The organism is Micromonospora sp. WMMD710, assembly GCF_029626045.1.
Taxonomy (GTDB): domain Bacteria; phylum Actinomycetota; class Actinomycetes; order Mycobacteriales; family Micromonosporaceae; genus Micromonospora.
On record NZ_JARUBD010000001.1, the window covers coordinates 5,372,792 to 5,430,462 of the forward strand.

Below are 57,671 nucleotides of genomic sequence, written 5' to 3' on the forward strand. Positions count from 1 at the left end.
GGTGGTAGTCGGCACCGGAGCCGGGGTAGTGGGCGCCGGCGGCGAGGGCGTGTTGGACGGCGTCGCCGTGTTACAGAGCGGGGGCTCGTTAACCAGCCGGACGTAGCCGTGAACCTCTGAAGCCGCGCGCGACCGCCTACGCTTGCGCGCCGCACACCGGCTGCCCGGATTCAGCCACGGCTGCTCCGCCAAGGTCGCTGTCGCCTTGCCGGGCGCGCTTCTGTTGTCGTGCTCGCGGTCGGTGATGCCGCTTATGATTTCGTGTTCGCTGTTCGAAGGGTGGAGGCACAGCACGTGGTGTCGGTTCCGTGGGAGAAGCTGTCCGAGCCGCAGTACGCCGACCTCGTGTCGCGACTACTGGTCCGGCTACATCCCCGTGCCGAGGTGATCGACGGCTCGGGCGGAGACGGCGGACGCGACGTCCAGGTACGGCACGCGGGACGGCTGAGCATCTACGAGCTGAAAAGCTTCACCGGACGGCTCGGCAGCCGCTCACCGAACCGCCGCAGCCAGGTCGAGAAGTCGTTGGCGCGGGCGGCGACGCTGAACCCGCTTGCCTGGTACCTCGTGGTGCCCATCAACCACAATCCGGCCGAGCTGCAGTGGTTCGCGGAACTCAAGAAGACGTACCGCTTCATCCGCCAGTGGCACGGATGCTCGTGGCTCAACACGCAGCTTGCCGCCCATCCTGACCTCGTCCGTGCAGTGCTCAGGGACGTCGACGGTGAGCTGCTTGAGGCGATTCGAGAGCACAGGGCTGAACGCGACATGCTCGCCGGCGGCGTCCCTGATCTTGTGGCCAGGGTCGAGGCGCTCGGGCGTCGCGCCGAGGAGATCTCTGCCGACTACCAGGTCCAGGCGATTCCCGCCGATGGGTGGACCGAGGTGACGATCTCGGCAAGGCCCGGCGCAAAGGCGCCGCCCATCACGGTCAGGGGCGAGTTCAATTTCCCCGCCACACCCGAGGGCGAGCAGACGCGCCAGCAGGTGGACGAGGCGTTGGCATACGGCGGCGATTTGGATCTCTCCGGGCAGTTCGTGGGGCCGCTGACGGTCAACGCGCCGGCTGAGCTAGGAATCTCGGGGACCCGACAGGTCACTCGGCTGTTCATGACGGCCGTGCCTGAACGCCTCACGCCGCCGCTGCTGGCGACGCTGACCGTGCTGAGTCCAGCCGGGATGCCTCAGCAGGGCCTCGAGATCGTCTTCACTCAGCGGCTGCACGGACAGCGTGGGTTCACCTTGCGGGGATCCGACGCCCTGAACGTCCTCACCGTGCAGCTGCGCGTCGACGAGCTGCGGCGCACCGGCACCATTACCGTGTCGGTGGCGCAGGCGCCGCTGTCGACACCGTCGGCTGCACTGCCCCTGCTGCGACTGCTGGCCGCCTTCGTCCCACCCAACCTCATCCGACTTCACGTGAACGGTGACAGCACTACTCTCGCCGAAACCCCCATCGACGAGCCGTTGAGCGACGCCGCGCCGCAGCAGGTGGTGCAACTGGTAGAGCAGCTGGCCACGATCCAGGAACACACCCGCTGCGTCTTCGCGGTGCCGTCGACCGTCACCGCTGAAGACGCCGCCGTGATCCGTCGCGCCGCACGCCTGATCGCCGGGGAGCAGGTGCCGATCGCAGACCGCGAAGCGAGCTTCACCTTCCAGCCCCATGACCCGACCCGCCTCACGCAGCAGTTCACCGGCGAGTTCCGGCTTATGCACGTCCTGCCCCGCACGATGATCCGCATCGCCGGACGGGAACTCGACCTCGGGCCCAGCATCACCTACATCCCGCGCTGTCACCTCGCGCAGGGCGTCGAGCTAGCTCAGCCCCGTGCCGACGGTGGTGTCACCGTGACGGTGGAGCTCCCGACCGGTGAGTCCGTCTACCGCTACCTGGGCAGCCACCCAGTACTGGAGACTGAACAGAACGGCTCCGCCAGAGACGCTCGCGGACGGGTACTCGTTGCCTCCATCGACGCCCTCGCCTCCGAACATCCCACGAGCGGCCGGTGAGCAGCAGTAGAGGGCGCGGGCACCTACCACCGGCCGAGCACCCAGGGCTAGACGAGTAAGTCCTAACGACCCCCGGGCTGTGGGCATAGGTGAAGGGTGTTGAAGATCCGTTTGTGACGACAGACCTCAACACCCTTCTGACCGCACTGTACGTGAAGATCGACGATTGGCTCGGACGGCCGCCCAGGACCGGTAGGCCACCGAAGCTGTCCGACGCCGAGTTGCTCACCCTGGCTGTCGCGCAGGTGCTGCTCGGGGTGCGTTCCGAGGCCCGTTGGCTGCGGTTCGTCCCCGGGCATCTGCCCGGGGCGTTCCCGTACCTGCCCGGGCAGTCCGGCTACAACAAGCGCCTACGGGCGGCGTTGCCGCTACTCAAGCGCGCCATCCGGGCGGTCGCTGCGGACACCGACCTGTGGTCCGACACGACCTGGGTGGTGGACTCCACGCCCGTGGAGTGCGGTCGGTCGAGGCCAACGGTGAAACGGTCGGACCTGGCCGGGTGGGCTGGTTACGGCTACTGCGCTTCGCACTCGCGGTTCTTCTGGGGCCTGCGTCTGCATCTGGTCTGCACTCCGTCTGGTCTGCCGGTCACCTGGGCGCTCGCGACGCCAAAGATCGACGAGCGGCAGGTGCTGACCGCGATCCTCGATCACGCCCCCGATCTCGTCGCTGACCGTCCGGGCCTGCTGATCGTGGCGGACAAGGGGTACGTCTCCGCCGAGTTGGACCGGTGGCTGGCCGAGCGTGGAGTGCGGTTGCTGAGACCGTCGTACCGCAACCGCGTCTCACGCCGGGACGAGCACCTGCTCAAGCCTGTCCGACAGCTCATCGAGTCGGTCAACGACACGTTGAAGGGCCAGCTCGACCTTGAGCTACACGGCGGTCGCAGTATCGAGGGAGTGGCTGCCCGAGTCGCGCAGCGACTCCTCGCCATGACCGCCGCGATCTGGTACAACCGCACCACCGGCCAACCCCTGACCAGGTCCCTGATCGCCTACGACCACTGACCCGACTTCGGACTCACTCGTCTAGTACCACCGGCCGGCAAGGCAGCCGCGACGATGACTCCAGCATCCGCGACGGTGCCGCTTGCTGTCGTGCGCCGTTTCTTCGCACCTAGCGGCGTAACGAGGACACGGGGTCCCTACTGCTGGTTTCGCCCCATCAGCTCAGCTAAGCCCCTCCACGTCGGCGATGATGTCATCGAGCGCAGTCAGCGCTCGTCGTTGCTCTTCGCGGATCTCCGTCAAGAGATGCCCCAGAAGCCGCTCCAGATCAAGATCCCTCTCCAGCTCGAACCCTAATGGTGCCGGCATGTACTCCTGAAGGATCTCGCCGCCCTGATCCGTGACCGTAATTCCCGGGCGCGAGGCAACCGTGATAGTGGACCGTGGCAGCGATACCTCGAAGACCTCACGGTCCACGAGGGCCCGAACCAGCGCATTGGAATGCGCGCGGTCCTTCCAGTTCAAGCGGCCCGCACGCGTCTGCCGCGCCAGTGCCGCGACTAACGCCTTCAGCCGCTCGATGGCTTCCGCGCTCGGCGCCGGCATCTACTTCACCCTTCCCGTTCGGTAGCTCTCCCTCGACGCGAGGCTTGTCAGCTCATCCGTCACCCGTCCAGCGATGAGCAGGAGATCGCCAACAGCAGTCGGTATCTCGGTGCAATCGGGTCTAATCACCTCACTGCGCGCCTTCACCGCAAGGCTCATGGACTCCTGGATCAGGCTCAGCAGCGCCGGGGTGGAAAGCTCAGCGGCCTCGAGCAGCCCACGGACGTGACTGGCTTTGGTCCGCCAGTCCGCGCAGCCCGCTCGGGCAAGCTCGGCGGAGTTCTGCGCGATGGCGTCGGTCAGAGCAAGCTCCACGTCTTGAAAGCCCGGAATCGCCGCGAGCAAGGCACTGCGACCGATCGCAGTTTCGGTGTGCGAAGCAGCATCTCGAGCGGCCTCGGCGGCGGTGCGGGCGTTCCTGGCCTGCCTACTCGCCTCCCTGGCTTGCCACCACGCCATACCAAGCCCGACCGTACCGAACAGGAAGCCAGGAACCGCCAGCGCATCAGCGACATGCCCCGCCTGCTCCCAGGTGATGCCCAACGACCCTCCCTGAACTTGCGGCCCGATGAACATCGCCTTCTCCGGTTGGACAACCGGGTCGGTGCCGGGCAATACTTTCACCTAGTTAAGAGATGTTCCTTAGGCACGGATGTTTATTTCAAAGCTGCGGACATAGTCGGCGTACAGCCGTGTCGTCTTCAGCGCAGGGTCCAGCTTGGCGATGATCTGCTGATACTCCACGAGCGAGTCGGTAACGATGAACGCGTGTACCAGGTCGTCGCGCAGCGCTGCGGCGGCGACAAATGGTCCCCAGGCGTTGGTGTCGAAGAGCACGCCGTAGACCCCCGCCGGCGGCATGGCCCAGCCCTCGTCGGGGATGCGGTCGATGCGCTCGCCGGTGGCGCCTGCGCGTAGCCACAGCAGCGGAGCGATTGCCTCGAACCGGCGCCCGAGCGTGACGAGCGCGGGGTCTTCGTAGGTCAGGGTGAAGAACTCGGCGTTCTCCTCGAACCCGTCGGCCATCGGGAACTCATCGATGAAACGGTAGTCTCCCTTGACCGGCTCGCCGGTCGACGTAGTGCCGGTGATCGCGGCGTGGATGCGCGGCTTAGTGATGTAGTCGCAGATGCCCAGTGCTTCCCAGGCTTCGTCACCGGGCTTCAGTCCTTGCGCCAGCAGGGCTGCTCGCTCGGCGGCGCCAACTTCATTATTGGTCACGCAGATGCTGCGCCGCTTCCCGCCGTCCTGGCGGTTGAGGCGCATGACTGCGTGGGCGGTGGTACCTGAGCCAGCGAAAAAGTCGAGGATCAATGCGTTGGTCTTTTTGATGACGAAGAAGCGTAGTGCGTCCTCGACGGCGTACAACGCCTTGGCGAAGGGGAACGTGCGGTCGGGCAAGAACCGCGCGAGTAACCGACTCCCGCTGTTACCTGCGTCATGGCTGGTTAGCCGCCAGATGTCGTTCGGGACGTAGCGGGCTCGGTACCCGGAGCCGTCGGTGATGACGGACCCATCGGCACGGTGACCGGTGACGGGGAAGAGTCCGTCATCGACCTTCTTACGTTCTCCTTGCTTGAGGTAGCTCAGGGAGGTGGCGGCGTCCTTCCAGGTCCCGATACGCGCGTAGCCCAGGGCGATGAGCTCGCGCAACGCTTCGGCTGAGATCTGCCAGCGGCCTTCTCTCCCGTCCTGCCTGATGGGCCAGACGGCCGCGCAGCCCGGGGGCGCAGCGACGTTGCGCCAGCCTTCGCCGTAGAAGGGCTGGCCTACCGAGTCGAATACCGGCCCGTCGGCCGTGTTGCGGATGAAGACTGGATAGAACAGGTTCGGGTGCGTGGTGCGGAAGGGCTGTGTGCCGGAACGGATGAGGCGGTTCCAGTAGAGGTCTTGCTTGTTGACTGTCTTGACTGGGTTCCACTCCTCGTCTAGGGGCAGGGCGGCGGGGTGAGAGGCGCCGACCTGCACGAAGAAGAGGTACTCGGCGGACCTTGCGAAGGTGCCTGTCCGGGTGGAGCCGCCAGCGTTGATGGACGACGTGACCATCGTGATGCGGGCGTTCGCGAACACCTGCTCGAGCAGGAGACCGAGGCGCAGGTACTCCTTCTCGTCGATGGTGACGATCAGGACGGAATCCTTCGGGTTCAGCAGCCGCTTCGCCAGGATGAGGCGGCGTTCGATGAAGCTGAGCCACTTGGAATGGCGGTAGGGGTCGGCGTCGTCGACGTAGTCGTTGTTGTACTTCCAGTCACGGGCGCCGGTGTTGTAGGGGGGGTCGATGTAGATGGCGTCGACCTGGCCCTCGTATGCGAATAGGAGCGCCTCGAGTGCGTGGTAGTTCTCGGAGTTGATGACAGTGTGAAAGGGCTTGCCGCCGTCATCGCCGTCGGCTCCGCCGCCACGCACGACGCGCCCCGTGGATACCAGGCCGGGATATATCGGATCGCCGAACTCGCGAGCGGTCACAAGCTGCGCGGTCGGCACCTCCCGGCACTCGCCATTCTTATCTCGCAGCTGCGCGGACTTCGCCCCCACCTTGGTGACCGTCCAAACCCCGGAACCGTCCAGCTCTGTGGGATCCTCCGAACCGTCCCCGAGGAGGATTTGAACCTTCTCGCCTTCCCGAATCGTGAACCCCGGCAGGACGACCGACTCGGGCAGATGGCGGTCGAACACCAGACCGAGGCGTCGGCCCTTGGTGACCTTCTCGTACTCGGCGCGCAGCGCGACGCGCAGTTGGGGATCCTTGATCGAGTTGATGAGGTTGTCGATGTGAGCCACGAACTTAGTACCTCGTCCCATGGGAGCGAAAGAGCTCCCGCGAGTCGGCGCCGTCGAAGCCCTTGATCGCTGCCCGAATCTCGGGATCCTTGTGGTTGAGCATGAGGTAGCCATCGTCGACCATGGCGATCGACTGGATTCGGTGATACGCGTCGGCGTGCTTGGCGGCGTACGTGGCCAATCCCTTGAGCTTGTCGACGGCGTCGGCCAGGTGGGTGCCGTGGGGGTCGACGATCGAGGCGACGAGCCGTCCGGTGACTCGGTCGACGAAGATGAAGTCCGGTGCAAGGCCTTTGATTCCGACTGAGGTTGTGTACGGAATCTGCAGGGAGTGCCGCCCGGTTGAGGGATTCCGGTACCAGGCCACCGCGCCCGCCTCGAGCTCGGTGCGCAGCACGTGCTCCTCCCAACTCTTCAGCTCGGCGTGGTACAGCCCGTTGGCGTCAGAGAGGATGTGCCGCTCCCACGCGGCTCCCGCCGCGCTTTCGGTCTTGTTGCTCGGCAGGGTAATGGTGGTCAGCAGTGGGCGGTCCGACTCTCGCTTGATCCTGTCGAACCGTTCCTGCTCGGGCGCGGGTAGGCGGGTGATTGCCGCACCGTAGTCCTTGAACCACTGCTCTACGAGGTGGGACGCGCGGCTCCGCAGCGCCTCAGGCAGCGATGGCTCAGCGGCAATGGCGATGGTCGTTAGCTGCGCCTTGCGCACCTGTTCGTCGCGCTCTGCCAGCCGCTTCACGTATGCGTTCGCCAGCCCTTGAGGCAGTAGCGCTTCGGCGCGCTTCATGAGGATTTGCACGCCGCGCGCATCGAGCGTCAGCTCCGAGGTGGTGTCTGTGCTCATGGAAGCCGGGTCTGCGAAGCCTACGGTCCGCTCAAACAGGCGCGTCACGCTCGCGAGTTGGACACGCTCCTCCAGCTCGCCTGACTCTTCTAGAACGGCGTGGTGCTCGTCGATTACTGACAGCAACGCGGTTCGCGCCTTGAGTGGCGCCTTCGCGTCGATGCGGAAGCCGTCGTGTTCGCCGGCCAGCAGGATCGCCATCTGCGTCAGCCGGTCCACTGGCGAACGCAGCGTGCGTCGGGGAATGGTGTACGACGGGAGAGAGCTGACCACGTCGAACGCCGATGTCGCTGCGGCGGCGGACAGGTCGTGCACGGGTTCGGGGTCGGCGAACAGGCCGCCTGCGACCGCCACGTCCTCGCTAGACTCCGCCGTCGATCTGGAGCGTGGCGCGTGAGCCACCCTGGCCTTGGTTATCTCGTCAACTTCCTGCAGCCTGAGCCAGTCGGCGGGCGGCTCGCCCTCTGCTGGTGCCCGTGCCGGGGTCGCGTCGGGCGGGAGGGCTGTCGGCGCGGGCGGGGGCGCGAGCGTGGGGTTCCGGGTGAGTTCCACCGCGTCGACGATGACGGCGGAGCCTGCTGCGAGTGCCTCGTCGCCCCCAACCTTGAACCGCTCGGCGATTTCCTCCACGGCAGCGTGATCGAACTTGGGCAAGATGCAGTGGACCGCGTTAAGGTCCTGGTCGGTGTCGATCCGCCGGGCGAGCGGGGTACGGACCATCCGGCCCATAACCTGGGTGATTAGGTCTAGGTCGCGCGCGACCCGGAAGGACAACAAGACCTCGGCGCGCGGGCAATCCCATCCGGTGGTGATGGCGGTCTTGCACAGCACCACTCGGACATCGCTTCGGTCCTGGATGTCCTCGGGTGGGCACCAGGGCACCTTAATGCCACCGGCATCGACGGGCGCGTGATCGGCGAACGTGTGGACGACAGCGTCGGCGGTGATGTCGGGCCACTCCTCCAGAACCGTGCCGATCAGAGCGCCCAGCTCGGTCTGCGTCGGCTTGTCCGCCACCTGAATCACAAGTGCGGGGCGAACCGGCGGCTCGCCGGTGGAGGCGGTGTACGCGGCCCACTTGCCGTCGTAAAGCCGCACCCGCTGAACCGCGAACCTCACCAAGGCCGACTCTGCGGCGTCAATGCCCTGGGTATGCCCCAGTACGATCTGCTCCTTCAGCAGCCCTGAAGCGCGCACGTCCTCAATCCGTACGGTGTGTTGCTTGGTCGTGCGCCCCATCTCGGCCATCGCGCTAAGAAACCGTCGCGGAGTCGCCGAGACGCCCCACACCACTGGGGCCGCCGGCCGCTCAGTCCTTCCGCCTCCGATGATCTGACTCACGATCGTCTCGCGGGTTCGACCGAAGCTCGCGGCCGCCGTTGTGCCGCGGTGCGCCTCATCGATTACGACGACGAACCCGTGTGGTCGCTGAGTGATCGTGTTGGCGATCGTGTCCCAAAGCGAGTAAGCGCGCCCGTCGCCGCGAGACCGGGAGAGGGTCGCATTCGCGCTAAGTTTCTGGATGTTGAGGAAGTAGACCTTGCCAGGCGTAAAGAATTCCTCATCGAAGTCGTTCTCGATGATCGTCAGCTGGCTGAGCTGCAGGTCGGAGGAGGAATCGAGCATCTTCTGCAGCGTCTGCCGGTTCAGCGATGGGTCATCCGTGACCCACAGGAACGTCGCATCCTCAACTGCCGACATCGCCCCGTCCCCGGCCAGGGCCGACTCGATGACGCCCGTGGCGATAACGGTCTTGCCCGCCCCAGTCGGGGCGGCGAGCACGACCGCGGCGCGCTCATCTGGATCCTCGTCGTAGTCTCGCGTTGCCCGCACGAGGTGCTTGGAGATCGCCGAGACCGCAGCTTCTTGATAGTCGAACAGCTCGTACTTCACACCAGCTCCTCACCGACCGCCGCTGGGGAGCCTATCTGCGTAGGGCCGCGGCCCACGAGGGGGGTAGACGGCAAGCAGGCCGTCCTGTCAACGACAAACACAAGCGGCCGGTGCCTGACATCGATATCGAGCGCCGAGGTCGAGGCGAGGCTCACGGGCGTCGAGATCAGTACACCTGGGGCCGCGGTGGCCGCCGGTACCGGACCGGCGCGCGCCACTCCCAATGCCCGGAAGCTCGCTCGTCGCCGTCAACCTGCGGCCGGTCGCTCGGGCATCGCCACGCATCCACGCCGTCAATCTCGGCCGCCGGCGGCCAGAATCGGAAGAGCACGTACTCCGCGACGGGCTCTGGGCGGTCCGGCGGCCACCATTGCCGAACTCTTGACGGAGCTCGCCCAACTGAGTAACGGCCGGTTCGAGTCGAGTACTCTGCAGCACGAGTCGTCGCCCCGGCCGAGGTGGTCCGCGAACTGGTCCAAGTCGTCCTCGAACGGGTCCGCGTAGACGTCCAGCACCACTCGCCGCAGGTCGAGCCGACGAGCAACGCGAAGTATGTGGCTTGTTGCGCTGCTTGACTAGACGAGTTGTTCCGAATTCCGGTTAGTGGTCGTAGGCGATCAGTGACCGGGTGACGGGCGCGCTGGTCTTGTTGTTGTGCCAGATCGCCGCTGTCATGGCGAGCAGGCGTTGGGCGACACGGACGGCCACACCGGCGAAGGTCCGTCCGCCGTGTTGTTCCAGGTCAAGCTGGCCCTTGAGGGTGTCGTTCACCGACTCGATCAGTTGTCGGACCTTCTTGAGCATCGGCTCGCCGTAGCGGGTCTTCTCCTTCTTGCGGGACGGGCGCAGTAGTTCGATGCCCTGTTCGGCCAACTGCCGCTCGAACGGCGTGGAGGCGAATCCCTTGTCGCTGATCAGCAGGATCCCGTCGTGCTCGGCCACCACGGCGGCCTCGACGTCGAGCATCGCGGCGAGGACCTCTCGCTCGCCGATCTTCGGGTTCGCCAGGGCCCACAGGATCGGCATCCCGGTCGGGGTGCAGACCAGGTAGAGCCGGAGGCCCCAGAAGAAGCGGGAATGGGAGGCGCAGTAGCCGTATCCGGCCCAGCCGGCCAGGTCCGAACGCTGCGCCGTCGGGCGCGACATGCCGCAGGGTATCGGGGTGGAATCGACGATCCAGTGGTTGTCGAACCAGAAGTCACTGTCGCGCGCCAGGTCCCGGATCACCTTCTTGACCAGCGGAAGCGCCGCACGGAGCCGCTTGTTGTAGCCCGGCCGCTGCGGCAGGTAGGCAAACATGCCGGCGAGATGAATACGGGCGTAGCGGATCCAATGCGCTTCCGAGCGGGCGCCGAGCAGGACCTGCGCCACCGCGAGGCATACCAGTTCGGAGTCGGTCAACAGCGGCGGCCGGCCCCGCCACCGGGGCGTGCGGATGCTGTCGTCGATCTTCACGTACAGTGCGGTCAAGAGGGTATCCAGGTCTTGCGTCACAACATGATCTTGGATGCCCTCTCTTCATGCCCAGACATCGACCCCTGACTTCGGAACTACTCGTCTAGACGCAGATGGCAGCGGTCACTGCGCCTTGGCGCCGTTGGGCGTCGGGCGGTATGTGGTCGACAACAGGTCGGGCACGTCGGCCAAGACGTCGTTCAGCAGCCTGATGACCTCGTCAGCCTCGTGCGCATCGAGGGGCTGCCCGACCCGTCCGCTACGTCGGAGTATCTCGTCCAGGCGGGTAGCAAGATGGTCGATGTTCGCCTTCTCTTCGGCGGTGACGTACTGGCCGATAACGCTGGCCAGATGCTCGTCGGTCAGATGGGCTGCAGCATGCGCCAGAGGGCTGCGGCGCAGCCGGTCTAGCACCGCGATCCAGCGTTGGGTCAGTTGGTCGGTCCGCTGGGCTCGTCGCAGGAGTAACTCGTGCTCGCCTTCCTCCTGGATCCGCTGGAGGTGGATCGCTCGGAGTTGTTCGCGTACCTCCGGGTCGAGACGGATCCTGACCTCGGGCCGGCAGCGTAGTACGACCCCCCGTCTTTCATAAGTGCGGTAGCTTCGCGAGAGTTCCCGGTTGAGGCGGTACTCGAGTTCGCCGGCCTGTTGCGGGTGAAAATGTCGTGCCAGCTCAGCACACTGTCTCTCAACATCTCTCCGTGCTAGGTCGGAGAACTGCAACGACCAGGCACCTAGCAGTTCCTCGCTCAGCTTCTCCGCGTGCCAGGTCAGCAGCACCTGGATCTCGAACGTGAAGACGAAACCGCGTGCCGGCACGATAATGGGCTGGGACAGCCGACGGCGTTGGCTGACGCTCTCCGGGGCGGATTGCCGGATCGGCGGTGGCGGACCGGCAAGAAGGCGGCGCGCAGCGAGCCACAGTCGCCTCAGCCATGATTTCAGCCCCCGCCACCAACGGGCGAGGGAAGTCGTGGAAGCAATAGCGTTGGGGGAGGTCATGGCACTCTCACTCTTAAGCTCAAGCAGCCGAAGCAGAGGGGGATGGGGCACCGGCTCGTGATAGCCAGTAGGTGAACCTTGGTCGCACGCTCCGGTCGAGGACAAGCTTCCGGAGCAGGGCGCGGAAGGCCTCGGCGGCCGGTGGGTACGCCCGGAAGGATCGCAGCCAGTGACCCAGTTGGCGCCAACCGTTCTCCGCAAGGTCGGGGTCCAAGAGGACTAAGCGCCAGAGCGCCGCCATATCTTCCAAGGCTTGGGGCGATGCGCCAGCTAGCGTGAGCAACGGAAACTGACCGGGAAAGGGAAGTTCCGACGTTGTTAACCGACTGAACGCACGACCGGCCGCGACCTCGAGGACGGAATCCCCACTCAGCGCCCATCTTTTGAGTAGCACCAAGATTGGAGCTCGGCCGAGATCCGCGGCCAGTCGAGTGACCGACCCCGCGACCTCGTGGCCGAGATATCCGTGGGCGTTTCGGGCAACGTGGGTTAGGTCGTGCAGTAATCGGTTGTGATTCGAGGTCGGGAAGCCCATGGACCAAGCCTTGGCGGCTGTGTCGCGTTCAAATGCGGCGTCAGACCGGGCGAGTGAAGAAATCTCGCCGCTCACACGGCTGCTGATCCGGTGGATCGCTGATCTGTCGGGAGTCCCTGAGTTGACAATGTTTGCCACGGCCACCAGTGCCGCCGCAGCGGCTCGGCGAAGGGCCGGCTTCCGGTCCTTCGCCCAGTTGCCGATCACACTGTTATAGACTTGATCGAAGTCGTGACAGGCGAATCCGGCAGCGGCGACCGCCGCGCAGTGCTTGAAGTCCTCAGCGGGATGGGTGGCCAGCGCGTCTAACCAACTGATGAGCGCCGCCCGGCTGTTGTCAAATTCGTTCCAGGCAACGTCCAGAAGTGCCCGAACCATATCTGGCTCGACCTGCGCCATCCGGGTCGCCACGTCAGGTCGGAGCCGATCTGCTACCTCCTCCTCGCCGTCCCAGTCGCCTGCAAGATCGTCACCGAGTAGTCCGGGGAGGCTGTGGACCATCGCGGGCCGGCCGATGGCGGGATGGGCGAAGAGCCCATCGAGCTTCTCTAGCAAGAGCCCGGCTGCATCCGTTACGTGGGCGATCGGATGGCCGGAAAATACTGCATAGGTGACCCGTAGGGATCTGCGGTGCTGAAGTTGACGGTGTTGATAGTCGCTGTCGACGGTAGGCATCTCCAAAATGGCGCGTGCGCGAACACGTCGCCGCACTTCTCCGGACGGAAGCAGTGCGGCCAGTTCTTCATGGCTTTGCGGCAGTCTGGTCGCGAGCATTTCCGCCTGCTGCGCGCATTCTCGAGGTCGAGCCAACAGCGTCACACTGCGTCGGAGAAGATCGTTTTTCAAGAGCCTCCGAGCGTAGCGGACCCCGCAGCGCCCGTCGCAGTACTCATCGCCATCAACACAGCGGCCATGGAGGTTATAGACGAGGTGACGACGGAAAACAGACATCGGATCAAAACTGCACTTCTGAAACACCTCCGCGTGATGAAGCACGCCGTCTGGCACGTCTAGATCGCGGACCAACACCGCAGTCGCTTCGTGCTGCTCGAAGGTTCGCTCCAACGCCCGGAGTAGTCCAGCAGTGGCGTTAGCGCCGAGTCGGATGATGTAGCCGTGCCCTTTCTGCAGCAGATCTGGGTGATCTCGGACTTGCAGAGGATCGCTGGACTCGGGGAGCATGATCTCCCGAACATTTTCCTGGCCGTGGCGAGCGGCTAGTGCAGCGCAGGCAGTCGTCGAGCGCCCGGTGCCAACCGGACCTGCGAGACCCGCTACCGGGCTTCGACCCAAGCGTTGTGTTAGGTCATCGAAACATGCAGGCTTGACTAACGTGGCCACCTTGAGCTTGATTCGGCGAACGGGATCGGCACTCAGCCGAGCTCGATCGTCCTGGCCTATGTTGATGATGCTGCCGATGATCCGCGCATAGTCGCCATAGACCGCCGGTCCTTCGTTTCGGACGTCGTCGAACCGGAAGCGGTTGCCCTGCCCTGGCATCCATGCTCTGAGCGTCGGATTGGACTGCCCGAAGTCGGCAGAGTCGCCAGACTCGTTTCTCCCCGCTGGATCGTCCGGCTGGTCCTCTGCCTCTTCGTCCTCCTCACGGGCCTTCGTATCTTGCAGATCGACGCCCGCTTCGCCCCGGCCATGCTCGGGTTCCCCTGCTGTCGGCGACTGCTTCGAATCGTCCACCTCCGGCTCAGACCCGGGCGTTACGGCGCCAAGCCCAGGATTGGCTGGTGATGGCTCATCAGCGGAGGGACCGTGGGGAGTCACCGTTCTCTCTCCTCGTCCTCGCGCCACACCGCGTGTGAGCCGTAGGCGCGGCCGTGGTCGCCGTACACGGTAGGCCCGTTGTTCGTGACGGTGCCGAAGTTGAACCTGCTACCGCCGGAGGGACCTGCTGTCGGCCGCCTTGTCTTTCCACTACGACGGCGAGGGTCGCCCGGACCATCAGAGCCGAGCGCGGAGGGACTGCAGTTAACATTCTCGTCTGGCACAAACACCCACGCCTGGTCCACGAAGGACTTCACTTCAACACGTACCCGACGGAAGCGGTCTGGCCGGATACCGCTGTAGGACTGGCAAACGACGTCGCGATGGATGGTGGCTGACACGATTAGCGCTACTGCGGCGTTGGGGAACGAGGCCAATGCCTCTCGCACTGGCTCGGCGTTGACCAGCCGAGCGGCCGTAACGACCGCCGTGCCGGCGAAGCCGTTCTCTGCCGCTACTACCAGCCCCTGATGCAAGGCGACGCGCATCCGGATACGAGCCTGATCCGCGGCGTGCCGATTGTGGTCGCGCAGAACCCGGTCCATGGCTGGCACGAGTTCGGCAACGATCCTCGGCTCCGAGGTCCCAGGCGGGAAGATCGCAAACTCGCCGTCCCCGCTCGCCTGGATCGTCCAGCCGCTGCGGTCCAGACCGCAAAGATCTGCAGCGTCTCGCATGATTTTTTGGAAGTTGCTCTGGGCATGGAACTGTCCCATGTCGTCGTTCCTGCTGTAGCTCTCCATGTCCACGAACATGATCAGCCGCCGATCCGACTGCACTGCCGGTGCCATCTCGCCCTCCTCGTGCCCCGCCTTGCCTGCGAGACATGTCACTTATAGCGACGCACGACCTTGGGAATGCCATCGAAGTACGGGTTTCGGGAATGAGGTTGCAGTCGTCTTTGCGTCAAGCCGTACTTTGAAGGGGCGGGGCGGAGGCGCTGTGGCTTGACTGATGCCATGAGCATCCCTCAGCCCTCGGTGTCATCCGGTACTGCCGACGTGGAACGAGCGTTGGCCACGGCTCGCATGCATCAAGACTCGATCCAGCACGCCGACGCCAAGATCGCGAAGCTCGTTGGTATGTACGGAGCGCTCGCAAGCCTCATCGCCAGTAGTCTGCCCACGCAATCCGAACTGGCAGGCACGCCAGGTCTAGGCTTGGCCCTTGGCCTAACCTGCGTCGTGTTCATCTGCTCGCTGGTCGCCGGTGCCCGACAGCTGGCACTCGGCTTCCGCCCAGTGGTGACCGGACCTGAAGGACCGAACCGTTTCGGCTTCCCCGCCCCTCAATCGTTACCCATCGTGCTGGTCGCTAGCCAGGAGAGCAACGAGGCATGGCAGCTCGTGATGCTGCTAGGGCAGATCGCGTACGGCAAGCATCGTCGGGTGCGGTCGGCGCTTCCGTGGACCTTCGTTGCAGTCGCCTCGGCAACATCGTGGTTGGTCCTTGCTTCTTTCCTGTGACTGGTACGCCGCTGCTCGGAAAGCTTTTGCCGGCCGACCGCATCGATCAGAATGGTTGCTGTGCCGATGCAACCGCAACCAGGCCAAGCATCGCCACGTCCGACGGCGAACGGGGTGCTGACATGCGACACCACCAGGACCGACCACAAGACTTGTCGTCGTGGCCCCCGGGGTCCCTGCTCAGCTGCCTAGCCCCGCCGGTTCGCACCGCGCTCCTCGCCATCGGTACCGCCGTCAGGGTGGAGCCGGGAGACCGCATCCTTCGCGAAGGCGACGAGGGTAGCCATATGGTGTTGCTCTGCCATGCTTTGGCGAAAGTGACCGTCAACATGGCAGATGGGCGTCAAGCCCTTCTAGCAATCAGGGTTTCGGGCGACGTCGTTGGTGAGATCTCGGCGCTAGGTGGCACGCCGCGCACCGCCACGGTCACCAGCTGCGGCGACGGGGTGGTCAACGTTATTCACCGGCGGGATTGGCATCCCTTCTTGCAGGACCACCCCGAGGCGGCGCTTGCGCTAGCGGGCACCACGGCTGAACGTTTCCGCTGGGCGAACCAGCGAAGGGTCGACTTCGCCTCCTACCCGGCGAAGGTCCGATTGGCCAGGGTCTTGGCAGAACTATCGGCTGCACACGGAGAGTCAGTGCCGGCCGGCAGAACTCTTGGCGTAACGCTGACCCAAACGGAGTTGGCAACGTTGAGTGGCGCAGCGGAGCCGACGGTGGAGAAGGCGCTCCGCGAGCTTAGGCAGGCCGGGGTTCTTGAGACGGGATACCGCCAGATCACCATCCGTGATCTGGCAGCTCTGCGGCAGGTCGGGCGTATGCCGAACGTGCGACAAGGGTGGACCAAAGTCAGCTGAAGCGCGGAAGTCCAACCTGCCCGGATTTCGGAACGTCCGAGCGGATACCCAAGTGCCCCTGTTGAGATGGAGTAGTTATGGCTTCTTTCGGCACTTGACTACCGTGAAGAGCCAGTGCCACGCCGCCCTGCGCCGACTCCGCGAGGTGGCTCCGGACCTCGCCCTAGACGCCCGACCGGGCGGCGGCGCGGCGACCACCGGCGTGGAGGTGAACCCGTGAACGAGCAGGAGCTACGTCGGCTACTGACCGTCAGCGTCGAGGACGTACTGCCCAGCCAGCCCGCAAGTGCGCACTGGGACCGGGCGCGACGCACCCGGCGTACCCGGCGGGCCGTCGGTGCGGTCGCCCTGGCCGTGGCGCTGCTCGGTGGCGGCACGGTGGCGGCCCTCCGACCGCCGGCCGATCCGCCGCCGGACCACTCGGTGGCGCCGACCCCGACCGCCGAGCCCACCCACGCCGGGCCCGTGCAGCGACCTCCCGCCGAGCTGACCTTCCCACCCGATCCGTTGGCCCGGCTCGCCGACCCGGCGACCGTGCCGCTCTCCGCGCGACCGGTCCAGCGGGCGCTGGCGCTGTTCCAGCCCGTGGACGAGGAGTTCCGCGCGGACGGCGCGGTCCGGGTCCTCGGCGACGACGGCGTGGTGCGCAGTCTCGACGTCGTGACCCTGGCACCCACCCGGGACGAGAGCGGCAACGAGGCACCCGCCGTCAAGCCGGGGGTGTTGTCGCCGGACGGCCGATCCGCCGCCTTCGCCCAGACCAACGAGCTGATCATGATCGACCTCACCACCGCGGCCGTGCGCCGGATACCGCTTGAGGGCTACCTGGAGCTGGTGGTCTGGGCCAACGACCGGGTCCTGGTGGGCGGCGACAACCGGACGTACGCGGTGGACCGGGTCACCGCCACGGCCAGCACGAGCGACGTGTCGGCCTGGAACGTGGTCGCACCCGACCCGGAGGCCGGCCGCGACGCGGCGCTGGTCGAGCTGACCGGCGAGCGGGGTGGCCTGACACTGGTCAGCCGGACCGCCCGGGAGGGTGCGATCCGCTCCGAAGAGCGGATCACCGGCGACGCGCTGCCCTCGCCGTATGAGGTCAACGAGTTCTACGGCCGGGGCTGGCTGCACGGCGAACGAATCGCCAGCGCGGCGTGGATCACCAGCGGCGAGATCGACGGCGCCGAGGGAGCGGCCGTGCTGGACGCCCGTACCGGCGCGGTGACCCACCTGCTCGACCTGGGTCGGGAGCGCGCCAAGGGCTGTTGCCCGGTGCTGGGCTGGGACAACAGGGGAGCGGTGCTGCTCCGCCTGGAACCGGCCGGCCTGGCGCGCTGGAACCCGGAGACCGGCGAGATCACCGGCATCGTCCGCGACCTGCCCGGCATGGTGGCGCTGGCCGGCTGAGCACCGCCCCCCGCGCGGCCGTTCGCGGGCGCGCGGGGGACGTGCTCAGGTGATCAGGCGGCGAGGCCGCCGGGCTGGTCGCCCTTCACCACGGGCGCCCGGACCAGGTTGCCCCACTCGGTCCACGAGCCGTCGTAGTTGCGCACCTGCGGGTAGCCCAGCAGGTGCCGCAGCACAAACCAGGTGTGGCTGGAACGCTCACCGATCCGGCAGTAGGCGATGACGTCGTCGTCCGGGCTCAGCCCGAGCTGGTCGGCGTAGATCGCCTTCAGCTCGTCGGCGGACTTGAACGTCCCGTCCTCGTTCGCGGCGGACTTCCACGGCTTGCTGACCGCGCCCGGGATGTGCCCACCCCGCAGGGCGCCCTCCTGCGGGTAGTCCGGCATGTGCAGCATCTCGCCGGTGTACTCACCCGGCGACCGGACGTCGACCAGCGGCCGGCCGGCGGCGATGTGCGCCATCACCTGCTCGCGGTACGCCCGCAGCGGCGCGTCGTCGCGCAACGGCACCGGATAGTCGGCGCGCGGGCGGGCCGGCTTGTCGCGGGTCACCTCGCGGCCCTCGGCGATCCACTTCTGCCGGCCACCGTCGAGCAGCCGCACGTCGGCGTGGCCGAAAAGCGAGAACACCCAGAGGGCGTACGCGGCCCACCAGTTGAAGTTGTCGCCGTAGAAGACGACGGTGTCGCCCCGGCCGATGCCCTTCGCGGCGCACAGCTCGGCGAAGCTCTTGGCATCCAGGTAGTCCCGGGTCACCTGGTCGTTCAGCTCCAGGTGCCAGTCGACCTTCACGGCGCCCGGAATGTGACCGGATTCGTAGAGCAGCACGTCCTCGTCGGACTCGACCACCACGAGGCCCTCGTCGCCCAGGTGCTCGGCCAGCCACTCGGTGGTGACCAGCCGCTGCGGGTCCGCGTACGACTGGAGGCGGGGATCAGGATCGTTGGGCACAGACATGATCCCCAAGGTACGCCGCAACCCCGCCCGCCGACCGGCCATCGGATGCGACGCAGCCCACGTGACGTGGAGTCAGGCGCGACGGTGGGCGATCCGGCCGGCGACCACGGTCACCAGGCAGGTGCCGTCGGCGTCGTGCACCGCAAGGTCGGCGCGCCCGCCCGGATGCAGTGTCGGCACCACGGGCGCGGGCACCACCAGCAGGTCACTCCTGTCGACGGCGGCCCGCAGCGCCGGATCGGCGAGGTGCTCCGCCAGCACCAGGGTCACCCCCTGCCGGAGCAGGGCGTGCACCCGCTCACGCGGGGTGGGCGCCGCCGGCAGCGGACCGTCGTGCGGCAGGCCCGGCCCCAACGTGCCGGGCCAGCGACGGACCCGCACCCCCGCGTACGCCTCGCTCAGCTCCGCCAGCGGGCCGACGGCCTCGACGCGGTCGCCGTCGATGAGTACGGCGTGCGCCGGCACCGGCTCGCCGTCGGGCGTGTACCGCAGCGACGGCGCGGTGTGCAGGGTGCGCACCCGTCAGTCGACGATCGGCCCGAGCAGCGGACGCTTGGCGGTCACCGTGTCGCCGGACGAGCGACCGGTCAGCCGCCGCTTGATCCACGGGGCGAGGTGCTGCCCGGCCCAGCGCAGGTCGGCGGCGCGGGCGGCCAGCCACGGGCTCGGTGCCGGATGCGGGGGGACCATCAGCCACTCCTCGTCGCAGCCCACCCCGAGCGCGTTCAACACCTGCCCGGCGACCCGCCGGTGCCCGGCCGGGGAGAGGTGCAGCCGGTCGGTGCTCCAGAGCATCGGGTTGAGGAAGGTGTCGTCGGCGTACAGGTCGACCATGATCGCGCCGTGCCGCTCGGCGGTCTCGCCGACCGCCTGGTTGAGCAGTTGCACCCGAGGGGCGACGAGGCGCTGACCGGGCAGCCGGGCCATCACGTCGGCGAAGCGGAACAGCAGCACGTCCGCGCCGCCGGACCGCAACTGCCGGACGACCTCGTCGAAGCGGGAGACCAGCGTGTCCGGGTCGAAGGTGCGCCGCAGCACGTCGTTGCCACCGGCCGCGAAGCTGATCAGGTCGGGCTTCATCGCCACCGCGGAGGGCACCTGCTCGGCGACCACGCTGGGAAAGAGCCGACCCCGGATGGCCAGGTTCGCGTACCGGAAGTCGGGGCCCGCGTCGGCGGCGAGCCGGGTCGCCACCAGGTCCGCCCATCCCCGATAGGTGCCGTCGGGGTACGCGTCGTCCATGCCCTCGGTGAAGCTGTCCCCGACCGCGACAAAACTGCGCCAGCGCACCCGCGCCTCCCTCACGCCACTCGTTGCCTGCGGCGACCAGTCTGTCACCGCGAGCACGGCCCGCGGAGCCCCGAACCGACGACGTGGCGGAGGTCATGGGGCAGCTCACGGATCTGCCGCCAGCGCACGACCAAGATCGACACAGGATCGCTGAAATCGGGGTGTCCCGATGCCGCGGATACCCCGATATCAGCGACGTTGGGTGGATGCCAATCCGCCTGGTGGCGGGGTGCCGCGGCCCGCGCCCAGGCCCCACAATGGAGGGCCGGTCACCGGGCCAGGCAGCGGGAGGCCGAGTTGAGTCAGGCAAGCGAACCGAGCCCCGCCGGGCCGGCGGTGACCACACCGCGCACCACACGGGCCCGGCAGATCCGCGTCGTGGGGCTGGCCGTCGCGCTGGCCGTCCTGGCGGCGGCCCTGGTGCCGATCGTGTTCGCCATGGGTCCGCCGACCCGCGACGACCTGCTCGAGCAGGCCGGCATGAAGGGCAAGCAGCAACTCGTCATCGGGGTGAAGGACGACCAACCCGGCATCTCGCTACGACTGTCGAACAACACCTGGAAGGGCTTCGACGTCGACATCGCGTACATGATCGCCAGCTTCCTCGGGTTCGACCGCTCCCAGGTGCGGTTCCTGCCCATCGAGAGCGAGGACCGGGCCCGTCGACAGGCCAGCGACGGAGACGGGTTCGTCACCGTCGACCTCGTCATCGCCTCGTACAGCATCAACAAGAAACGTGAGGAGGAGGGCGCCGCCTTCTCCGCCGCGTACCTGCACACCGAGCAGTCGGCGGTGACCCTGCAAAGCTTCAAGGGGCCACTGAGCAGCCTTCAGGATCTTGCCGGGCGGGCGGTCTGCTCGCTCACCACCTCGACCTCGATCGAGCGCCTGACCGAGGCCGGCGCGAAGCCGAGAGGCCGCAACCGGATCAGCGAGTGCATCCAGGAGCTGTACGACGGCAAGGTGGAGGCCGTCACCACCGACGCGGCGATCCTCGCCGGCTTCGTCACCGCCGATCAGCCGGGCGACGACGGTCAGCGTTTCCCGGTCACCCTCAAGAACGCGAAGCCGCTGCGGCACTGGGACATCGGCTCGTCCCCGCAGGAGAGGTGGGGCGTCAACACCGGCCCCAACAAGGCGCTCCGCGATCTGGTCGACCTCGCGCTGTACGTCTCGGCGAACGACGAGGAGAACTCGACCTGGGAGAACGCGTACAACGCCAACCTCCGCTGGCAGCAGCAGTACAACCCCGGGCAGCCGGTCGCGGAGCAGGAGCAACCCGAGGCGAGGAAGGTGGAGGTGCGGCAGTGGCCGTGGGAGAGGATCGCGCTACCGGCCCCGGCGCACCCCGGATCGCCACCGGCCCCGGCAAGAGCGGCAAGCCACGCCGGATGGCGGGGGCGCGGCAGGCGCAGCAGTGGCTGCTGACCCTCCTTCCCGCGTTCCCCGTCCTCCTTCTGGTGCTGCGGCTGTGGCAGCTCAGCCGGCAGGACATGTCGACGATGCTGCTGCTGGTGCAGTACGTGAGCCCGCTCGGCCTGCTGAGCGCCCTGCTGATCGCCCTGGTGTGGGCGTTCCCCGTCGTCGTGCTCACCTTCGGCGTACTCGGACGTCTGCTCCGGCTCAGCGCCCCTGACCGCTTCGACCCGGAACGGTCGCTGCTCGCCTCCGGGACGGCACGTACCCCCGGCTGGGTGCTCACCGCGGCGGTCGCGTTGGGGGCGCTCACCTGGCAGCTCCGCTTCCTGCCGTCGCTGCTGATGCTGGGTCTCTGGCTGCTCGCGCTGCGCACCCGCTACCTGCACCCGGACCAGCCGACCCGGGTCCTGGTGGTCAGCGTGGCGCTGCCACTGGCGGCGGCGGTGCTGGCGTACAGCGTGCTCGGCCCGGCGATCTGGACCGCCGTGCAGGAGGGTGAGCTGTCCACGGCGGCGCTGCTGGCCGTGCCGCCTGCCGCCACTCTGCTGCTCACCGGCCCGGTCCCCGACTGGGTCGCCCCGGCGCTGACCCACGGTCTGGCGTTCACGGTCGCCGCCGTGCTCCCGGTGGTGATGGGGGCCGTCTTCCTCCGGGTGCCGCTGCTGCCGACCGCCGCGATCGAGGTCGCGCCGAAGGACACGGCCGAGGCGGCACCGAAAGAGACTGCCGAGGCGGCACCGAAGGACACCGCCGGCCTGGAGGTGGTGCTCGGCGCGCTCATCACCGTCACCGACACGTCGACGATCGTGCTGGACCAGACCGCCGGTGTGCGGTTCCTGCCGAACGGCCAGGTCGAGTCGCAGGTCCTCTGCCCGCAGGCGGCACAGGTGCCGTACAGCCAGGTGTCGGTACGCGGCTGGCCGGTGGAGGAGACCGCCCTGGACTGGATGATGCCCCGGCGCCCGGTGGCCGAGCCGGACGTGCGTTGCGAGGGCCGCCTGCCGCCCGTCCGCCCCGGCCCGTCCTGACGACCGAAATGGATCGCCGATCGCGGCACGCCGGTTCTACGCTGCCCGAATGCTGCTACGTGTGTCGACCCTCTTGCTGCGGACCCTTCGTGAGGACCCGGCCGACGCGGAGGTGCCGAGCCACCGGCTGCTGCTGCGCGCCGGCTACATCCGTCGCGCCGCGCCGGGCGGCTACACGTGGCTGCCGCTGGGCAAGCTGGTGCTGGACCGGATCACCGAGGTGGTGCGTGCCGAGCTGACCGCGATCGGCGACCAGGAGGTGCACTTCCCGGCGCTGCTGCCCGCCGAGCCGTACCGGACCAGCGGGCGGTGGACGGAGTACGGCGACGACATCTTCACCCTCGTCGACCGGCGCGGCGCCGACCACCTGCTGGCACCCACCCACGAGGAGATGGCGGCGCTGCTGGTCAAGGACCTGTTCAGCTCGTACCGCGACTTCCCGGTGACGCTGTTCCAGGTGCAGACGAAGTTCCGCGACGAGGCACGGCCCCGGGCCGGTCTGCTGCGTGGCCGGGAGTTCCTGATGAAGGACGCGTACTCGTTCGACCTGGACGAGGCGGGGCTGCGGGAGGCGTACGCCCGGCACCGGGCGGCGTACCAGCGGATCTTCGATCGGCTGGGCCTGGAGCACACGGTGGTGCACGCCATGTCCGGTGCGATGGGCGGCTCGGCGTCGGAGGAGTTCCTGGCCGCGACGCCGGTCGGCGAGGACACGTTCGTCGGCTGCACGGCCTGCGACTACGCGGCGAACACCGAGGCCGTGGTCACCCGGCCACCCGCCACCGGTGACCCGGCCGCGCAGAGGGCCGGCGAGGTGCACGACACACCGGAGACCCCGACGATCGCCAGCCTGGTGGCGCTGGCCAACGCTCGCCGGCTGGGCGGTCGGGACACCTGGACGGCCGCCGACACGCTCAAGAACGTCGTGCTGACCGTCCGCCAACCGGGTGCCGACGGTGCCGAGCCCTTGGTGGTCGGGCTGCCCGGCGACCGGGAGGTCGACCTGAAGCGGGTCACCGCCGCGCTGGAGCCGGCCCAGGTGGCCGTCTTCGACGAGTGGGCCGAACATCCGGAACTGGTACGCGGGTACATCGGCCCGCAGATCCTCGACAAGCTGGGCATCCGATACCTGGTCGACCCCCGGGTGGTGCCCGGCTCGGCCTGGTTGACCGGGGCGAACGAGCCCGGCCGGCACGCGACCGACGTGGTCTGCGGCCGGGACTTCACGCCCGACGGGACGATCGAGGCGGCCGAGGTGCGCGCCGGCGACCTCTGCCCCGACTGCGGCGACGGCGAGCTGACCATCCGGCGGGGCATCGAGATCGGGCACATCTTCCAGCTCGGTCGCCGGTACACCGACGCGTTCACGGTCGACGTGCTCGGGCCGGCCGGCAAGCCGGTCCGACCCACCATGGGCTGCTACGGCATCGGGATCTCCCGGGCGGTCGCGGCCATCGCCGAGCAGCACCACGACGACCGGGGGCTCATCTGGCCGGCGGCGGTCGCGCCGTGTGACGTACACCTGGTGGTCGCGGGCAAGGGCCCGCAGCTCGACGCGGCGCTGGAGCTCGGCGGACGCCTCGCCGCCGCCGGGCTGCGGGTGCTGGTCGACGACCGCACGCACGTCTCGGCCGGGGTCAAGTTCACCGACGCCGAGCTGATCGGCATCCCCCGCACTGTCGTGGTCGGCCGCCGTCTCGCCGAGGGGTACGTGGAGCTGCGCGAGCGGGCCGGCGACGGGCGCGCGGAGCTGCCGGTTGACGGTCTGGTGGAGCGGATCGTCGACGGGGTACGCCGCGATCGTGGGAACCTGGTGTAGCCGCCACGTCACGGGGTAGTGCAGTTGGATCGGGTGAACAGCTTCGGAGGCTCTCATGACCGGTTACCGGGTCAGCGATGTGATGACCAAGCAGGTGGTGTACCTGTCGGCGGAGACGACCCTGGACGAGGCGGCCAGAGTGATGAAGGAGGCGGACATCGGTGACGTGGTGGTCACCGATGGCGCGAGCCTCGCCGGCATGCTCACCGACCGGGACATCGTGGTGCGGGCCGTTGCGGAGAACAGCTCGCCCGCGGCCACCACGATCGGCTCGATCGTCACCCGCGAGGTCGTCATGATCGAGCAGCACTGCACGGCGGGCGAGGCGGCGGCGCTCATGCGGGACCGGGGCATCCGGCGGGTGCTGGTCTGCGACAGCGACCGCAAGCTCGTCGGGATCGTCTCGCTCGGCGACCTGGCCATGCAGCTCGACCCGACCAGCGCCCTCAGCGAGATCAGCGAGCAGTCCCCGACGGTGTGACGAATCGGGCCGGAGGGCCGGCGGTAGCCTCGACACATGGCTGACATGCCGGCCCGACTGGCCGAGATCGTCGACGAGTTCGCCGCCGCGCCGCGCGACCTGGTGCTGGAGATGCTCCTGGAGTACGCGGACGTCATCCCGCCGCTGCCCGACGGCGCCGCGCACGAGGGCATGGAGCAGGTGCCGGAGTGTCAGACGGCGTTCTTCCTGCGTGCCCGGGTGACGCCGGAGGGCACCGTGGAGACGCTCTTCGACTGCCCTCCAGAGGCGCCGACCACCCGCGCGTTCGCGGGAATCCTCGCCGAAGGGCTGGCCGGCGCGAGCGCCGAGGAGGTGCTGGCCGTGCCGGACGACCTCTACCAACGGATGGGCCTGGCACAGGCGATCAGCCCGCTGCGGGTACGCGGCGGCACCGCGATCCTGGGCCGGCTCAAGCGGCAGGTACGGGAACAACTCGACTGACCGCGAGGTTGCCACCGATCATGGAGATCGAGATCTATGCGGACGTCATCTGCCCGTGGTGCTACATCGGCAAACGCCGGCTGGATGAGGCCCTCGCCAGCTACGAGGGCGAGGTGACGGTCCGCTACCGACCGTTCCAGCTCGACCCGTCGCCGGTGCCCGAGCCCCGCCCGCTGGTGGAGGCGCTGGCCACCAAGTTCGGAGGCCCGGAGCGTGCCCGGCAGATGGTCGCCCGCGCGACCCAGGTCGCCGCGGGTGACGGGCTACGGCTGGACTACGACCGCGCGGTGATCGCCAACACGTTCGACGCGCACCGGCTGGTCTCCTACGCCACCGATCACGGTCGGGCGGCCGAGATGGTGGAGGCGCTCTACCAGGCGCACTTCAACCGCGGCATCGACGTCGGCTCCCGGGAGGCGCTGGCCACCCTGGCCGGTGAGGTCGGCCTGGACCCGGCCGACGCGCGCCGATTCCTCGACTCCGACGAGCGCGTCGCCGACATCGGCGCCCAGTTGGCCGCCGCGCAGGGCCTGGGCATCACCAGCGTGCCGACCTTCGTGCTGGCCGGGAAGTACGCGGTGTCCGGCGCACAGGAGACGCAGACGCTGCTCGCCGCACTCGCCGAGGTCGAGCAGCGCGAGGCCGCAGCGCACTAGCCAGATCGACCGTTGTGATGTTTCACGTGCAACGGTATCGACGTCGATGCCTGGTCAGGCCGGCCTGGCCAGGCCCTCCACCACCTGCGCGCCGGGCAGCGCGCCAAGTGCCGGCCCCGGCAGCGCGATCTTGCTGTGGCGTACGCCGGACCCGATGATCACGTGGGGTGTGGCGATCACCCGCGCGTCCACCAGGATCGGCCACTGCGCCGGCAGCCCGATCGGGGTGATGCCCCCGTACTCCATGCCGGTCAGCTCGACCGCGTCGTCCATCGGGGCGAAGCTGGCCTTGCGCACGTCCAGTGCCCGCCGGGCCACCCCGTTCACGTCGGCCCGGGTGGTGGCCAGGATGATGCAGGCCGCGTAGCGGACCACACCCTCGCGCTTGCCCGCCACCACGACACAGTTGGCCGACACGTCCAACCCCACCTCGTACGCGGCACAGAACGCGGCGGTGTCCGCGAGTTCGGCGTCGATCGGTGCGACCAGGACGTCCTCGACGTCCACCGGAGCTTCGGCGGGCCACTGCGCGATGGCCTCCGCCACCGGCGGGGCGAGCAGGTCGAGGCGAGCACGCGCCGGTTCGGTCTTCAGCGTTCCCATCACGGGTGCGATCCTCGCATCCGGCACGCCGAACCGCCCGGCGACTCCCTCGCCACCCCCGGACGCCACCTCCGCGGCGCGGCTCAACTGCCGGCGAGGAAGGCGTTGTCGCGCATGAAGGAGCGGTCGCGGGCGGCCGCCAACTCCTCCTCGCGTCGGGCCCTGGCCCGTTGCAACTCCAGGTCCTCCAACGCATGCCGGACACCCAGCCGGATCACGCCGTAGAGGAAGACGAAGCCGAAGACGTAGAGGATCACGGTGGTGACGACAGCGAACATGGCGTCACCGTAAGGCGAACGTGAACCGTTGTTGCTCTCATTTCCGCCCGGTTCCCCCGTACGTGTCGGCGAGGTGGTCCGCCCAGCTGCGGACGCCCCGGCCGACCCCGCGGCGCGTCGATCGTCTGACGGAACGACGCGGCACCCTGTGACCTGGTGTGCGGCGGCTCATCCCGAACGGATCAGGTCCAGGACGGTCAGCAGCGCGAAGAACGCGATCACGATCTCGTTGACGATCCAGGAGTGCTCCTCGGCCCACTGCCGCATCCGGGTCAGCGCCCGCGCCGCCTTCCCGCCGAGCAGCAGCAACGCCAGCAGGGGCAGGGCCAGCAGGAGCACGGTGAGCAGCATGAACGGCACCAGATGCCACCACGGCAGATTGTGTCGGGCCACGCTCGCGCCGACCGCCGCCATCGTCAGGTCGTCGGTGGGCGTCACCACGAAGAGCAACGCCCCCGTCCGCAGCGCCCACCGCGGACTGGCATGCCCGACGCTCCCCAGCCACCTCGGCGGGCCGGACCGGTTCCGCCGTACCCAGATCACGACCGCCAGGCAGACCAGCAGCGCGAGCACGACCAGGTCGATGACGGGACCGCGATCGACCTTCCCGGCGATCGTGCTGGCGTCGGCGGCCAGGCCGCTCGCCAGGCGGGTCAGCAGCCAGCTCACCGTCACCCCGGCGGTCACCACCAGCCCGGCGCCGGCGAGGAAGCCCAGCGACGCGGCCCGTGGCCGATCCGACGACGCGAGGAAGACCGCCACGACCAGTTGGGTCCCGGCGACCATCACGACGGCCAGCGGCAGGACGGTCAGGAAGTTCATCGCCCGCCATCCTCCCGGCCGGACCGGGTCGGCACCGCCGAAACCGGGGGATCACCCGGCCGGGGCGGCGCCCCCACCCACGACCACCCGGCCGGACAGCAGCGCACCGAGCAGCGCCAGGCCGGCGGTCACCGCGAGGGTCGCCACGTAACTGGCCGGGCCGGGCGCGCTCCCGGCGGCCAGCACCGCCCCCGTCAACGCGAGCACGGTCGCCGCGAACAGGTTGTCGCCGAGTTGCAGCGACGAGCTGTTGCGGCCCTGCTCGCCGGGCGCGGACAGCTCCAAAGTCAGCACCGACAACGACGGGTAGAGCAGCCCCATGCCGAACCCGGCGACCGCCCAGCCCACCACGGCGAATGCCACCGGCAGGTCGGGTCGGACGGCCAACGCCACCGTGGCGGTACCGACGGTGATGCAGCTCAACCCGACGCGCGGCAGGCTGGCACGGGAGGCCGGCACCGGGATCCGACCCTGCGTCCAGGAGCCCGCCGACCAGGCCAACGCGCCGACCGTGAGGACCAGCCCGGCGGCGGTCGGCGACAGGCCCCGCTCCCGGGAGAGCATCAACGGGATGACCACCTCGGCGCCGACGAAGGCCGCCGATGCCAGACCCCGCAGCCCGATCACGGTGGGCAGACCGCGGGCCGCCCGGAGGAACCCGGCCGGCAGCAGGCGTGGCGCGCAGACCAGCAGACCGGCCACCGCGATCGCGATCAGCGCCAGGGCCGCGGCGCCGCGCTGCTGTCCCCCGATGTGCAGCAGTGCGGCGCTCACCGCCGCCCCACACGCCCACCCGATCCGCGCCACCGCGCCGGCCGGCGGCCGGGCCGCCGCGGTGCGCCCGAGCGACCGCAGCCCGGGATGGATCAGCAGCACCGCCGGCACCGCCACCGCCGGCACCGCCAGGAAAACCCACCGCCAGCCCAAGTGCTCCACGATCAGGCCGGCCACCGCCGGCCCGACCAGCGACGGTACGACCCACGCCGCCGCGAAAGCGGCGAAGATCCGCCGGTGCAGATCCTGCGGGTACGCCTGCCCGACGATCACGTAGAGCGCCACCGAGAGCAGCCCGGAGCCGAACCCCTGCACCACCCGGCCGACGACCAGCACACCCATCGCGGTAGCGGTCCCCGCAATCAGCAGCCCCACCACGAACCAGGCGACCCCGTGCCACATCGGCCCTCGCGGCCCACGGGCGTCGCACCAGATGCCGGACACCACCATGGCCAGCACGCCCGTGGCGAACGGGCCACCGAACGCGAGCCCGTACAGCGCCAACCCGTCCAGGTTCCGGGCGACCGTCGGCATCGCCGTACCGACCGCCAACGCCTCGAACGCGAGCAGCGAGATCAACGCGACGCTGCCCACCGTCATCGCCCTCAGCCGGGGTGCGAACAGACCGGGCGCGGCCGGTACGGCGGTGGCGGCTGTGGTCGGCATGAACCGAGCCTGCGACCTCAACCTGGATTGAAGTCAACCGCCGGTGACCCAGCTCTCGTCAGGCGTTCTGAAGTGCTTCCCCGACCCCCTTCACCAGTCCCGAAAAATGCTGGTCGGCCAGGAGGTGCCCAGCGGTGATCACGAGGGCGATCGGCCACTCGATGACCTGGAGTGCGGCGAGCACCCCGAGCCCGGCGTAGTAGGCGACCTTGTCCGGTGGTGGCACCGCGATCTCACCCAGGATCGGCAGGTCCATCCGCCGGCTGTACATCTGGACGTTCTCGTGCGACCCGTTCAGGTGTCTGGTCAGCGTGCTCATTCCGGCCTCCCCGTGTCCGGTGATGATGGTCGCCGGATTCCACCGCCCGCCTCGTCCATGCGCTGCCGGCGCCGGAAACTTCCGCAGCCCGAGGGGCATAACGGATGGCAGGTCGGGAAGCCAGGCCGCCGGACGTGACGCGGCGGGAGGGCGAGATGGCTACCGGACGCATCCTGCCGTCCATCGGTGTGCCGCACCTGGTCGGTGAGGCGTCCCGGACCGTCGGGTCGGCGGCGACACGACTGGCCCGACAGGCCGGACTGACCCGTCGCCGGGTCTGGTCGCGCCCCGGCCGGCACCACATCGAGGTGCACGGTGTCTGCCAGGACGGCGGCGACCGGCTGGCCCGCCAGGTGGAGGGTGCCCTGGAGAGGCTGCCCGGGGTGGCCTGGGCACGGGTGAACGCCCCGTCCGGCCGGGTGGTTGTCGCCGTGCAGGCCCCGGAGCCGAGACTGCGCGACCTGATCGCCACGATCGGCCGGATCGAACGGACCTGTGACCACGAACCCGATCCGGAGATCCCGCCGCCGCACCCACCGGAGGAGGGGCCCCGCACCCCGCGCACCCTGGGTGCGCTGGCCTCCGACGCGCTGGGCCTGACCATTTCGGCGGCCACCCGGATCCTCCCGTTCGCGCCGCTGCCCGGCGAGGTGGCCGGCCTGCTCTCGGCGGTGGACCTGCAACCCAAGCTGCACGCGTTCATGGGTAAGAAGCTGCGCTCGGACCCCCGCGCAGACATCATCTTTCCCCTGGCCGAGGCGGTGGTGCAGGGCCTGACCGGCCGGTGGACCGGGATCGTGCTGGACGGTGCCCAACGGATCGTGCAGTGGGGCGAGGATCGCGCCCAACTTGCCGCATGGGAGCGCGCCGAGCCCCGACTGACCGGCGACCCGGAACGCGCCACCGCCCGCTGGCCGGTGATCGACCGACCCCGACCGAAGCCGGACGGCCCGGTCGAGCGGCACATCAACCGGATGCTGGCGGTGGGTGCCACGGCCGGAGCGGCGGCGGTGCCGTTCGCCGGCCCCAAGAGGGCCGCCGCTCTGGGCCTGTCCACGCTGCCCAAGGCCCCCGGCAGCGGACGCGAGGGGTACGCCGCCCAGCTCGGCCGGATGCTCGCCCGGCGCGGTGTGATCGCCATGGACCGCAGTGTGCTCCGCGAGCTGGACCGGATCGACACGCTGGTGTTGGACGCCGCGGTGCTCGGTTCCGACCGGGGTGTCCTGGCCGACCTCGCACCGGCGTCGGGAGTCGACGTCGACCAGGTGGCGGAGCGGGCGTTCGCGCTGTTCGACCCGGCCGATCCGGCCGCCGCACGGTCGGTGGACGGGTGGCGGATCGGACCGCCGGACCACCTGCCGGCGGGCGACATCCCCGACCGGGAGCGGCTCCGCGCCGCCGGAGGGCAACTGCTCGGCCTCGCCCACGGCGACCGGCTCGCCGCGCTGCTGCGGGTCGAACCGGAACCCGCGCCGGGCGTCGACGGCCTTCCGGCCGCCGCGCGACAGGCCGGGCTGCGGCTGGTCGTGGCCGGCGGCGACGAGCAGCGGTACGGCTTCGCCGACGCGATGCTGCCCGGCGGCGACCAGTTGGTCGAGTCGGTACGCGCGCTGCAACGCGACGGTGCGGTGGTGATGCTGGTGTCCGCGGACCGCAGGGCGCTCGGCGCGTCCGACTGCGGCCTCGGGTTGGCCGATCCGGACGAGCTGCCACCGTGGGGCGCTCACCTACTGGTCGGGGCGGACCTGCGGGTGGTGGCCCTGGTGATCGAGGCGACCGGGGTGGCCCGGCGGACCGCCCAGCAGAACATCCGGCTGTCCATGGCCGGCACCGGTCTCGGGGCGCTGGGTGCGTTCACCGCCCCACCGACGCAGCTGCCGCACCGGGCGCTCGTCGCGGTCAACGGCGCGGCCGGGCTGGCCTTCGCGAACGGCGTCTGGCAGGCCCACCGGCTGCACGACCGGTCGGACACCCCGGTGCCGGTGGCGACCGCCTGGCACCTGATGCCCGTCCGCACCGTGCTCGACCATCTGGGCACCGGCTCGGACGGGTTGGACAGCGCGGAGGCCCAGCGCCGACACGAGAGGCGCGGTGCGGGCGGCGGCGACGCCCCGGCGGGCGGTGGCCTGCTGCGCGCCTTCCTGGACGAGTTGTCCAACCCGTTGACCCCGGTGCTCGCCGCCGGGGCGGTGCTCTCCGCATCGTTCGGCTCGCTTGTCGACGCCGCTCTGGTGGGCAGCGTGGTCGGTGGATCCGCGCTGATCGGGGCGGTGCACGAACGCAACACGGAACGGTCGTTGGCGGAGCTGCTGTCCCGTTCGGCGGTGACCGCACGGGTGCGCCGGGACGGTGCCGAGCGCGTGGTCGCGGCCGAGGACCTGGTCGCCGGGGACGTCATCGTCCTGGAGTCGGGTGACTCGGTGCCCGCCGACTGCCGGGTGCTGGAGTCGGTGGGGTTGGAGGCGGACGAGTCGTCGCTGACCGGCGAGTCGCTGCCGGTCGCCAAGAACGACCGACCGGTGGTCGCGGCCGCCATCGCCGACCGGCACTCGATGCTGTACGACGGCACCACCATCGCCGCCGGGCACGGTAAGGCTGTGGTGGTGGCGACCGGCGCCGGCACGGAGGCGGGGCGCAGTCTCGCGATGGTCCGCCAGGCCCCACCGACCAGCGGCGTGGAAGCCCGGCTCGGCTCGCTGACCAACGCCGCCATCCCCCTCGCGGCAGGTTCGGCGGTGGCGGTGGCCGGCGCGGGACTGCTTCGGGGCGTACCTCTGGCCGAGACGGCCGCGACCGCCGCGAACCTCGCCGTCGCGTCGGTGCCGGAAGGGCTGCCGTTCCTGGTCAGTGCGGCGCAGCTGGCGGCCGCGCGGCGACTGGCCGAGCACGGCGCCCTGGTCCGCAACCCGCGCACCATCGAGGCGCTGGGCCGGGTGGACGTGCTCTGCTTCGACAAGACCGGCACCCTCACCGAGGGCAAGTTGCTGCTCGCCGGGGTCGGCGACGGCGTGGGCGACCGGTACGCCGCGGTGGACCGCCTGGACGACCGGCTCCGGTTGACGCTCGCCGCCGCGCTCCGTGCCACTCCTCCCGCAGCTGACCCGGAACAGTTGGCCCTGCAGACCGACCGCGCCGTTCGCCGGGGTGCCGCCACCGCCGGGGTGGTGGAGCAGACCGGCGCCCCCGGCTGGCGCGCCGCCGGCGGGCTGCCGTTCGAGCCGTCCCGTGGCTACCACGCGAGCGTCGGAGAGACCGACGGTCACCTGCTGTTGAGCGTCAAGGGCGCACCGGAGACGGTGCTGCCGCGCTGCGCCGCGCGACGCACCGACGGCCGCCAGGAGCCCCTGGACGACGCCGGCCGAGCGGAGCTGCACCGGATGCTGGCCGACCGGGCCGGGGCAGGGCATCGGATCCTGGCCGTCGCCGAGTGCCAGGTGGACGATCCGACGGTGTCCGACGAGGACGTGCGAGGTCTGACCTTCGTGGGTTTCCTGGCCCTCGCGGACGGGGTCCGGGAGAGCGCCGCGCCGGCGGTACGGCGGATCCGGCAGGCCGGCGTACACACCATCATGATCACCGGTGATCACCCGGCCACCGCCGAGGCGATCGCCGCCACCATCAGCGAGCACGACGAGCAGCGCGTGGTGACCGCCGGCGAGCTGGACCAGCTGGACGACGAGGCGCTCGCCGAGCGGCTGGCCAACACCGACGTGGTGGCCCGCTGCACCCCGACGCACAAGGTGCGGATCATCCAGGCGTTACAGAAGTGCGGGCGGACCGTGGCGATGACCGGTGACGGCGCCAACGACGCCCCGGCGATCCGGCTGGCCGACGTCGGCATCGCCCTCGGTCAGCGGGGCACCCCGGCGGCGCGGGCCGCCGCCGACCTGGTGGTCACCGACGACCGGTTGGAAACCATCATCGCCACCCTGGTCGAGGGGCGGGCGATGTGGTCGTCCGTCCGGCACGCGCTCAGCATCCTGGTCGGCGGCAACCTCGGCGAGATCGCGTTCAGTGTGCTCACTGCGGCGGCGACCGGCCGTTCCGCGCTCACCGGGCGGCAACTGCTGCTGGTCAACCTGCTCACCGACCTGGCACCGGCGCTCGCCATCGCCGTCCGTCCACCCGCGTCGGACCGCACCGACGGCCTCCTGCTGGAGGGCCCGGACGTGTCGCTGGGCGAAACCCTCAGCCGGGAGATCGCGTTGCGGGCGGCGGCGACCACGCTGGGCGCGACCGTCGGCTGGACGCTGGCCCGGTACACCGGCCGCCAGCGACGGGCCGGCACCGTCGCCCTGGTCTCCCTGGTCGGCACCCAACTCGGGCAGACCATCCTGGCCGGCGGCACCAGCCCCGCCGTACTGGCATCCACGGCCGCGTCCCTCGGCGTGCTGGTCGTGGTGGTGCAGACGCCCGGCGTGAGCCAGTTCTTCGGCTGTACGCCACTGGGGCCGGTCGGCTGGACCATCGGCGCGGGCTCGGCGCTCGGCGCCGCCTTCGCCAACGGCGCGCTCACCAAGCTGGTGGAACACCTGCCGCAGCCGCGGCCCGCCACCGGTCGGCCCGATCGGACGGCGAACGACGACGGGCCGACCGGGTCCGAGGACTGACCACGATCGCGGCGCTCGGACGGCATGCACCGAAGCGAACGTGATGCCGCACAGTCATATTGATGCCGCACAGTCATCACGCTCAACGTGAATCCCCAGCCGGTCGGGCAATCTCCGCTGGTCGGAACGGCTCGCGGGCGGATGCCTGTTCCGCCCAGCAGAGACCACCGCGAAACTCCACCCCCGGAATGCCGTCGGCGAGCCGGCCGAGGTCCACCACACCCGCCAATGAGGTGGCGAGATCCCCGCGCAACTCCTCGACCGCCGTTTCGAGGTCATTCTCCTCGCCGGACCAGTCGATGTCGGCCGAACGAAGGTCGGCAACCGCGTGTGCGATGACCGCCGCGCGGTGCGGCGCTCACCCGCCCCTATCAAGGACCGATGGGTGAGGTCCGGTTGGGGGACGGAAAGACCGTGATGAGAGGGATGAGGATCATTACGCCCGACGGTGCTCTCGGCCGTATCGCCAGCACGGTGTCGACTCCGACGGTTGGCGCACCCAACGAGGGAATAGCATCGGTATATTTCGATGATGGTCGTCCTCAACAACACTTCCACGCCAGCATCCTCCGGCGCCCTACGCCCTTCGAATACCGGTCAAAGGTCAATCTTCCCGATGTGGATCCAGGTGAGGGCTAGAGGTCGGCCCCTGCTTCGGCTTGCGCGAGCTTGTCCTGTCCCTGTGCTCTAATCCCGCCATGCATGTCGTCACGGGCGCACTCGTTGAGAACGACGCCGTCCTGCTAGTGCACCGCAGGCCCACCAAACGGGTCTACCCTGATGTCTGGGATCTGCCCGGGGGGCAGGTCGAAGCGGGTGAGTCGGAACTACAAGCCCTCGCGCGTGAGATGCACGAGGAGCTCGGCGTTCACATTGTGGCGGGGTCCGCTTCGCGGATCGGCGTCTTGCACGCCGGCAGTGGTGGGGACGTTATTCACGTGGGCGTCTGGCAAATTGGGGACTGGGTTGGCTCGCCCACCAACCGTGCACCTGACGAGCATGACGACATCGCATGGGTCGAGATCAGCGCGCTGCGCGACCTTCCCCTCGTGCATGGCGTCCTGGCGGCAATGGTCCACTCTCTGCCGGAGTTCGATCGGTCGCCTGTGGCTCTGGACGAGATCAACCGGGGAAAGTGCTGGTGGAGCCCAGGGGACTCGAACCCCTAACCCCTGCCTTGCAAAGGCAGTGCTCTGCCAGTTGAGCTAGGGCCCCGTGGGCGGCTGCGGTGCCGCCGGTCGTTCACCGCCGGGCCGGACCTCAGCGCAGGTCGGGAGCGGTGGTCGCCTCGTGCCACAGGGCGCGCTCGTCGTTCGAGGCCTTGACCTTGTTGTAAACGACGGCGGCCACGCCGACGACGCCAGCCAGGATCAGCAGCTTCTTGAACATGGGGCAACCCCTCAAGCTCGACTACCGTCGGACGACATGCGGTGGGGCTAGATGGAATCGAACCATCGACCTCAGAGTTATCAGCTCTGCGCTCTAACCGACTGAGCTATAGCCCCGCGTTGCGACGAGCAAGATTAACCCATCCGCTCGGCCGGACCAAAATCGGGGTCCGGACCGGCGGGCCAGGCCGTCGCCGCCTGCACAACCTACCCGAGTACGGGACGCCGGAGCGACCGCTTTACGCGGTGCCCCGGCGTCCCGATCACTCAGTCCCGCTCGGCGAGGGTCAGCTCGATCCCACCGACCAGGTCGGCGCAGACGTTGTAGACGAACGCGCCCAGCGTGGCCAGCGCGGTGAACAGCACCACGTTGACCAGGCCGATCAGCGCCGAGCTGAGAATCACGCCCTTGGCGGTGATCTGGAAGCCGTTGGTGCTCTGCCCACCGCCGGCGTTGACCAGGTCGCTCAGGCTGTCGTTGACGCTCTGGAACACGCCCATCGCGTCCAACGCCAGGTAGAGCACCGACGTGGCGACCACCACGACGATGAACAGCACCACCGACACGGCGAACGCGAACTTCATCACGGACCAGGGGTCGATCCGCTTGAGGTTCAGTCGGGCCCGGCGCGGCCCGCGGGACGCGGCCGAGCTGACCGAGGTACGCGCGGCGCGTACCGCGTCACCGACCCGTGCCGCACCGACGGCGGACGGGTTGCCGATGCCCGGCGGCAGGCCACCGCCGCTGGCCGGGCGACCGGCCCCACCGGTACGTCCCGGGTCCGGCTGCGGCTGCGTCATGCCGGGCGTGATCCGGGGCTGGGTGCCCGTTGTCCCACTGGGTGTCGCCTGACCCGGCCGGACACTGATCGGCTGTGTGGTCGTCGGGCGGGCCGGCGCCGGCGCCGCTGCCGGGGGCGTGGTGGACGTCGGCGCCTCGGCACCAGCCGTCTCACCCTTGTCGCCCGACCCGCTGTCCTCGCCGGGCTCCGGCGGGGGTGTCATACCGGGAGCCCGGGTGAATTTCGGGGCAGGCGCATCGGCGGGGACCGTTGCCCGGCCCACGGCCGCGCGGCCGGTCGCTGGTGTGCCGCCCTTGGCGGCCTCCTCGTCGACCGGGTTGGCCGAGGTCCCCGTGTTCCCCGACTTCGCCTGTGTCTCCGTCATTCAACTAGTCCTGTTCGTCAGGCTCGTCGGCATTGCGAGCAATCGCCACGATAGTCACGCCGTCCGGGAGGTCCATCAGCTTGACCCCCATTGTGTTCCGGTCACGCGTACGGCGTACAGGCTTCACCGGAGTCCGGATGACACCACCGTTGCTGGTGATCGCGAACAGTTCGTCGTCCGGGTCGATCACCACCGCGCCAACCAGACCACCGCGCCGTTCGGTGATCTTCGCAGTCAACACGCCCTTACCTCCCCGGCCCTGCACCGGGTATTCCTCGATCGGGGTACGTTTCGCGTATCCCCCGTTCGTCGCCACCAGGACGTCCAAACCCTCCCGAACGACCTCCATGGCGAGCAGGACATCGTCGTCCGTGAAGCGCATGCCGATCACGCCGGAGGTGGCACGACCCATCGGCCGCAACGCCTCGTCGGAGGCGTTGAACCGGATCGCCTGCGCCTTCTTCGAGACCAGCAGCAGGTCGTTCTCCGGCGCCACCAGCGCAGCACCGACCAGCTCGTCCTCATCGCGCAGGTTGATCGCGATGATGCCGCCGGAACGGTTGGAGTCGAACTCCTCGAGCCGCGTCTTCTTCACCAGGCCGTTCTTCGTGGCCAGTACCAGATAGGGGGCTACCTGGTAGTTCGGGATTTCGATGATCTGCGCGATCTGCTCGTCGGGTAGGAAGGCGAGCAGATTGGCCACGTGTTGGCCCTTGGCTACCCTACTGGCCTCCGGTAGCTCGTACGCCTTGGCCCGGTACACGCGCCCCTTGTTCGTGAAGAACAGGATCCAGTCGTGCGTCGAGCAGACGAAGAAGTGGCTGACGATGTCGTCCTGCCGCAGCGTGGCGCCACTGACGCCCTTGCCGCCGCGCCGCTGCGAGCGGTACAGATCGACCTTGGTCCGCTTGGCGTACCCGGTCCGGGTGATCGTGACGACCACGTCCTCGCGGGCGATGAGGTCCTCCATCGAGACCTCGCCGTCGAACGGGATGATCTGCGTACGCCGATCATCGCCCCACTTCGCGACGATCTCGCCCAGCTCCTCCGAGACGATCCGGCGCTGGCGCTCGGGCTTGGCCAGGATGTCCTTGAGGTCGGCGATCTCGATCTCGAGCTTGGTCAGGTCGTCGACGATGCGCTGCCGCTCCAGGGCGGCGAGGCGACGCAGCTGCATGTCCAGGATCGCGGTGGCCTGGATCTCGTCGATCTCCAGCAGCCGGATCAGGCCCTGCCGGGCGTCGTCGACGGTGGGCGACCGCCGGATCAGCGCGATGACCTCGTCCAGTGCGTCCAGCGCCTTGGCCAGACCGCGCAGAATGTGCGCCCGCTCCTCGGCCTTGCGCAGCCGGAACGCGGTCCGCCGGCGGATCACGTCGATCTGGTGCTCGACGTAGTAGCGGATGAACTGGGCCAGGTTGAGCGTGCGCGGCACGCCGTCGACAAGCGCCAGCATGTTGGCGCCGAAGGTCTCCTGGAGCTGGGTGTGCTTGTAGAGGTTGTTCAGCACCACCTTGGCGACCGCGTCGCGCTTGAGCACGAGCACGATCCGCATGCCGGTACGCCCGGAGGACTCGTCGCGGATGTCGGCGATGCCGGCGAGCTTGCCCTCCTTGATCAGCTCGGCGATCCGCTCGGCGAGGTTGTCCGGGTTGACCTGATAGGGCAGCTCGCTGACGACCAGGCAGGGCCGCCCCCGCTTGTCCTCCTCGACCTCCACCACGGCCCGCATCCGGATCGAGCCACGACCCGTGCGGTACGCGTCCTGGATGGCGGTCGTGCCGACGATCAGGCCGTGGGTCGGGAAGTCGGGGCCCTTGACGATGCCGAGCAGGGCTTCGAGGGTGGTCTCCTCGTCCTCCTCGGGGTGCTCCAGGCACCACTGCACCGCCGCGCCGATCTCCCGCAGGTTGTGCGGAGGGATCTTGGTGGCCATGCCGACCGCGATGCCCTCGGAGCCGTTCACCAGTAGGTTGGGGATCCGCGACGGCAGGATCGTGGGCTCCTTGGCCCGGCCGTCGTAGTTGTCCTGCAGGTCGACGGTGTCCTCGTCGATGTCCCGCAGCATCTCCATGGCGAGCGGGTCGAGCTTGCACTCGGTGTACCGCATGGCGGCGGCCGGGTCGTTACCGGGCGAGCCGAAGTTGCCGTTGCCGTCCACCAGCGGGTAGCGCAGCGACCACGGCTGCGCCATCCGGACCAGTGCGTCGTAGATCGCCGAGTCGCCGTGCGGGTGGAACTGGCCCATCACGTCGCCGACAACGCGGGAGCACTTCACGTAGCCGCGGTCCGGCCGGTATCCCGAGTCGAACATCGCGTAGAGGATCTTGCGGTGGACCGGCTTGAGCCCGTCCCGGACGTCCGGCAGCGCCCGACCGACGATGACGCTCATCGCGTAGTCGAGGTAGGAGCGCTGCATCTCCACCTCAAGCCCGACCGGTTCGATCCGGTCGTGCGCGACCACCGCGGCGATGGCCTCGGCGGGGACCTCAGGCTCGTTCGGTGTGGACTCGGGAGAATCGGTCACTGTATACCCTTATCAGACTCAGAGTCGTTTTCGTGCTGTGGATAACGGCTGTGGATACCGGCCAAGCTGTGGATAACTCTGTGGAACAGTGGATCGGCCGGGGCTTGCCCGGCCGATCCACCGAGGTCCGTCAGATGTCCAGGAACCGGACGTCCTTGGCGTTGCGCTGGATGAACGAGCGGCGCGCCTCGACGTCCTCACCCATCAGGACGCTGAACAACTCGTCCGCGGTTGCGGCGTCGTCGAGCGTGACCTGACGCAAAGTACGCGTCGCCGGATTCATCGTGGTCTCCCACAGCTCGGGATAGTTCATCTCGCCGAGGCCCTTGAACCGCTGGATGTCGTCCGGCTTGGCGTTCGGCTTCTTCTGCTGGCGCAGCGCGATGAGCCCGTCCCGCTCGCGGTCGGAGTAGGCGTACTGCGCGTCGTCGCCCTTCTTGTTCCACTTGATCTTGTAGAGCGGCGGGGCCGCCAGGTAGACGTGGCCCAGCTCGACCAGCGGACGCATGAAGCGGAACAGCAGGGTCAGCAGCAGCGTCTGGATGTGCTGGCCGTCGACGTCCGCGTCGGCCATCAGCACCACCTTGTGGTACCGCAGCTTCTCCATGTCGAAGTCGTCGTGGATGCCGGTGCCCAGCGCGGTGATCAGCGCCTGGACCTCGTTGTTCTTCAGCACCCGGTCGATCCGGGCCTTCTCCACGTTGAGGATCTTGCCGCGGATCGGCAGGATCGCCTGGGTCCGCGGGTCACGACCCTGCTTGGCCGAGCCACCGGCCGAGTCGCCCTCGACGATGAACACCTCGGACTCGCGCGGGTCGGTGGACTGGCAGTCGGCCAGCTTGCCCGGCATCGAGCCGGACTCCAGCAGTGACTTGCGGCGGGCCAGCTTGCGCGCCTGCTGCGCGGCGATGCGGGCGCGGGCGGCCTGGGAGGCCTTCGTGATGATCATCTTGGCTTCGGCCGGGTTACGGTCGAACCAGTCGACCAGCCACTCGTTGCAGACCCGCTGCACGAAGCTCTTCACCGGGGTGTTGCCGAGCTTGGTCTTGGTCTGGCCCTCGAACTGCGGGTTGGCGAGCTTGACCGAGATGATCGCCGCGAGCCCTTCGCGGATGTCCTCGCCGGAGAGCTTCTCGTCGCCCTTGAGCAGCTTCTTGTCGGTGCCGTACCGGTTGACCACGCTGGTCAGCGCGGACCGGAAGCCCTCCTCGTGCGTGCCGCCCTCGTGGGTGTTGATCGTGTTGGCGAAGGTGTAGACCGACTCGCCGTACGACTCGTTCCACTGCATGGCGATCTCGACCGACATGCCCTCCTCCTCGGCGCCGAACTCGACCACGGTCTTGTGGATCGGGTTCTTCGAGGCGTTGAGGTGCCGGACGAAGTCGGCGATGCCGCCCTCGTAGAAGAAGGTGACCTCGCGCTGCCGGCCGTCCTCCTCCGCATCCACCCGCTCGTCGAGCAGGTGGATGCGCAGCGCGCGGTTGAGGAAGGCCATCTCCTGCAGGCGCCGGTAGATGGTCTGGAAGTCGAAGTCGACGGTCTCGAAGACGTCCGGGTCGGGCCAGAAGGAAACCGCCGAGCCGGTGCGATCGGTGGTCTCACCCTTGTCCAGAGGACCGGGCTTGGAGTTGTTGTACTGCTGCCGCCACACGAAGCCGGACTTGTGGATCTCCACTGCCATCCGGGTGGAGAGCGCGTTCACGACGGAGACGCCGACACCGTGCAGACCGCCGGAGACCGCGTACGCCTTGCCGTCGAACTTGCCACCGGCGTGCAGCACGGTCAGCGCGACCTCGACACCCGGCTTCTTGAGCTTCGGGTGCAGGTCGACGGGGAAACCACGGCCGTTGTCGGTGACCCGGACGCCGCCGTCGGCGAGCAGCACCACGTCGATGGTGTCGCAGTATCCGGCCAGTGCCTCGTCCACCGCGTTGTCGACGACCTCCCAGACGAGGTGGTGCAGGCCACGCTCGCCGGTGGACCCGATGTACATACCGGGCCGCTTGCGGACCGCCTCCAGCCCTTCGAGAACGGTGATCGACTCTGCGCCGTACTCCTGCTTGTCCTGCGCTGCCACCCTCGGCCACTTTCTCGCGTCGTCCGCGCCGCTAGGGCGCGTCGGGCGCGGGTTCGGCGGACAGGACGCGACGTCGGCGCGCGGACCGGTGCCGGAGACCTCCGGACAACGGGTCGAACGCGCCGGTCGCCGCGGTTGCCCGCGGATCGCGATCGGCTCGACCCGACGTGGAGAATGATCCTGGGGCCACCGGCCCCGTCTCGCGCTCCGCACCGGGTCTTCGTCTCACCATCAATCCTACTGTGCGCGGAGGACAGAACCACCACTCGGCACCCTCAACGAGGCGGCTGAGATGTCCGTAGCCGGCAGAACCCCGCTGCCCGCGACTCCCCCCACACGCCAGGCTCCGATCGCACGCGCCGTCCCCGAACGGGTTGACCCGCACCCGGGCGGGTCGGGGGTCGCGGTCGGGCCGCCCGTGCCGTACGTTTGCGGCGCCCCGGAACCGCCCTTGATCTTTACCGGCCGGAACCGGGACGATCGACCCGATCGACCCGACACGTGCTCTTTAAGAGGTGACAGATGGGGCTGGACAACGTCGCGGTGCACTGGCCGCGGACCGGCCGCTTCTACGATCCGGTCGCGCCGGCGGAGTTCGTCGACTTCGGCGAGATCGTCGACGTGCCGCGAATCTCCGCGCCGACGGCGGCGCTGGCCGAGCTGATCGCGAAGACCGGGACCGTCCGGGCGACCGCGTACACCGAACTGGTGGATCTCCTCCTCGGGCTGGAAGGTGTGTTGTACGCCACAGACGCCGCAGCCGAGGACGAGGACCCGGTGATCGACCCGGACGGGTGCGCCTGGATCGCCGGCGGGATCGAGCGGTTCGTGGCCGGCCACCGGGAGTACGGCGAGGCCGTCACCTTCGACTCGGTCAGCATCGTGCTGCGCGGGTTGCTCGGCGACGGCCGGTTGGCCGAGCAGCAGCTGCGGTGGCTGGAGAGCCGGCTCGACGCGTTGCGCGACGAAAGCGGCGACCCGCCGCAGTGGAACTTCACCTGCGCCGAGTTGGGCGTGCTGGCCGCCTTCTACCGGCGCTGCGCCGAGCGCGGCTTCGCGGTCTACGCCGACGCCTGACCGGCCACCCCGGCCTGCGGTGCGGGGTCGCCGGGTCGGTTGGCCGCGGCGATCACCTGGGTGAGCACCGCGTGCAGGTGTCGCAGGTCCTCGAGCGGCAGGCCGAGCCGCTCGACGATCGCGGCCGGGATGCGTTCCGCCTGCTCGCGGAGCGCCGTTCCGCTGGCGGTGAGGGTGACCGCGAGGCTGCGCTCGTCGGCGGCGTCACGCTCGCGGCGCAGGTAGCCGGCCGCTTCGAGCCGCTTGAGCAGGGGCGACAGGGTGCCCGGATCGAGCTGCAGGAGGCGGCTGAGGTCGCGGCCGGACAGCGGCGCGTGCTGCCACAGCGCCAGCATGACCAGGTACTGCGGATGGGTCAGGCCCATCGGTTCCAGTAGCGGCCGATAGACGGCCACGACGCTGCGTGCCGCCACCGACAGGGCGAAGCACACCTGCTGTTCCAGTGCCAGCGGATCCCCGCCGGCCGGCGGTTCGCTCATCTGTTGCCCTCCCGATGCACGATGGCTATCGTACCAACCATTGGTACACCAACTGTTGGTGTACCAATCATATGGCGGCAGGGTGGAGGCCCAGATGAGCGAGGACGGCGCGGCCACGAGATCCCCCGGCGAGGGCGGCCGGTTCCTGCGGTGGGCCTACCGGCACCTCGCCGGTCCGGCCGACGGCGTCCAGGGCGCGATCCAGGGCGGCTCGGCCGAGGCCCGCGAAGCCTGGAAGCGCGACCTGGCCGAGCGCAAGCGCTACACCCGGGAACAGCGCGAACGCCGGCGCGCCGACCGGCGCACATGACCCACCCGCTCAGCCGTAGGTGTCGCGCGGCCCCCGGCCACGCACCCGGCGCGGCCCCTTCTGCCAGGACGGCGCGGCCGGGCCGTGGATGTGCAGCTTGCGCACCACGTTGTGGCCGACCTCGCTGGCGATCTGCTTGAGCAGCGAACCGGCCAGCAGCCGCAACTGGGTCGCCCACGCGGTCGAACGGGCCTCCACGGTCAGCTCGCCGTTCTCCAGCTTCACCGGCCGGCTGTTCTGCGCGACCTCCGCGCCGACCACCCGCTCCCACGCGCCGAACACCGTGGCCTCGGCCGCGGGCTGCTGCCAGCCGCGCGCCTTCACCAGCCGGTTCAGCACCGCGCTGAGGGGCTGCGGGTCGCGCGGGTCGGGGCCCGGGCCGGAATAGCCGCGCAGCCTCCGCCCCGAGCCGCCGGCGCCATCGCCACCAGAGCCACCAGCGGGGGTACGCCGTGCGCGGGCCGCCGCCTGCCGGCGGGACAGCGCCGCGTCGAGCACCGCCCTGGCCAGCTCCGGGCCGGCGGGCGCCGGCCCGTCACCGCCGACCGCTTCCGATCCGGGGGTACGCGCGCCCGCGGCGTCGCCACCACCGGTGGCCTTCGGCCGTGCCGTACCCCCCTCACCGGTCGCCCCGCCACCTCGACCGTTGGTGCGCGGCTCATCCGACACGGCGGACCGTCCCCTCGCCGACCTGGTAGCGGGTGCCGCGCAGGGCAGCCGGCACGTCATCGTCCACGGCACAGGTCACCAGCAGTTGGCTCGCCCCGCCGACCAGCTCCGCCAGACGTTCCCGGCGCCCGGTGTCCAGCTCGGCGAAGACGTCGTCGAGCACCAGCACCGGCTCGATGCCGTCCGCGCGCAGCAGGTCGTAGCCGGCCAGCCGCAGCGCGAGCGCGAACGACCACGACTCGCCGTGGCTGGCGTACCCCTTGGCGGGCAGCGGGCCGAGGGTCAACGCCAACTCGTCGCGGTGCGGGCCGACCAGCGTGGTGCCCCGTTCGATCTCGGCCGAGCGTGACGCCGCGAGGGCCGCCGTCAGCGCCTCGGCCAGCGCGGCCCGGTCGGTGGTCGGCTCGGCCAACTCGATCGAGGGCCGGTACGCGATGCCCGCCGCGCCCCGACCGGCGGCCACCGCGTCGTACGCCTTGGCGACGTGCGGGATGAGCGCGGCGACCAGCTCCAACCGGCCGGCGAGCAGCTCCGCGCCGTGCTGGGCCAGGTGGGCGTCCCAGACGGCCAGGGTGCCGAGGTCGCCGCCACGGGATCCACCCGTCTTGCGGGCCAGGTACGCGGTGCGCAGCAGGGCGTTGCGCTGCTTGACCACCCGCTCGTAGTCGGCCCGCACGCCCGCGTACCGGGGCTGGCGGTTGACCAGCAGGTCGTCGAGGTAGCGGCGACGCTCGGCCGGGTCACCCCGGACCAGCTCCAAATCTTCCGGGGCGAAGAGCACCAGCCGCAGCGCACCGAGCACGTCGCGGGCCCGTCGAGCCGGGGAACGGCCCAGCCGGGCGCGGTTGGCCCGGCCCGGCACGATCTCCAGCTCGACCAGGAGTTCCCGGCCGTCGTGCACCACCGCGCAGCGGATCACCGCCGAGGCGGCGCCCATCCGGACCAGGGGGGCGTCCGTGGCGACCCGGTGCGAGTCCAGGGTCGCCACGTAGCCCAGCGCCTCGACGAGGTTCGTCTTGCCGACGCCGTTGGCGCCGGTCAGGACGTTCGCCCCCGGCTGGAGGTCGACGGCGACCCGCTCGTACGAGCGGAAGTCGACCAGTTCCAGCCGGTGGACGTACACAGGGTGTGGATACCGCTCAGCGCTTGTGGACGGCGTGGCCACCGAACTGCTGGCGCAGTGCGGCGACGGCCTTCATGGCGGGTGAGTCGTCCTGCCGGGAGGCGAACCGGGCGAACAGCGAGGCGGTGATGACGTTCAGCGGGACGGCCAGCCGGACCGCCTCGTCGACCGTCCACCGGCCCTCGCCGGTGTCCTCGGTGTAGCCGCTCAGCTCGGCCAGCTCCGGGTCCTCGTCGAGGGCCCGGTCGAGCAGGTCGAGCAGCCAGGAACGGACGACGGTGCCCTCCCGCCAGGACTTGAAGACACCCGGCACGTTGGTCACCAGCTCGGAGGCGGTGAGCAGCTCGTAGCCCTCGGCGTAGGCGTGCATCAGGCCGTACTCGATGCCGTTGTGCACCATCTTCGAGTAGTGCCCGGCGCCGACCGGGCCGGCGTGCACGAAGCCGAACTCGCCCTCCGGCTTGAGCGCGTTGAAGATCGGCATGAGCCGGTCGACGTGCTCCTGGGCACCGCCGACCATCAGGCCGTAGCCGTTCTGCCGGCCCCAGACGCCGCCGGAGACGCCCACGTCGAGGTAGCCGATGCCGCGTTCGTTGAGCCGCTCGGCCCGGGGGGCGTCGTCGCTGAACCGCGAGTTGCCGCCGTCGATGATGATGTCGCCCTCGCCGAGCACCGCGGCGAGTTCGTCGATGGTGGCATCGGTGACGCCGGCGGGCACCATGACCCAAACCGCGCGCGGGGACTCGAGCTTGTTCGCCAGCTCCGCGAGGCTCGTCGCGTCGCTCAGCTGCGCGTTGTGGTCGAAGCCGACCACCTCGTGGCCGGCCGCCCGCAACCGCTCGCGCATGTTGCCGCCCATCCGGCCGAGTCCTACCAGGCCGAGCTGCATGTGTTTCTACCTCCGTGGATCTGGGTGTTGCTGGGCTCGATCAGCGAGACACGCGGATCGGCATGATGAGGTACCGGTACCCCGGAATGACCTCGCCATCCTCGCCGGCGGGTGAGATCACCGCGGGCTTGAAGGCGTCGACGAACGAGAGCACGGCGGTCTGCGCGCCAAGGTTGGCCAGGCCGTCGATGAGGTACTGGGGGTTGAAGCCGATGGTCAGCGCGTCCCCGGTGAAGGTGGCCTCCATCGCCTCGCTGGCCCGTGCCTCCTCGGAGCCGCCGGCCTCGACGACCAGACCGTCGGCGCTGAAGCTCAGCAGCACCGGGGTGGCGCGCTCGGCGACCAGGGCGACCCGCTTGACCACCTCGATGAGGGTACTGACCGGCACGCGGGCCTCGGCGTTGTGGGTGGCCGGGAAGAGCGAGCGCACCGGCGGGTAGTTGGCGCCGTCCAACAGTCGGCTGGTGGTACGCCGGGTGCCCCCAGCGAGACCCACCATGCCCTCACCGGCGGCGCCCTGCGCGAGCGCGAGGGTGACCTCGCCGCCCAGCGGGCCGAGCGCCTTGGCGGTGTCGTTCAGGGTGCGGGCCGGCACCAGGGCGTTGATGCTCACCTCGGGGTCGTCCGGCCGCCACTGGATCTCCCGCAGCGCGAGCCGGTAACGGTCGGTGGCGAGCATCGACAGGGTGCTGCCGGACAGCTCGACACGGACACCGGTCATCATCGGCAGTGTCTCGTCCCGGCCGGCGGCGATGGCCACCTGGGCGACCGCGGTGGCGAACGCGGCGGCGTCGACCGTGCCGGCGCTCTGCGGCATCTCCGGCAGTGCCGGGTAGTCCTCCACCGGCATGGTGGGCAGGGTGAACCGGGCGCTGCCGCAGACCAGCTCCAGGTGCGCGCCGACCGCGGCGATGTCCACCGGCTTGGCGGGCAGTGCCTTGGTGATCTCGGCGAGCAGGCGACCGGAGACCAGCGCGGCGCCGTCGGCGTCACCCTGCACCTCGACGGTGACCTGGCTGGAGACCTCGTAGTCGAACCCGGAGACCCGCAGGTTGCCATCGGTGACGCGGAGCATCACCCCGGCGAGCACCGGTACGGATGGCCGGTTCGGCAGGCTCTTCGCGGTCCACGCCACGGCCTCGGCGAGCGCGTCGCGCTCCACTCGGAACTTCATCAATGCCTCCGCGTCGACGTCAGCGACAACTCTCTCATGCCGACCGCTGCCTACCGTCCCGCCCGACCGTGCGGGTACCCATCGCACCTTAGGGCGCGGCGGCATCGGCTGTGCGCCCGACCCCGTGGATCGTGTCGCTGCTGACGTCTGCTCCGGCAGCGTTCGGCACGATCCACAGAAAGCCCAACGGTGATGATTGGTTTCTGTTCTCTTAGAAGAGATAACTCATCGTCTTCATCGCACCTGTGCAAACTGTGGAGAACCCGGGTTTGCGCAGCTCAGACAGGTTATCCACCGGTGATTTGGCTGTGGAGAACCGGGGGGACAACCGGCTTCTGTGTCCACAGCCCGGTCCCGACGGCCGGTTGTCCACCGTTGTCCACCGGTTGTCCACCGGTAATCCACCGACTTTCTCCCCAAGCCTGTGGATCGCCGTGAAGATCACCATTGCCGTCATCCCCAGAACCTTCAACAGCTCGTGCACAGGGCGATGATCACCGGTGGACAACGTGACGGTTGTCCCCAAGCGTCCACAGCGTCGTGCACAGGGTTTGTCCACAACCTGTGGGTAACCGGCGGCGGACCGACTGTAGTTATCCACCGCCGGTGGACAACGAGCTGTGGACAACGAGTGGCAATCGAGGCGGACACGGCCTCGATGCTGTGGTCTGCACCATGTCGAGGGTCAAGCGGACGGCCGCTGGAAGAGGAAAAAAAGAACGCCCGGCCGGAGATCCGGCCGGGCGTGTCCGTCCCGGGCAGCGTGCCGCCGAGGCGGCCGGCGTACCCCTCAGGTGTTCTGCTTGATCCGGTTGGTCAGCTCGGCGATCTGGTTGTAGAGCGAACGCCGCTCCGCCATCTGCTGTCGGATCTTGCGGTCGGCGTGCATGACCGTGGTGTGGTCCCGACCGCCGAACGCCTGCCCGATCCGCGGCAACGACAGCTCGGTCAGCTCCCGACACAGATACATGGCCACCTGCCGGGCGTTGACCAACACCCGGGAGCGGGACTGGCCACGCAGGTCCTCCAGGCTCACCCCGAAGTAGTCGGCGGTCGACGCCATGATCTGGTCGGCGTTGATCTCCGGGCCGGCGCCGTCGGGCATGAAGTCCCGCAGCACCTCCTCGGCCAGCGACAGCTCGACGGTCGACCGGGTGAGGCTGGCGAACGCGGTCACCCGGATCAGCGCGCCCTCCAGCTCCCGGATCGAGTTCGACACCCGGGAGGCGATGAACTCCAGCACGTCCGGCGGGGCGTACATCCGCTCCTGCGCCGCCTTCTTCTGCAGGATCGCGATCCGCGTCTCCAGGTCCGGCGGCTGGATGTCGGCCAGCAGCCCCCACTCGAACCGGGTTCGCATCCGGTCCTCAAGGGTGGCGAGCTGGCGCGGCGACCGGTCGGACGTGATCACGATCTGCTTGTTGGCGTTGTGCAGGGTGTTGAAGGTGTGGAAGAACTCCTCCTGCGTGCGCTCGCGGTTCTCCAGGAACTGGATGTCGTCGATCAGCAGGATGTCGACGTCGCGGTAGCGCCGCTGGAACGCACTCGTCTTGTCGTCCCGGAGCGAGTTGATGAAGTCGTTGGTGAACTCCTCGGTCGAGACGTACCGGACCGAGCGGGCGTTCCCGAGCGTCGTGGCGTAGTGCCCGATGGCGTGCAGCAGGTGGGTCTTGCCCAGCCCGGAGTGCCCGTAGATGAACAGCGGGTTGTACGCCTTCGCCGGTGACTCCGCCACCGCCACGCTCGCCGCGTGCGCGAACCGGTTGGACGAGCCGATGACGAACGTCTCGAACATGTACTTCGGGTTGAGCCGGTTACCGCCGGTGTCCGCACCGGGCAGCCGCCGGTCGTCACGACCCCCCGCACGGTGGTCCACCCCGCTGCGACCCGGCCCGCTGTCCGTCCCGCTGTCCCGAGGCAGCGCGCGGATCACGTGCTGGTCCCGCGGCGTCGCCGCCTCTTCGCGGTAGCGGGGCTCGTACGGCCTGGTGTCCGGGCCGGGCGGGTCCAGGCGGGCGGCCTGCTCGTCGTAGCCGCGCCGGTCCGGCCCCGGACGGGGCGATCGCAGCGGCTCCACGAACGACGACGCGCTGAAGAGTGCCTCCTGCCCGTCACGGCTGGTCGGGATCAGCCCCGACCGGTGCCCGTCGGCCGTCGGCGCGAGGGGCGGACCGGCGGGTGCCGGCGGGGCGCCGGACTCCGAGGCGTACGACCCGCGCTGCTGGTCGGGGATGAGCTGGTCGTTCAGCGGTCGACCAGGGTGCTCGTCGTCGAGCGGTCCGGCGGGCGGACCGTCGACGTCGATCGACCCCGGCTCCGGGGTGCTGCGGTAGACGGTGCCGGCCGGGCGGCCACTGGCGTCCTCGGCCACCCGCACGGTGACCGCCACCTGGATCGGTCGGCCGAGCCGGCGGGTCAGCGCCTCGGTGATGGCCGGGCGCAGCCGCGACTCGATCACGTCCCGCGTGAACGCGTCCGGAACGGAGAGCAGCGCGGTGTCCTCGACGATGGCCCGTAGCCGGGTCAGTCGGAGGTAGGCGCGCTGCTGGGCGGAGATGATCTCGTCGGCGAGCTCGTCGGTCGCCGCCAACCACACCGCGGCAAGGTCGGTCGTACCGGCCACCGTCGTGCCACCCCCTCGCCTCTGCTCCCGGCCGCCGCTGTCTGCCAGCCGGCCGTCCCGGGCCCGCCGCGTTCGCGGGGTGGAACATCACCCACCCGGACGGTCGACCGGTGGTCGTCCACAGGTTATCCACAACCTGTGTGCAGACCGATGGTGGCCGCCCGCCGGACCCGGGTGGGACCTGCCCCCTGCCTGAACGGGCGCTGAGCGGGTTCACCGTGCCGAACGATTCACTGCCTTGTCCGGTCTTGCCTGTGCGACGACCGGAGCTTGCCGACGCTCACCGCAATCGGGCACGGTAACAGCGTTGTCCCTGCGCCATCAACCGGCGGCGCGGAGGCGCCCTTGTCGGCATCAGCGAAAAGCGCCCCTTCGGTCCCGGGCGAGTCCCCTGCCCCGGCCCCGTTGTCCGCCGTTGCGGGGTGTTTGACGGTCATTGCCCCCCTGCGTAGGCTGGAGCGGCTGCTCTCTCGCCCTCTGCTAGGGTGATGGGTGCTTGCTGTCCGCGGTCGCATCCCCGCATCGCCGAGGTCCCGCTCCGCCGGGCAGCACCGATCGGTGGCCACCGTCGAGGTGGCCTGGACCACCCCACGACCCCGGCGATCCCGTCGCGCGGGGCGCGTACGAAAACGGAGAGCCTGACGTGAGCAAGCGCACCTACCAGCCGAACAACCGCCGGCGCGCGAAGACCCACGGCTTCCGGCTGCGCATGCGCACCCGTGCCGGCCGTGCCATCCTCTCGAGCCGTCGCGCCAAGGGTCGCACCACCCTGTCGGCCTGAGCCGACCGGGCCGGTCCGGGGAACGTGGGCAGTCGTGCTGGCCGCCGCACAGCGACTGCGGCGCAGCACTGACTTCGCCGCAGCGGTCCGCGGTGGCCGACGCGCCGGACGAGGCGCCGTCGTCGTCCACCTGACCGTGCCGGCGACCACCGACCCCAGCACAGTGACCTCGCCGGAGCCGGCGCGGGACGCTGGCGTGGAGCAGTCCTCCGCGTCGACCCGCGCCGGCTTCGTCGTGTCCAAGGCCGTCGGCAACGCGGTGGTCCGCAACCGGGTGCGGCGTCGGCTGCGGGCGTTGACCCGAGAGCGGCTGGCCGCACTCCCGGCCGGCAGCACCCTCGTCGTGCGGGCGCTGCCTGCGGCGGCCGAGGCGTCGTACCCCCGGCTCGCCGCCGACCTGGACGCCGCCATCGCGGTCGCGCGTTCGCCCCGAGAGCGGCGGTCCCGATGAGCGGTGACCCGGGCACGGTGCCAACCGGTGCGGCCAGGGTGCTGATCGCACCCATCATCGCGTACCGTCGGTGGATAAGTCCGGCACTGCCGGCCCGCTGTCGGTTCTACCCGTCGTGCAGTGCGTACGCCCAGGAGGCCGTCGTCCGCCACGGCGCGATCCGGGGAGCCGCTCTCGCGGTCCGGCGGCTGCTGCGCTGCCACCCCTTTCACCCTGGTGGACATGACCCGGTGCCGGAGCCGGGCGGCCGCCGTCGTGCTGATGTGACTGGAGCCCCGAATTGAGTCTGAGTCTCGACTGGATCTACTACGCGATTTCGTGGATCCTGCTGACCTGGCACTCGGCGTGGGACGCCATCGGGGTGCCCGTCGGCGCGGTGATCGGCACCAACTTCGCCTGGATCCTGTCCATCATCTTCCTGGTGGTCACCGTCCGGGTGATCCTGTTCCCGGTCTTCGTCAAGCAGATCAAGTCGCAGCGGGCGATGCAGGCGCTCCAGCCCAAGGTCAAGGAGCTGCAGGAGAAGCACAAGGGTGACCGGGAGACGCTCCAGAAGGAGATGATGGAGCTCTACCGGAAGGAAAAGGCCAACCCGCTGATGGGCTGCCTTCCGATGTTCCTCCAGATCCCGGTCTTCCTCGGCCTCTTCCACGTGCTGCGCCGGCTCGACCCGGACAAGCAGAACAAGACCCTGTACGGCTGGACCGTCGACCAGTTCCAGAGCGCCTCGCAGGCGAAGCTCTTCACCGCCCCGATCGCCGGCAAGTTCGGCTCCACGGCCGACGAGCTGGCCAGCCTCGGCGCCAACGGCACCACCGTCAAGATTATTGCTGGTGTCCTCGTCCTGGTGATGATCGCGACCACCTACCTAACCAGCCGTCAGATGATCCTCAAGACCGGTTGGGCCGAGGACCCGCAGCAGCGGATGATCCAGCGACTGATGCTCTACGGCATCCCCGCGTCGCTGCTGATCTCCGGTGCGATCTTCCCGATCGGCGTGATCATCTACTGGGTCACCAACAACCTCTTCACGCTGGGCCAGCAGCAGTGGGTGCTCCGCAAGTTCCCGCCGCCGGTGACCGCCAAGAAGGCCACCGCCCCGGCCGCCAGCCGCAACCCGGTCCAGCCCGCCAAGTCCGCCGGTCTGTTCGGGCGTTCCAAGGCCGCCCCGCCGGCGCCGGTGAAGGCCACCGCGCCCAAGGTGGCGGGCCCGAAGCCGGGTGCCAAGCCCACCAACCCGAAGAAGAGCCGCCCCGCCAAGCGGCAGGGCTGACTCGTCCGGGCCGTCGTCGGGCAACCGGCGGCGGCCCGTTCCGCACCGCGCAGCCGCCGTACGGTCGGCGCCGGACGGAACCGACCGCGCTTGACGCGGCCACGGGCGACACTGCCCGTACAGACGTGCCCGCGGGCACCGGCGACCTCCAGCCGGCCCCGGGAAACCAGTCGGACCCGACGGTCCGGCCGAGCGAGTACGGAGATGAGACCGTGACCGAGACCAGCATCCCCCGCGCCGAGCAGTCCCTGGACGAGGAGGAGACCGCACCGCTCGCGGTGGACGACGACACCGACGACGACGCCGAGACCGACGACACCGAGACCACCGCCGGCGGCCGGGCGAAGAAGGCCACGGGCGAGGGCGACCTGTTCCGGCAGAGCGAGATCGCAGCCGACTACGTCGAGGGGCTCCTCGACATCCTCGACTACGACGGTGACATCGACGAGTTGGTGGCCGGCGGCCGCCCGGTGGTCGAGGTGGTCGGCGCGCGCCTGCAGAACCTGGTGGGTCAGCGCGGGGCCACCCTGGAGGCACTCCAGGAGCTGACCCGGCTCGCCGTCTTCCGGCAGACCGGGACTCCGAGCCGCCTGCTGCTCGACGTCGGCGGCTACCGGGCGAACCGCCGCAAGGAACTGGCCGCGGTCGCCAAGAACGCCGTCGAGAAGGTCAAGGAGTACGGCGAGCCGGTCCGGCTGGAGCCGATGTCCGCGTTCGAGCGCAAGTGCGTGCACGACGTGGTGAACGCCATGTCCGGCGTGGAGAGCGAGTCCGAGGGTGTCGAGCCGAACCGGCGCATCGTCGTACGGCCGGCGGACTGATCGGGTGACACACGACGACGCCACGGCCGACGCCGTGACCGGCCCGGGCGGCACGCCGCCCGGGCCGTCCGCTGTCCGGCCCGGCGACACCGACACCGCCCCGGCACAGGACGACCACATCCCCTCGCCGGGCGACGCGGCACTGCCACCCGACCTCGCGCCCGCCGCGCTCACCCTCTTCGGTGACCGGCTCGACCTGGCTGCCGCGTACGCCGAACTGCTGGCCACCGACGGCGTGGTCCGCGGCCTGATCGGCCCCCGCGAGGCGCCCCGGATCTGGGACCGGCACCTGCTCAACTGCGCCGCGGTCGCCGAGCGGATCCCGACCGCGGCGACCGTGCTCGACGTCGGCTCCGGCGCCGGCCTGCCCGGCCTGGTCCTGGCCATCGCGCGCCCCGACCTGACGGTCACGCTGATCGAACCGCTCGCGCGACGGACGTCGTTCCTCATCGAGGTCGTCGAGCGGCTCGGCCTGACCAGATCGGTACGGGTGTTCCGGGGTCGGGCCGACGAGGCCGCCAGTGGGTCGAGCGGACGGGATCCGATCAGCGGCGACGTCGTGACCTCCCGCGCGGTCGCACCACTGGACCGCCTGGCGACCTGGAGCCTGCCACTGGCGGTGCGCGGCGGCCGGCTCCTGGCCCTCAAGGGATCATCCGCCGCCGCGGAGATCGAGGAGCACGCCGATGTGGTGGCGCGGGTCGGCGGAGGGGAGCCCACCGTGCACCTCTGCGGTGTCGGAGTCATCGACCCGCCCACGACCGTCGTGGAGATCGTGCGCGAGCGGATGGTCGGCCCGGCCCGCCCCACCGCCAGCAAGCGGACCCGGGGCGGACGGGCCCGCCGCCGCTGACCCTGTGCGCCATCGGGCGTCCGGCCGACGGGTTGCCTCGTTGTACCGGTACGGATGGAACGAGGGTATGAGAACCCGACGTGGACCGGCCACGCCCGTCCGCCGTAGGCTGACCGCGCGTCGATAGTGTGGAGCGGGCGACGGACGTCGTAGGTCTCCGACCGCTCCCGAGGGGCCGTACGCTGCGGGGTGCGAGCGCGGGTGCGGCCAAGTTGACCGGGGCGCGGACCGACCATCCGAAGCGGGCAGGGATGACAGGTGCATGACGACGGCAGGTACGACGATCCACGCGTGACCGGGTCAACCAGCGACCCTGTTTCACGTGAAACCGACTACCCGAGCTGGTCGCCCGGCGAGCCCGGGCCGTCGCCCCGACCAGCGGACAGCGATCCGCTGGTGTCGAGCGACGATCCGGCGGGCCAGCCGGTCGGACCGGAGAGCCCGGATCCGATGACTACTCGACGGGCGTCCGAAGGGCTCACCCGACCGGTCAACGCCGTCGACGTGCGGCAGACGGTCGGACGGCGGAACACCGCAGCGGCGGTGCGTTTCGAGCCGGCGGTCCCGCACCAACCCACCGCGGCGGTCGCTCGGGACGCCGCGCCGGTGGTCGCCGACGCGCCGGTCGGGTCGGCCGAGTCGCTGGCGGCCATGGCGGCCGATCCCACGTACGTTTCACGTGAAACCCCGACGCGCGAAGAGGATGACCCACCGTTGGCTATGGAGGCGATGCGCGCCGTGCAGATCCTGAATCCCAGTGGCGAGGTGACCATGCCTCGGCCGGACCGGACCCGGGTCATGTGCGTCGCCAACCAGAAGGGCGGCGTGGGCAAGACCACGACCACGGTCAACCTTGCGGTGGCACTCGCCCTGCACGGCAACCGGGTGCTCGTCGTCGACCTCGACCCGCAGGGCAACGCCTCCACCGGGCTCAACGTCCCGCACCACACCGGCATCCCGGACGTCTACGACTGCCTTATCAACAGCGTGCCGCTGTCCGAGGTCGCGCAGGCGGTCGAGGGCATCCCCAACCTGTGGTGCGTACCGGCGACGATCGACCTCGCCGGCGCGGAGATCGAGCTGGTGTCCGTCGTGGCTCGCGAATCGCGTCTGGATCGGGCCATCGCCGCCTATCCGGGCCAGTTCGACTACGTCTTCATCGACTGCCCGCCCTCGCTCGGCCTGCTCACGGTCAACGCCCTGGTCGCCGCGCAGGAGGTGCTGATCCCCATCCAGTGCGAGTACTACGCCCTGGAGGGGCTCAACCAGCTGATCAACAACATCAACCTGGTACGCCAGCACCTCAACCCGAAGCTCGACGTCTCCACGATCCTGTTGACGATGTACGACCGCCGTACCCGGTTGGCGGACGCGGTCGAGCAGGACGTCCGGAACCACTTCGGCGACAAGGTCCTCCAGGCGGTCATCCCCCGCAACGTCCGGGTCTCCGAGGCACCCAGCTACGGCCAGTCGGTGATGACCTACGATCCCGGATCGCGGGGAGCCACGAGTTATTTCGAGGCCGCCCAGGAGATCGCCGAGCGGGGCGTCAAGGAGCCGGTGGGCCGGAATGCGTAGTGCGGAAGAGTCGCTGGGAGGCGTGGCATGAAGAACCGTCCTCGGGGCGGTCTGGGTCGGGGCCTGGGGGCGCTCATCCCGACCGGGCCGGTGAACGGCGTCGGTACCGCGACGGCCGAGCCGGAGAACGGGCTCGTCGATGACGAGGGCGCCGCCCTCGAACCGACACCGGCGACAGTCCCTACCGCGCCGCCGGCGGAGACCGAACTGGCGCTGAGCCCGGTGCCCGGCGCCCGGTTCGCCGAGATCCCGGTCGACGCGATCGTGCCCAACCCGAAGCAGCCCCGCCAGGTCTTCGACGAGGAGGCGCTGGAGGAGCTGAAGACCTCGATCCAGGAGGTCGGCTTCCTCCAGCCGATCGTCGTCCGGCAGCTCGACGACGAGAAGTACGAACTGGTGATGGGCGAGCGGCGCTGGCGTGCCGCCCAGGCCGTGGGGCGGGAGAACATTCCCGCGATCGTCCGGGACACCCGCGACGACGCCATGCTCCGCGACGCGTTGCTGGAGAACATCCATCGGGCCAACCTGAACCCCTTGGAGGAGGCCGCCGCCTACCAGCAGCTGCTGGAGGAGTTCGGTGCCACCCACGAGGAACTCGCCCGACGGATCGGCCGGAGCCGTCCGCAGATCTCCAACACCATCCGACTGCTGAACCTGCCGGCGCAGGTGCAGCGGCGGGTCGCCGCCGGCATCCTCTCGGCGGGTCACGCCCGTGCCCTCCTGAGCCTCGACGAGTCCGACGCGCAGGAGCAGTTGGCGCTGCGGATCGTGGCCGAGGGTCTCTCGGTCCGTGCGACCGAGGAGATCGTGGCCCTGACGCTGAACGACGGTCCGGCGAAGGGGCAGGCGGCGAAGCGTCGTCCGAAGCCGCACGCGCCCGCCCTCTCCGATCTCGCCGACCGGCTGTCCGACCGGTTCGACACCCGGGTGAAGGTCGACATCGGCCGGAGCAAGGGCAAGATCACGATCGAGTTCGCCACGGTCGACGACCTTGAGCGGATCGTCGGCATCATCGGAGTACAGCAGGAGGAGAGCGGCGACTGACCTCTCTCCCCGTCGCTCGCGGCCGCGCTCCCTCGGGGCGCGGCCGTTCTGCGTCTGACGCTGCGGTCCCGCTCCCTCGCGGCGCGGCCCGTCCTGCGTCTGACGCTGCGATCCCGCTCCATCGGGGGGCGCGGCCGTTCTGCGTCTGACGCTGTGGTCCCCGTTTCACGTGAAACGGCGACCGGAGTTGAGTGGTCGACTCGTGGACACCGCTCTCCACCGCTGGACTCGCGCGGGTACCCGACACGGCGGCCGCGACGCTCCGCCGCGCTCGTTTCACGTGAAACCGAGCGCCCGCCCGGCACCCGCCGGATGCGGACGTCCGAGGATCACCATGGGAGGGTCGCGCAGCCCGCTCAGTAGCCTCCTACCGGCCTGTAGGTCGGCGAGGGGGTCCGTCATGTCTGATCACGTCCATCCCCGACGTCCTCGTCGCTCTGCGCGCTGTTGTGTGTGTGTCCGCGCCGCAGATACGCCGCGCCTGGCTTCGACCGAACCACCTTCGCCGGCTCGCCTCCCCCCGCCGATCGGGCATGACTCGGGCACGCCGGGCATGACTCGGGCGCCCGGCCGTGCCGGGACTGCCTCGGGCGGGCTGCGACTGCCTCGGGCGGGCCGGGCGCACCCGAGGCACTGCCTCGGGCATGCCCGGAACTGCCTCAGGCGTGCCGGGCCTACCTCGGGCGTGCACGCCTCAGTCCGCCGACCCACCATCTCCGAGAATCGGGTGTGCGGGGTCCGACCTGCCGCGAGAGACGTGCCCGCCGACGGCGAACCCCGTGCCAAACTACTGCGCCGCCCGCGTGCCGGGATGGCTTACCCGGCCATCGCGCGGGAGGCCGTCCGGGACCGTCGGCCCGGTGTCCGAGGCTGTCGAGGTGTAGTGCCGGCCGGCGCACCCGAGCCGCTCCGCGCGGCCGTCCGCACGCGTCTCGACAACACGGATCCGGGCGGTCCGCACGCAACGAACGAGAGCCCGAAAAGTTATCCACACCGGTTGTCCACAGGCACCCCCCGTTTCACGTGAAACAGCGCGTGAAAGCGGGTGCCAGCCTGTGGATGACGGCCTGTGTTGGGGATCTCGGCAGCCTGTGGATATCCCCTCGACCGGGCGGCGTCGACCCGGGAACCGATCGACGGTGAACGTTGACCTGGTCGGTCGGGAGCGATCAATCGGGTAGGGACAGCGGTGCCAGACTCGGTTAGGGTCAGCGTCGTGCACGACACCCCTCCCTCAGTCCCGGACTTCACCCAGTGGCCCTCGTTCCCCTTCGAGGGTGACCTGCGTGTGAAGCAGCTCGACGACCCGGTCCCGGTCGAACCGCCACGCAAGGGCGAGGGCCTCCGGGAATGCACCGCCTGCAACGCACCAGACGACGCCTACATCTGGGTCGGGGAGCGTTGGCGAGTACGCGCCATGGACCGGCCCACCGGCCTGCCCATGGTGCTCATCCTCGAATCGCGGACCCACCTCGACCTGGGCGACCTACCGAACCTGCTCGCCGCCGAACTGGGCGTGATGACCGTCCGTCTGGAGCGGGCCATCCGCTCACTCGACGGTGTCGCCCGGGTGCACGTCAACCGGTGGGGTGACGGCTCCGC

General features: G+C 69.4%; 51 protein-coding genes and 2 tRNA genes (1 of these 53 cut by a window edge). 25 read left to right on the forward strand and 28 right to left on the reverse strand.

The features are described from left to right. The first annotated feature begins 228 nt into the window (after positions 1-228). Both O7620_RS24880 and O7620_RS24885 read left to right on the forward strand, forming a co-directional pair. The gene (locus tag O7620_RS24880) at positions 229-2,013 is read left to right on the forward strand and encodes a hypothetical protein (RefSeq protein WP_278125463.1); all 1,785 of its coding nucleotides are present in this window, start codon (positions 229-231) and stop codon (positions 2,011-2,013) included. A gap of 113 nt (positions 2,014-2,126) precedes the next feature. Then, entirely contained in the window at positions 2,127-3,020 is an 894-nt protein-coding gene (locus O7620_RS24885; RefSeq protein ID WP_278125464.1) for an IS982 family transposase, read from the forward strand. Positions 3,021-3,182: 162 nt separating this feature from the next. Here the strand turns inward: O7620_RS24885 and O7620_RS24890 are convergent, their stop codons facing one another. From O7620_RS24890 to O7620_RS24925, 8 genes are all read right to left on the reverse strand, one after another. Next, the gene (locus O7620_RS24890; protein ID WP_278125465.1) at positions 3,183-3,566 is read right to left on the reverse strand and encodes a hypothetical protein; all 384 of its coding nucleotides are present in this window, start codon (positions 3,564-3,566) and stop codon (positions 3,183-3,185) included. Further along, the gene (locus O7620_RS24895; protein WP_278125466.1) at positions 3,567-4,181 is read right to left on the reverse strand and encodes a hypothetical protein; all 615 of its coding nucleotides are present in this window, start codon (positions 4,179-4,181) and stop codon (positions 3,567-3,569) included. It abuts the gene before it with no gap. Positions 4,182-4,208: 27 nt separating this feature from the next. Next, positions 4,209-6,347, reverse strand: a complete 2,139-nt coding sequence (locus tag O7620_RS24900; protein WP_278125467.1) for a DNA methyltransferase — start codon at positions 6,345-6,347, stop codon at positions 4,209-4,211. A gap of 4 nt (positions 6,348-6,351) precedes the next feature. Next, entirely contained in the window at positions 6,352-9,081 is a 2,730-nt protein-coding gene (locus tag O7620_RS24905; RefSeq protein WP_278125468.1) for a DEAD/DEAH box helicase family protein, read from the reverse strand. A 600-nt stretch (positions 9,082-9,681) separates the two neighbouring features. Then, the gene (locus tag O7620_RS24910) at positions 9,682-10,575 is read right to left on the reverse strand and encodes an IS982 family transposase (RefSeq protein ID WP_278125338.1); all 894 of its coding nucleotides are present in this window, start codon (positions 10,573-10,575) and stop codon (positions 9,682-9,684) included. A gap of 84 nt (positions 10,576-10,659) precedes the next feature. Continuing rightward, positions 10,660-11,538 carry a hypothetical protein gene (locus tag O7620_RS24915; RefSeq protein WP_278125469.1) on the reverse strand — a complete coding sequence of 293 codons (879 nt, stop codon included), beginning with the start codon at positions 11,536-11,538 and terminating at the stop codon, positions 10,660-10,662. Between the two features lie 19 nt (positions 11,539-11,557). Then, on the reverse strand, positions 11,558-13,768 hold the full coding sequence (locus O7620_RS24920) for a hypothetical protein (protein ID WP_278125471.1): 2,211 nt from the start codon (positions 13,766-13,768) through the stop codon (positions 11,558-11,560). Positions 13,769-13,848: 80 nt separating this feature from the next. Continuing rightward, positions 13,849-14,643, reverse strand: a complete 795-nt coding sequence (locus O7620_RS24925; RefSeq protein ID WP_278125472.1) for a hypothetical protein — start codon at positions 14,641-14,643, stop codon at positions 13,849-13,851. Between the two features lie 168 nt (positions 14,644-14,811). Between O7620_RS24925 and O7620_RS24930 the strand changes: the two genes are divergently transcribed. The 4 genes from O7620_RS24930 to O7620_RS24945 all read left to right on the forward strand — a co-directional run bounded on the left by O7620_RS24930 (position 14,812) and on the right by O7620_RS24945 (position 17,582). Further along, the gene (locus O7620_RS24930) at positions 14,812-15,318 is read left to right on the forward strand and encodes a hypothetical protein (protein ID WP_278125474.1); all 507 of its coding nucleotides are present in this window, start codon (positions 14,812-14,814) and stop codon (positions 15,316-15,318) included. Positions 15,319-15,557: 239 nt separating this feature from the next. Continuing rightward, complete coding sequence (locus O7620_RS24935) at positions 15,558-16,178, forward strand: Crp/Fnr family transcriptional regulator (protein WP_278125475.1); 621 nt, start codon at positions 15,558-15,560, stop codon at positions 16,176-16,178. 94 nt (positions 16,179-16,272) lie between these two features. After that, on the forward strand, positions 16,273-16,398 hold the full coding sequence (locus O7620_RS24940) for a hypothetical protein (RefSeq protein ID WP_278125476.1): 126 nt from the start codon (positions 16,273-16,275) through the stop codon (positions 16,396-16,398). Beyond that, complete coding sequence (locus O7620_RS24945; RefSeq protein ID WP_278125477.1) at positions 16,395-17,582, forward strand: hypothetical protein; 1,188 nt, start codon at positions 16,395-16,397, stop codon at positions 17,580-17,582. The genes O7620_RS24940 and O7620_RS24945 overlap by 4 nt, the downstream gene beginning before the upstream one ends. A gap of 53 nt (positions 17,583-17,635) precedes the next feature. On the opposite strand, the gene O7620_RS24950 is transcribed toward O7620_RS24945, so the two are convergent. From O7620_RS24950 to O7620_RS24960, 3 genes are all read right to left on the reverse strand, one after another. Continuing rightward, complete coding sequence (locus O7620_RS24950; protein WP_151487716.1) at positions 17,636-18,538, reverse strand: sulfurtransferase; 903 nt, start codon at positions 18,536-18,538, stop codon at positions 17,636-17,638. A gap of 72 nt (positions 18,539-18,610) precedes the next feature. Beyond that, entirely contained in the window at positions 18,611-19,057 is a 447-nt protein-coding gene (locus O7620_RS24955; protein ID WP_278125479.1) for a hypothetical protein, read from the reverse strand. A 3-nt stretch (positions 19,058-19,060) separates the two neighbouring features. After that, a complete protein-coding gene (locus O7620_RS24960; protein WP_278125480.1) occupies positions 19,061-19,828 on the reverse strand; it encodes an SGNH/GDSL hydrolase family protein in 768 nt (255 codons plus the stop codon). A gap of 297 nt (positions 19,829-20,125) precedes the next feature. Here O7620_RS24960 and O7620_RS24965 point away from each other — a divergent pair, with 297 nt between their 5' ends. The 6 genes from O7620_RS24965 to O7620_RS24990 are packed head-to-tail and all read left to right on the forward strand — an operon-like array spanning position 20,126 to position 25,693. Then, the gene (locus tag O7620_RS24965; RefSeq protein ID WP_151487712.1) at positions 20,126-21,256 is read left to right on the forward strand and encodes a transporter substrate-binding domain-containing protein; all 1,131 of its coding nucleotides are present in this window, start codon (positions 20,126-20,128) and stop codon (positions 21,254-21,256) included. Next, positions 21,142-22,275 (forward strand): hypothetical protein, encoded by a 1,134-nt coding sequence (locus O7620_RS24970; RefSeq protein ID WP_278127137.1) that lies wholly within the window; start codon positions 21,142-21,144, stop codon positions 22,273-22,275. The genes O7620_RS24965 and O7620_RS24970 overlap by 115 nt, the downstream gene beginning before the upstream one ends. A 49-nt stretch (positions 22,276-22,324) precedes the next feature. After that, positions 22,325-24,094 (forward strand): proline--tRNA ligase, encoded by a 1,770-nt coding sequence (locus O7620_RS24975; protein ID WP_278125482.1) that lies wholly within the window; start codon positions 22,325-22,327, stop codon positions 24,092-24,094. A 55-nt stretch (positions 24,095-24,149) separates the two neighbouring features. Next, on the forward strand, positions 24,150-24,575 hold the full coding sequence (locus O7620_RS24980; protein WP_151487710.1) for a CBS domain-containing protein: 426 nt from the start codon (positions 24,150-24,152) through the stop codon (positions 24,573-24,575). A 36-nt stretch (positions 24,576-24,611) separates the two neighbouring features. Further along, on the forward strand, positions 24,612-25,037 hold the full coding sequence (locus tag O7620_RS24985) for a SufE family protein (RefSeq protein ID WP_278125484.1): 426 nt from the start codon (positions 24,612-24,614) through the stop codon (positions 25,035-25,037). A 20-nt stretch (positions 25,038-25,057) separates the two neighbouring features. Beyond that, positions 25,058-25,693 (forward strand): DsbA family oxidoreductase, encoded by a 636-nt coding sequence (locus O7620_RS24990; protein WP_278125486.1) that lies wholly within the window; start codon positions 25,058-25,060, stop codon positions 25,691-25,693. Positions 25,694-25,747: 54 nt separating this feature from the next. Here O7620_RS24990 and O7620_RS24995 read toward each other — a convergent pair whose 3' ends face one another. From O7620_RS24995 to O7620_RS25015, 5 genes are all read right to left on the reverse strand, one after another. Further along, the gene (locus O7620_RS24995) at positions 25,748-26,296 is read right to left on the reverse strand and encodes a YbaK/EbsC family protein (RefSeq protein WP_151487733.1); all 549 of its coding nucleotides are present in this window, start codon (positions 26,294-26,296) and stop codon (positions 25,748-25,750) included. 83 nt (positions 26,297-26,379) lie between these two features. Further along, the gene (locus O7620_RS25000) at positions 26,380-26,574 is read right to left on the reverse strand and encodes a hypothetical protein (protein ID WP_151487707.1); all 195 of its coding nucleotides are present in this window, start codon (positions 26,572-26,574) and stop codon (positions 26,380-26,382) included. Between the two features lie 168 nt (positions 26,575-26,742). Then, positions 26,743-27,396: a GAP family protein gene (locus O7620_RS25005; RefSeq protein ID WP_278125489.1), complete on the reverse strand. Its 654-nt coding sequence runs from the start codon at positions 27,394-27,396 to the stop codon at positions 26,743-26,745. 51 nt (positions 27,397-27,447) lie between these two features. Beyond that, positions 27,448-28,836, reverse strand: a complete 1,389-nt coding sequence (locus tag O7620_RS25010; RefSeq protein WP_278125490.1) for an MFS transporter — start codon at positions 28,834-28,836, stop codon at positions 27,448-27,450. Between the two features lie 58 nt (positions 28,837-28,894). Beyond that, on the reverse strand, positions 28,895-29,155 hold the full coding sequence (locus tag O7620_RS25015; RefSeq protein ID WP_278125491.1) for a hypothetical protein: 261 nt from the start codon (positions 29,153-29,155) through the stop codon (positions 28,895-28,897). A 155-nt stretch (positions 29,156-29,310) separates the two neighbouring features. Here O7620_RS25015 and O7620_RS25020 point away from each other — a divergent pair, with 155 nt between their 5' ends. Together O7620_RS25020 and O7620_RS25025 are read left to right on the forward strand one after the other, a co-directional pair. Beyond that, positions 29,311-33,765 carry an HAD-IC family P-type ATPase gene (locus O7620_RS25020; protein ID WP_278125492.1) on the forward strand — a complete coding sequence of 1,485 codons (4,455 nt, stop codon included), beginning with the start codon at positions 29,311-29,313 and terminating at the stop codon, positions 33,763-33,765. Positions 33,766-34,463: 698 nt separating this feature from the next. Next, the gene (locus O7620_RS25025) at positions 34,464-34,934 is read left to right on the forward strand and encodes an NUDIX domain-containing protein (protein WP_278125494.1); all 471 of its coding nucleotides are present in this window, start codon (positions 34,464-34,466) and stop codon (positions 34,932-34,934) included. On the opposite strand, the gene O7620_RS25030 is transcribed toward O7620_RS25025, so the two are convergent. The 6 genes from O7620_RS25030 to gyrB form a co-directional block, all read right to left on the reverse strand. Next, positions 34,905-34,980, reverse strand: a tRNA-Ala gene (locus O7620_RS25030). The genes O7620_RS25025 and O7620_RS25030 overlap by 30 nt on opposite strands. Positions 34,981-35,025: 45 nt before the next feature. After that, positions 35,026-35,154 (reverse strand): DLW-39 family protein, encoded by a 129-nt coding sequence (locus O7620_RS25035; protein ID WP_225854086.1) that lies wholly within the window; start codon positions 35,152-35,154, stop codon positions 35,026-35,028. A 42-nt stretch (positions 35,155-35,196) separates the two neighbouring features. Next, positions 35,197-35,270, reverse strand: a tRNA-Ile gene (locus O7620_RS25040). Positions 35,271-35,420: 150 nt separating this feature from the next. Further along, positions 35,421-36,320 carry a DUF3566 domain-containing protein gene (locus O7620_RS25045; protein WP_151487702.1) on the reverse strand — a complete coding sequence of 300 codons (900 nt, stop codon included), beginning with the start codon at positions 36,318-36,320 and terminating at the stop codon, positions 35,421-35,423. Positions 36,321-36,324: 4 nt separating this feature from the next. Further along, a complete protein-coding gene (gene gyrA, locus O7620_RS25050; protein ID WP_278125495.1) occupies positions 36,325-38,847 on the reverse strand; it encodes a DNA gyrase subunit A in 2,523 nt (840 codons plus the stop codon). 130 nt (positions 38,848-38,977) lie between these two features. Then, the gene (gene gyrB, locus O7620_RS25055; protein ID WP_278125496.1) at positions 38,978-40,924 is read right to left on the reverse strand and encodes a DNA topoisomerase (ATP-hydrolyzing) subunit B; all 1,947 of its coding nucleotides are present in this window, start codon (positions 40,922-40,924) and stop codon (positions 38,978-38,980) included. A 522-nt stretch (positions 40,925-41,446) separates the two neighbouring features. On the opposite strand from gyrB, the gene O7620_RS25060 reads away from it, so the two are divergent. After that, the gene (locus O7620_RS25060; protein ID WP_151487699.1) at positions 41,447-42,001 is read left to right on the forward strand and encodes a hypothetical protein; all 555 of its coding nucleotides are present in this window, start codon (positions 41,447-41,449) and stop codon (positions 41,999-42,001) included. Here the strand turns inward: O7620_RS25060 and O7620_RS25065 are convergent. Continuing rightward, positions 41,986-42,480: a MarR family transcriptional regulator gene (locus O7620_RS25065; RefSeq protein WP_278125497.1), complete on the reverse strand. Its 495-nt coding sequence runs from the start codon at positions 42,478-42,480 to the stop codon at positions 41,986-41,988. The two genes, O7620_RS25060 and O7620_RS25065, sit on opposite strands and share 16 nt — an antisense overlap. A 94-nt stretch (positions 42,481-42,574) precedes the next feature. Between O7620_RS25065 and O7620_RS25070 the strand changes: the two genes are divergently transcribed. Continuing rightward, positions 42,575-42,790: a hypothetical protein gene (locus O7620_RS25070; protein WP_278125498.1), complete on the forward strand. Its 216-nt coding sequence runs from the start codon at positions 42,575-42,577 to the stop codon at positions 42,788-42,790. Positions 42,791-42,799: 9 nt separating this feature from the next. Here the strand turns inward: O7620_RS25070 and O7620_RS25075 are convergent, their stop codons facing one another. The 5 genes from O7620_RS25075 to dnaA form a co-directional block, all read right to left on the reverse strand. After that, positions 42,800-43,459 (reverse strand): DciA family protein, encoded by a 660-nt coding sequence (locus tag O7620_RS25075; RefSeq protein WP_278125499.1) that lies wholly within the window; start codon positions 43,457-43,459, stop codon positions 42,800-42,802. Then, positions 43,449-44,582, reverse strand: coding sequence for a DNA replication/repair protein RecF (gene recF / locus O7620_RS25080; RefSeq protein WP_278125500.1), 1,134 nt, complete (start codon positions 44,580-44,582; stop codon positions 43,449-43,451). The genes O7620_RS25075 and recF overlap by 11 nt, the downstream gene beginning before the upstream one ends. 16 nt (positions 44,583-44,598) lie before the next feature. Continuing rightward, a complete protein-coding gene (gene gnd, locus O7620_RS25085) occupies positions 44,599-45,471 on the reverse strand; it encodes a phosphogluconate dehydrogenase (NAD(+)-dependent, decarboxylating) (protein ID WP_278125501.1) in 873 nt (290 codons plus the stop codon). A 40-nt stretch (positions 45,472-45,511) separates the two neighbouring features. Further along, positions 45,512-46,645 carry a DNA polymerase III subunit beta gene (gene dnaN, locus O7620_RS25090; RefSeq protein WP_278125502.1) on the reverse strand — a complete coding sequence of 378 codons (1,134 nt, stop codon included), beginning with the start codon at positions 46,643-46,645 and terminating at the stop codon, positions 45,512-45,514. A gap of 790 nt (positions 46,646-47,435) precedes the next feature. After that, positions 47,436-49,268, reverse strand: coding sequence for a chromosomal replication initiator protein DnaA (gene dnaA / locus O7620_RS25095; protein ID WP_278125503.1), 1,833 nt, complete (start codon positions 49,266-49,268; stop codon positions 47,436-47,438). Positions 49,269-49,911: 643 nt separating this feature from the next. On the opposite strand from dnaA, the gene rpmH reads away from it, so the two are divergent. The 9 genes from rpmH to O7620_RS25140 form a co-directional block, all read left to right on the forward strand. Continuing rightward, positions 49,912-50,049, forward strand: a complete 138-nt coding sequence (rpmH, locus tag O7620_RS25100; RefSeq protein WP_007453904.1) for a 50S ribosomal protein L34 — start codon at positions 49,912-49,914, stop codon at positions 50,047-50,049. A 34-nt stretch (positions 50,050-50,083) separates the two neighbouring features. After that, positions 50,084-50,500 carry a ribonuclease P protein component gene (rnpA, locus tag O7620_RS25105; RefSeq protein ID WP_278125504.1) on the forward strand — a complete coding sequence of 139 codons (417 nt, stop codon included), beginning with the start codon at positions 50,084-50,086 and terminating at the stop codon, positions 50,498-50,500. Further along, positions 50,497-50,784, forward strand: a complete 288-nt coding sequence (yidD, locus tag O7620_RS25110) for a membrane protein insertion efficiency factor YidD (RefSeq protein ID WP_278125505.1) — start codon at positions 50,497-50,499, stop codon at positions 50,782-50,784. The genes rnpA and yidD overlap by 4 nt, the downstream gene beginning before the upstream one ends. 2 nt (positions 50,785-50,786) lie before the next feature. After that, entirely contained in the window at positions 50,787-51,773 is a 987-nt protein-coding gene (gene yidC / locus O7620_RS25115; RefSeq protein WP_151487731.1) for a membrane protein insertase YidC, read from the forward strand. A gap of 212 nt (positions 51,774-51,985) precedes the next feature. Continuing rightward, a complete protein-coding gene (locus O7620_RS25120) occupies positions 51,986-52,594 on the forward strand; it encodes a R3H domain-containing nucleic acid-binding protein (RefSeq protein ID WP_278125507.1) in 609 nt (202 codons plus the stop codon). A gap of 4 nt (positions 52,595-52,598) precedes the next feature. Further along, complete coding sequence (gene rsmG, locus O7620_RS25125) at positions 52,599-53,447, forward strand: 16S rRNA (guanine(527)-N(7))-methyltransferase RsmG (protein ID WP_278125508.1); 849 nt, start codon at positions 52,599-52,601, stop codon at positions 53,445-53,447. Between the two features lie 258 nt (positions 53,448-53,705). Next, a complete protein-coding gene (locus tag O7620_RS25130) occupies positions 53,706-55,025 on the forward strand; it encodes an AAA family ATPase (protein WP_151487689.1) in 1,320 nt (439 codons plus the stop codon). A gap of 27 nt (positions 55,026-55,052) precedes the next feature. Further along, entirely contained in the window at positions 55,053-56,069 is a 1,017-nt protein-coding gene (locus O7620_RS25135; RefSeq protein ID WP_278125510.1) for a ParB/RepB/Spo0J family partition protein, read from the forward strand. 1,441 nt (positions 56,070-57,510) lie between these two features. Then, a protein-coding gene (locus O7620_RS25140; RefSeq protein ID WP_278127139.1) for a hypothetical protein crosses the window boundary here: on the forward strand, positions 57,511-57,671 show its start. It continues 766 nt past the right edge of the window; 161 of the gene's 927 nt are visible here — the first part of the coding sequence; its start codon is at positions 57,511-57,513; its stop codon lies beyond the right edge, outside the window.

What these genes read in the sequence shown, in the direction of transcription:
- yidD (WP_278125505.1), top strand. Translation starts at nt 50,497, where the DNA reads ATGAGCGGTGACCCGGGCACGGTGCCAACCGGTGCGGCCAGGGTGCTG.
- O7620_RS24980 (WP_151487710.1), top strand. Translation starts at nt 24,150, where the DNA reads ATGACCGGTTACCGGGTCAGCGATGTGATGACCAAGCAGGTGGTGTAC.
- O7620_RS24995 (WP_151487733.1), bottom strand. Translation starts at nt 26,296, where the DNA reads ATGGGAACGCTGAAGACCGAACCGGCGCGTGCTCGCCTCGACCTGCTC.
- O7620_RS25025 (WP_278125494.1), top strand. Translation starts at nt 34,464, where the DNA reads ATGCATGTCGTCACGGGCGCACTCGTTGAGAACGACGCCGTCCTGCTA.
- O7620_RS25135 (WP_278125510.1), top strand. Translation starts at nt 55,053, where the DNA reads ATGAAGAACCGTCCTCGGGGCGGTCTGGGTCGGGGCCTGGGGGCGCTC.
- O7620_RS25045 (WP_151487702.1), bottom strand. Translation starts at nt 36,320, where the DNA reads ATGACGGAGACACAGGCGAAGTCGGGGAACACGGGGACCTCGGCCAAC.
- dnaN (WP_278125502.1), bottom strand. Translation starts at nt 46,645, where the DNA reads ATGAAGTTCCGAGTGGAGCGCGACGCGCTCGCCGAGGCCGTGGCGTGG.
- O7620_RS25000 (WP_151487707.1), bottom strand. Translation starts at nt 26,574, where the DNA reads ATGTTCGCTGTCGTCACCACCGTGATCCTCTACGTCTTCGGCTTCGTC.
- O7620_RS25020 (WP_278125492.1), top strand. Translation starts at nt 29,311, where the DNA reads ATGGCTACCGGACGCATCCTGCCGTCCATCGGTGTGCCGCACCTGGTC.
- gnd (WP_278125501.1), bottom strand. Translation starts at nt 45,471, where the DNA reads ATGCAGCTCGGCCTGGTAGGACTCGGCCGGATGGGCGGCAACATGCGC.
- O7620_RS25015 (WP_278125491.1), bottom strand. Translation starts at nt 29,155, where the DNA reads ATGAGCACGCTGACCAGACACCTGAACGGGTCGCACGAGAACGTCCAG.
- O7620_RS24985 (WP_278125484.1), top strand. Translation starts at nt 24,612, where the DNA reads ATGGCTGACATGCCGGCCCGACTGGCCGAGATCGTCGACGAGTTCGCC.
- O7620_RS24890 (WP_278125465.1), bottom strand. Translation starts at nt 3,566, where the DNA reads ATGCCGGCGCCGAGCGCGGAAGCCATCGAGCGGCTGAAGGCGTTAGTC.
- O7620_RS25035 (WP_225854086.1), bottom strand. Translation starts at nt 35,154, where the DNA reads ATGTTCAAGAAGCTGCTGATCCTGGCTGGCGTCGTCGGCGTGGCCGCC.
- O7620_RS24925 (WP_278125472.1), bottom strand. Translation starts at nt 14,643, where the DNA reads ATGGCACCGGCAGTGCAGTCGGATCGGCGGCTGATCATGTTCGTGGAC.
- O7620_RS25060 (WP_151487699.1), top strand. Translation starts at nt 41,447, where the DNA reads ATGGGGCTGGACAACGTCGCGGTGCACTGGCCGCGGACCGGCCGCTTC.
- O7620_RS25010 (WP_278125490.1), bottom strand. Translation starts at nt 28,836, where the DNA reads ATGCCGACCACAGCCGCCACCGCCGTACCGGCCGCGCCCGGTCTGTTC.
- O7620_RS24950 (WP_151487716.1), bottom strand. Translation starts at nt 18,538, where the DNA reads ATGTCTGTGCCCAACGATCCTGATCCCCGCCTCCAGTCGTACGCGGAC.
- O7620_RS25070 (WP_278125498.1), top strand. Translation starts at nt 42,575, where the DNA reads ATGAGCGAGGACGGCGCGGCCACGAGATCCCCCGGCGAGGGCGGCCGG.
- O7620_RS24915 (WP_278125469.1), bottom strand. Translation starts at nt 11,538, where the DNA reads ATGACCTCCCCCAACGCTATTGCTTCCACGACTTCCCTCGCCCGTTGG.
- O7620_RS24990 (WP_278125486.1), top strand. Translation starts at nt 25,058, where the DNA reads ATGGAGATCGAGATCTATGCGGACGTCATCTGCCCGTGGTGCTACATC.
- O7620_RS24975 (WP_278125482.1), top strand. Translation starts at nt 22,325, where the DNA reads ATGCTGCTACGTGTGTCGACCCTCTTGCTGCGGACCCTTCGTGAGGAC.
- O7620_RS24930 (WP_278125474.1), top strand. Translation starts at nt 14,812, where the DNA reads ATGAGCATCCCTCAGCCCTCGGTGTCATCCGGTACTGCCGACGTGGAA.
- O7620_RS25065 (WP_278125497.1), bottom strand. Translation starts at nt 42,480, where the DNA reads ATGAGCGAACCGCCGGCCGGCGGGGATCCGCTGGCACTGGAACAGCAG.
- O7620_RS25005 (WP_278125489.1), bottom strand. Translation starts at nt 27,396, where the DNA reads ATGAACTTCCTGACCGTCCTGCCGCTGGCCGTCGTGATGGTCGCCGGG.